The sequence below is a fragment of the Methylomicrobium sp. Wu6 genome, from assembly GCF_035916875.1.
Taxonomy (GTDB): Bacteria; Pseudomonadota; Gammaproteobacteria; order Methylococcales; family Methylomonadaceae; genus Methylomicrobium.
Window position 1 is genome coordinate 55,558 of sequence record NZ_JAXUHN010000090.1, and the last position, 57,671, is coordinate 113,228.

50 protein-coding genes, 2 tRNA genes and 1 pseudogene (1 of these 53 running past the window's edge) are annotated in these 57,671 nt (G+C 54.2%); 24 read left to right on the forward strand and 29 right to left on the reverse strand.

What is annotated here, in order from left to right; translation table 11 throughout:
• A protein-coding gene (locus tag U2W12_RS15960; RefSeq protein ID WP_326501688.1) for a thermonuclease family protein crosses the window boundary here: on the forward strand, positions 1 to 559 show its 3' portion. The gene continues 263 nt to the left of window position 1, outside the view; the window shows 559 of its 822 coding nt (coding positions 264–822); its start codon lies off the left edge, out of view; its stop codon occupies positions 557 to 559.
• Position 560: 1 nt separating this feature from the next.
• Here U2W12_RS15960 and U2W12_RS15965 read toward each other — a convergent pair whose 3' ends face one another.
• From U2W12_RS15965 to hslV, 12 genes are all read right to left on the reverse strand, one after another.
• The gene (locus tag U2W12_RS15965; RefSeq protein ID WP_326501689.1) at positions 561 to 1,124 is read right to left on the reverse strand and encodes a chorismate lyase; all 564 of its coding nucleotides are present in this window, start codon (positions 1,122 to 1,124) and stop codon (positions 561 to 563) included.
• Between the two features lie 6 nt (positions 1,125 to 1,130).
• Entirely contained in the window at positions 1,131 to 3,212 is a 2,082-nt protein-coding gene (gene recG / locus U2W12_RS15970) for an ATP-dependent DNA helicase RecG (protein ID WP_326501690.1), read from the reverse strand.
• Positions 3,213 to 3,223: 11 nt separating this feature from the next.
• A complete protein-coding gene (locus U2W12_RS15975; protein WP_326501691.1) occupies positions 3,224 to 3,628 on the reverse strand; it encodes a RidA family protein in 405 nt (134 codons plus the stop codon).
• A 196-nt stretch (positions 3,629 to 3,824) separates the two neighbouring features.
• Positions 3,825 to 5,996, reverse strand: a complete 2,172-nt coding sequence (locus U2W12_RS15980) for a bifunctional (p)ppGpp synthetase/guanosine-3',5'-bis(diphosphate) 3'-pyrophosphohydrolase (protein WP_326501692.1) — start codon at positions 5,994 to 5,996, stop codon at positions 3,825 to 3,827.
• Between the two features lie 10 nt (positions 5,997 to 6,006).
• A complete protein-coding gene (rpoZ, locus tag U2W12_RS15985) occupies positions 6,007 to 6,249 on the reverse strand; it encodes a DNA-directed RNA polymerase subunit omega (RefSeq protein ID WP_326501693.1) in 243 nt (80 codons plus the stop codon).
• A 287-nt stretch (positions 6,250 to 6,536) separates the two neighbouring features.
• Positions 6,537 to 7,712 carry a phosphoglycerate kinase gene (locus tag U2W12_RS15990; RefSeq protein WP_326501694.1) on the reverse strand — a complete coding sequence of 392 codons (1,176 nt, stop codon included), beginning with the start codon at positions 7,710 to 7,712 and terminating at the stop codon, positions 6,537 to 6,539.
• 267 nt (positions 7,713 to 7,979) lie between these two features.
• Complete coding sequence (ubiB, locus tag U2W12_RS15995; RefSeq protein ID WP_326501695.1) at positions 7,980 to 9,530, reverse strand: ubiquinone biosynthesis regulatory protein kinase UbiB; 1,551 nt, start codon at positions 9,528 to 9,530, stop codon at positions 7,980 to 7,982.
• Between the two features lie 45 nt (positions 9,531 to 9,575).
• Complete coding sequence (locus U2W12_RS16000) at positions 9,576 to 10,211, reverse strand: SCP2 sterol-binding domain-containing protein (RefSeq protein WP_326501696.1); 636 nt, start codon at positions 10,209 to 10,211, stop codon at positions 9,576 to 9,578.
• Between the two features lies 1 nt (position 10,212).
• On the reverse strand, positions 10,213 to 10,962 hold the full coding sequence (gene ubiE / locus U2W12_RS16005; protein WP_326501697.1) for a bifunctional demethylmenaquinone methyltransferase/2-methoxy-6-polyprenyl-1,4-benzoquinol methylase UbiE: 750 nt from the start codon (positions 10,960 to 10,962) through the stop codon (positions 10,213 to 10,215).
• 3 nt (positions 10,963 to 10,965) lie between these two features.
• Positions 10,966 to 11,358: a DUF971 domain-containing protein gene (locus U2W12_RS16010; RefSeq protein WP_326501698.1), complete on the reverse strand. Its 393-nt coding sequence runs from the start codon at positions 11,356 to 11,358 to the stop codon at positions 10,966 to 10,968.
• 101 nt (positions 11,359 to 11,459) lie between these two features.
• Positions 11,460 to 12,785, reverse strand: a complete 1,326-nt coding sequence (gene hslU / locus U2W12_RS16015) for an ATP-dependent protease ATPase subunit HslU (RefSeq protein WP_326501699.1) — start codon at positions 12,783 to 12,785, stop codon at positions 11,460 to 11,462.
• A gap of 3 nt (positions 12,786 to 12,788) precedes the next feature.
• Positions 12,789 to 13,337, reverse strand: coding sequence for an ATP-dependent protease subunit HslV (gene hslV, locus U2W12_RS16020; RefSeq protein WP_326501700.1), 549 nt, complete (start codon positions 13,335 to 13,337; stop codon positions 12,789 to 12,791).
• Between the two features lie 31 nt (positions 13,338 to 13,368).
• On the opposite strand from hslV, the gene U2W12_RS16025 reads away from it, so the two are divergent.
• From U2W12_RS16025 to U2W12_RS16070, 10 genes are all read left to right on the forward strand, one after another.
• Positions 13,369 to 14,139, forward strand: a complete 771-nt coding sequence (locus tag U2W12_RS16025; protein ID WP_326501701.1) for a DUF4126 domain-containing protein — start codon at positions 13,369 to 13,371, stop codon at positions 14,137 to 14,139.
• A 280-nt stretch (positions 14,140 to 14,419) separates the two neighbouring features.
• Positions 14,420 to 14,495 (forward strand) — tRNA-Phe (locus tag U2W12_RS16030).
• A 56-nt stretch (positions 14,496 to 14,551) separates the two neighbouring features.
• Positions 14,552 to 14,627, forward strand: a tRNA-Phe gene (locus U2W12_RS16035).
• A gap of 234 nt (positions 14,628 to 14,861) precedes the next feature.
• Complete coding sequence (locus tag U2W12_RS16040) at positions 14,862 to 15,041, forward strand: succinate dehydrogenase assembly factor 4 (RefSeq protein ID WP_326501702.1); 180 nt, start codon at positions 14,862 to 14,864, stop codon at positions 15,039 to 15,041.
• Between the two features lie 27 nt (positions 15,042 to 15,068).
• Positions 15,069 to 15,455: a succinate dehydrogenase, cytochrome b556 subunit gene (gene sdhC / locus U2W12_RS16045; protein WP_326501703.1), complete on the forward strand. Its 387-nt coding sequence runs from the start codon at positions 15,069 to 15,071 to the stop codon at positions 15,453 to 15,455.
• Between the two features lie 3 nt (positions 15,456 to 15,458).
• The gene (gene sdhD, locus U2W12_RS16050) at positions 15,459 to 15,839 is read left to right on the forward strand and encodes a succinate dehydrogenase, hydrophobic membrane anchor protein (RefSeq protein ID WP_326501704.1); all 381 of its coding nucleotides are present in this window, start codon (positions 15,459 to 15,461) and stop codon (positions 15,837 to 15,839) included.
• A 3-nt stretch (positions 15,840 to 15,842) separates the two neighbouring features.
• Positions 15,843 to 17,627: a succinate dehydrogenase flavoprotein subunit gene (sdhA, locus tag U2W12_RS16055; protein ID WP_326501705.1), complete on the forward strand. Its 1,785-nt coding sequence runs from the start codon at positions 15,843 to 15,845 to the stop codon at positions 17,625 to 17,627.
• Complete coding sequence (locus U2W12_RS16060; protein ID WP_326501706.1) at positions 17,627 to 18,412, forward strand: succinate dehydrogenase iron-sulfur subunit; 786 nt, start codon at positions 17,627 to 17,629, stop codon at positions 18,410 to 18,412. Before sdhA ends, U2W12_RS16060 begins: the two co-directional genes overlap by 1 nt.
• Positions 18,412 to 18,678, forward strand: coding sequence for a succinate dehydrogenase assembly factor 2 (locus U2W12_RS16065; RefSeq protein WP_326501707.1), 267 nt, complete (start codon positions 18,412 to 18,414; stop codon positions 18,676 to 18,678). Before U2W12_RS16060 ends, U2W12_RS16065 begins: the two co-directional genes overlap by 1 nt.
• Before the next feature lie 188 nt (positions 18,679 to 18,866).
• The gene (locus tag U2W12_RS16070) at positions 18,867 to 20,276 is read left to right on the forward strand and encodes an amino acid permease (RefSeq protein ID WP_326501708.1); all 1,410 of its coding nucleotides are present in this window, start codon (positions 18,867 to 18,869) and stop codon (positions 20,274 to 20,276) included.
• Between the two features lie 203 nt (positions 20,277 to 20,479).
• Here the strand turns inward: U2W12_RS16070 and U2W12_RS16075 are convergent.
• The 4 genes and pseudogenes from U2W12_RS16075 to U2W12_RS16090 all read right to left on the reverse strand — a co-directional run bounded on the left by U2W12_RS16075 (position 20,480) and on the right by U2W12_RS16090 (position 25,913).
• A pseudogene (locus U2W12_RS16075) lies at positions 20,480 to 21,209 on the reverse strand (transposase).
• Positions 21,210 to 21,584: 375 nt separating this feature from the next.
• The gene (locus tag U2W12_RS16080) at positions 21,585 to 23,558 is read right to left on the reverse strand and encodes a LamG-like jellyroll fold domain-containing protein (protein ID WP_326501709.1); all 1,974 of its coding nucleotides are present in this window, start codon (positions 23,556 to 23,558) and stop codon (positions 21,585 to 21,587) included.
• A 351-nt stretch (positions 23,559 to 23,909) separates the two neighbouring features.
• Positions 23,910 to 24,773 (reverse strand): transglutaminase family protein, encoded by an 864-nt coding sequence (locus U2W12_RS16085; RefSeq protein ID WP_326501710.1) that lies wholly within the window; start codon positions 24,771 to 24,773, stop codon positions 23,910 to 23,912.
• A 126-nt stretch (positions 24,774 to 24,899) separates the two neighbouring features.
• Positions 24,900 to 25,913: a hypothetical protein gene (locus tag U2W12_RS16090; RefSeq protein WP_326501711.1), complete on the reverse strand. Its 1,014-nt coding sequence runs from the start codon at positions 25,911 to 25,913 to the stop codon at positions 24,900 to 24,902.
• Positions 25,914 to 26,149: 236 nt separating this feature from the next.
• Here U2W12_RS16090 and hrpA point away from each other — a divergent pair, with 236 nt between their 5' ends.
• Positions 26,150 to 30,064 carry an ATP-dependent RNA helicase HrpA gene (gene hrpA, locus U2W12_RS16095; RefSeq protein ID WP_326501712.1) on the forward strand — a complete coding sequence of 1,305 codons (3,915 nt, stop codon included), beginning with the start codon at positions 26,150 to 26,152 and terminating at the stop codon, positions 30,062 to 30,064.
• A 562-nt stretch (positions 30,065 to 30,626) separates the two neighbouring features.
• Entirely contained in the window at positions 30,627 to 30,971 is a 345-nt protein-coding gene (locus tag U2W12_RS16100) for a hypothetical protein (RefSeq protein WP_326501713.1), read from the forward strand.
• Between the two features lie 187 nt (positions 30,972 to 31,158).
• Here the strand turns inward: U2W12_RS16100 and U2W12_RS16105 are convergent, their stop codons facing one another.
• From U2W12_RS16105 to U2W12_RS16115, 3 genes are all read right to left on the reverse strand, one after another.
• Positions 31,159 to 32,643, reverse strand: a complete 1,485-nt coding sequence (locus tag U2W12_RS16105) for an FAD-dependent oxidoreductase (RefSeq protein ID WP_326501714.1) — start codon at positions 32,641 to 32,643, stop codon at positions 31,159 to 31,161.
• A complete protein-coding gene (locus U2W12_RS16110; RefSeq protein WP_326501715.1) occupies positions 32,640 to 33,311 on the reverse strand; it encodes a TVP38/TMEM64 family protein in 672 nt (223 codons plus the stop codon). Before U2W12_RS16110 ends, U2W12_RS16105 begins: the two co-directional genes overlap by 4 nt.
• A gap of 94 nt (positions 33,312 to 33,405) precedes the next feature.
• Positions 33,406 to 33,531 (reverse strand): hypothetical protein, encoded by a 126-nt coding sequence (locus U2W12_RS16115; RefSeq protein WP_326501716.1) that lies wholly within the window; start codon positions 33,529 to 33,531, stop codon positions 33,406 to 33,408.
• 84 nt (positions 33,532 to 33,615) lie between these two features.
• Here U2W12_RS16115 and U2W12_RS16120 point away from each other — a divergent pair, with 84 nt between their 5' ends.
• Both U2W12_RS16120 and U2W12_RS16125 read left to right on the forward strand, forming a co-directional pair.
• Positions 33,616 to 34,866 carry a GGDEF domain-containing protein gene (locus U2W12_RS16120; RefSeq protein WP_326501717.1) on the forward strand — a complete coding sequence of 417 codons (1,251 nt, stop codon included), beginning with the start codon at positions 33,616 to 33,618 and terminating at the stop codon, positions 34,864 to 34,866.
• A gap of 115 nt (positions 34,867 to 34,981) precedes the next feature.
• On the forward strand, positions 34,982 to 35,785 hold the full coding sequence (locus U2W12_RS16125) for a DUF2231 domain-containing protein (protein ID WP_326501718.1): 804 nt from the start codon (positions 34,982 to 34,984) through the stop codon (positions 35,783 to 35,785).
• 6 nt (positions 35,786 to 35,791) lie between these two features.
• On the opposite strand, the gene U2W12_RS16130 is transcribed toward U2W12_RS16125, so the two are convergent.
• Positions 35,792 to 37,108 carry a sigma 54-interacting transcriptional regulator gene (locus U2W12_RS16130; RefSeq protein WP_326501719.1) on the reverse strand — a complete coding sequence of 439 codons (1,317 nt, stop codon included), beginning with the start codon at positions 37,106 to 37,108 and terminating at the stop codon, positions 35,792 to 35,794.
• A gap of 142 nt (positions 37,109 to 37,250) precedes the next feature.
• On the opposite strand from U2W12_RS16130, the gene U2W12_RS16135 reads away from it, so the two are divergent.
• On the forward strand, positions 37,251 to 37,820 hold the full coding sequence (locus U2W12_RS16135; RefSeq protein WP_326501720.1) for an RnfABCDGE type electron transport complex subunit B: 570 nt from the start codon (positions 37,251 to 37,253) through the stop codon (positions 37,818 to 37,820).
• Positions 37,821 to 37,893: 73 nt separating this feature from the next.
• Here the strand turns inward: U2W12_RS16135 and U2W12_RS16140 are convergent, their stop codons facing one another.
• From U2W12_RS16140 to U2W12_RS16150, 3 genes are all read right to left on the reverse strand, one after another.
• Positions 37,894 to 38,874, reverse strand: a complete 981-nt coding sequence (locus U2W12_RS16140; protein ID WP_326501721.1) for a COX15/CtaA family protein — start codon at positions 38,872 to 38,874, stop codon at positions 37,894 to 37,896.
• A complete protein-coding gene (locus U2W12_RS16145) occupies positions 38,871 to 39,857 on the reverse strand; it encodes a folate-binding protein (RefSeq protein ID WP_326501722.1) in 987 nt (328 codons plus the stop codon). Before U2W12_RS16145 ends, U2W12_RS16140 begins: the two co-directional genes overlap by 4 nt.
• Positions 39,858 to 39,960: 103 nt before the next feature.
• A complete protein-coding gene (locus U2W12_RS16150; protein ID WP_326501723.1) occupies positions 39,961 to 40,443 on the reverse strand; it encodes a YajQ family cyclic di-GMP-binding protein in 483 nt (160 codons plus the stop codon).
• Positions 40,444 to 40,584: 141 nt separating this feature from the next.
• On the opposite strand from U2W12_RS16150, the gene U2W12_RS16155 reads away from it, so the two are divergent.
• From U2W12_RS16155 to U2W12_RS16165, 3 genes are all read left to right on the forward strand, one after another.
• Positions 40,585 to 40,797, forward strand: coding sequence for a hypothetical protein (locus U2W12_RS16155; RefSeq protein ID WP_326501724.1), 213 nt, complete (start codon positions 40,585 to 40,587; stop codon positions 40,795 to 40,797).
• A 12-nt stretch (positions 40,798 to 40,809) separates the two neighbouring features.
• Complete coding sequence (locus U2W12_RS16160; protein ID WP_326501725.1) at positions 40,810 to 41,037, forward strand: hypothetical protein; 228 nt, start codon at positions 40,810 to 40,812, stop codon at positions 41,035 to 41,037.
• Positions 41,038 to 41,266: 229 nt separating this feature from the next.
• On the forward strand, positions 41,267 to 45,406 hold the full coding sequence (locus tag U2W12_RS16165; RefSeq protein ID WP_326501726.1) for an EAL domain-containing protein: 4,140 nt from the start codon (positions 41,267 to 41,269) through the stop codon (positions 45,404 to 45,406).
• On the opposite strand, the gene U2W12_RS16170 is transcribed toward U2W12_RS16165, so the two are convergent.
• Entirely contained in the window at positions 45,397 to 46,647 is a 1,251-nt protein-coding gene (locus U2W12_RS16170) for a multifunctional CCA addition/repair protein (protein ID WP_326501727.1), read from the reverse strand. The two genes, U2W12_RS16165 and U2W12_RS16170, sit on opposite strands and share 10 nt — an antisense overlap.
• 94 nt (positions 46,648 to 46,741) lie before the next feature.
• Between U2W12_RS16170 and U2W12_RS16175 the strand changes: the two genes are divergently transcribed.
• From U2W12_RS16175 to U2W12_RS16195, 5 genes are all read left to right on the forward strand, one after another.
• A complete protein-coding gene (locus U2W12_RS16175) occupies positions 46,742 to 47,533 on the forward strand; it encodes a sulfite exporter TauE/SafE family protein (RefSeq protein WP_326501728.1) in 792 nt (263 codons plus the stop codon).
• A 56-nt stretch (positions 47,534 to 47,589) separates the two neighbouring features.
• Positions 47,590 to 48,108 (forward strand): disulfide bond formation protein B, encoded by a 519-nt coding sequence (locus U2W12_RS16180; protein WP_326501729.1) that lies wholly within the window; start codon positions 47,590 to 47,592, stop codon positions 48,106 to 48,108.
• A 660-nt stretch (positions 48,109 to 48,768) separates the two neighbouring features.
• On the forward strand, positions 48,769 to 50,997 hold the full coding sequence (locus U2W12_RS16185) for a primosomal protein N' (RefSeq protein WP_326501730.1): 2,229 nt from the start codon (positions 48,769 to 48,771) through the stop codon (positions 50,995 to 50,997).
• Positions 50,998 to 51,261: 264 nt separating this feature from the next.
• Positions 51,262 to 51,468, forward strand: coding sequence for a hypothetical protein (locus U2W12_RS16190; RefSeq protein ID WP_326501731.1), 207 nt, complete (start codon positions 51,262 to 51,264; stop codon positions 51,466 to 51,468).
• 313 nt (positions 51,469 to 51,781) lie between these two features.
• Positions 51,782 to 52,501 (forward strand): hypothetical protein, encoded by a 720-nt coding sequence (locus tag U2W12_RS16195; RefSeq protein WP_326501732.1) that lies wholly within the window; start codon positions 51,782 to 51,784, stop codon positions 52,499 to 52,501.
• A gap of 755 nt (positions 52,502 to 53,256) precedes the next feature.
• Here the strand turns inward: U2W12_RS16195 and U2W12_RS16200 are convergent.
• From U2W12_RS16200 to U2W12_RS16220, 5 genes are all read right to left on the reverse strand, one after another.
• A complete protein-coding gene (locus U2W12_RS16200; RefSeq protein ID WP_326501733.1) occupies positions 53,257 to 53,535 on the reverse strand; it encodes a hypothetical protein in 279 nt (92 codons plus the stop codon).
• Positions 53,528 to 55,012 (reverse strand): phage minor head protein, encoded by a 1,485-nt coding sequence (locus tag U2W12_RS16205; protein WP_326501734.1) that lies wholly within the window; start codon positions 55,010 to 55,012, stop codon positions 53,528 to 53,530. The genes U2W12_RS16200 and U2W12_RS16205 overlap by 8 nt, the downstream gene beginning before the upstream one ends.
• The gene (locus U2W12_RS16210) at positions 55,012 to 55,335 is read right to left on the reverse strand and encodes a hypothetical protein (RefSeq protein WP_326501735.1); all 324 of its coding nucleotides are present in this window, start codon (positions 55,333 to 55,335) and stop codon (positions 55,012 to 55,014) included. Before U2W12_RS16210 ends, U2W12_RS16205 begins: the two co-directional genes overlap by 1 nt.
• Positions 55,325 to 56,704, reverse strand: a complete 1,380-nt coding sequence (locus tag U2W12_RS16215) for a hypothetical protein (protein WP_326501736.1) — start codon at positions 56,702 to 56,704, stop codon at positions 55,325 to 55,327. Before U2W12_RS16215 ends, U2W12_RS16210 begins: the two co-directional genes overlap by 11 nt.
• Positions 56,705 to 57,129: 425 nt before the next feature.
• Positions 57,130 to 57,534: a hypothetical protein gene (locus tag U2W12_RS16220; protein WP_326501737.1), complete on the reverse strand. Its 405-nt coding sequence runs from the start codon at positions 57,532 to 57,534 to the stop codon at positions 57,130 to 57,132.
• Positions 57,535 to 57,671: the final 137 nt, after the last annotated feature.

Here is a 57,671-nt window from a genome sequence, read left to right on the forward strand (position 1 = left end):
ACAGGCGGGCGGCGAGGAAGCCAAGCGTTGGCTAGTTAACAAACTGCAAAACCGCAAGGTCAGGCTGGAGATGGATGCCGAATCGACCGACAAATACGGGAGAACGCTTGCGCATGTGTTTACCGACCAAAAAGACCATATCAATCTGCAACTGGTCGAACAAGGCCTGGCGACGGCCAATATCTATCCGCCGAATCTGCTTTATGTCGAGCCATTGATCAAAGCCGAACGCAATGCCGAACGGACCCGGCTGGGGATTTGGCGGCGGCCGGAATATGATCCGATCCCGGTCGAGCGCTTATCCGCTTCCGGTCATCCGGGCTGGACCCGCATTACCGGCAGGATCACCGATTTTCGCGACAGCCGGAAGTTTGTCTATCTGAAGTTTTCCGACAAGTTCGAGGCGAGGATCGAAAAACAAGGATTGTCGATGTTTCCTGATTTAAGCAGCTATCGTGGTCATGCGGTCGAAGTGCGCGGCTGGCTGAACAAATACAAAGACGGCTATTCGATGCTTATCCGCCATCCGAGCGCGATCGTGAGCGATTCGCGGAATTGATTCAAGCGATCGCGAGAGCTCCCGGCATGAAAAATTCATTGACCAGAAGCGGTTGATGCATGATGGCATAAACGGTTCTTCGACCCCAGACCGGTGCGTTGATCGCGCCCCATTCCAAGGCGGCCGGACTCCAGTCGGAGGGGGGCAGCCTGGCGATCTGTAGTTCCAGCCGTTCGAGGTCGGGATACGAAAAAATGACTTCGCCGAGCGGGCGGGTGCCGAGATGCGACAGGTTGCGGTGCGCGGACTTGATCGTTTGTTCCGGCATGATAGTGCGGGCCAAGATCAGCGGCATATCGTTTGCGTGCAGCATCACTTCGCGGGTCAGACAATAACGATGCTCGGGTTGACCCAGCAACTTGCGTTCGCTCAGGAACGGCGTCAGCCGGCGGTGGTAAAGAATTTTGACCTTGACCTCATTGCCGTAATAGCTGCGCAGTCGCCGGGTCAGCGAACCGGATTCGTAGGTCCAGGATGCAACGCTTTCGGGTAGGCTATGGCGCAGGCCTGGACGGTTTTGAAGCCAGGTGGGTTCACGGGTCAATAACAGGCTTTGGGACGGCAAACGGAATTAAACCTCGGCGTAAACGGTGGATGCCCCGAGCCAGCGGTCGCACAGGGGCTGGATGGCGTCCGGCGCTTCCCTGAAGAGCCGTTCGCCGATTTCCTGAATATTATCCAGCAAATCGGCGTCCCTGGACAAATCGGCGATTTTGAAATGCACCGCGCCGGTCTGGCGCGTGCCGAGCACTTCGCCGGGGCCGCGCAACTGTAAATCCTTCTCCGCAATCACGAAACCGTCGTTGCTGTCGCGTAGAATGCCGAGCCGTTGGCGCGCCATGTCAGACAACGGCGACTGATACATCAGCAGACAAAAGCTGTCGCTATCGCCGCGGCCGACGCGTCCGCGCAACTGATGCAGTTGCGAGAGGCCGAGCCGCTCCGGGTTTTCGATGATCATCAGGCCGGCGTTCGGCACATCGACGCCGACCTCGATAACGGTCGTTGCAACCAATAGATCGATCCGATGCTGCTTGAAGGCCTGCATGATAGCGTCTTTCTCGGCCGATTTCATTCGGCCGTGGATCAATGCGATGCGTACGTCAGACAGCGCGGCGGCCAGCAATTCTGCGGTTTTTTCGGCCGCTTCGCATTGCAGCGCTTCCGATTCCTCGATCAAGGTGCAGACCCAATAGGCCTGTTTTTTTTGCGCGACCCAGCCGTTGATTCTGGAGATCACCTCGCTACGACGCTCGGACGGAATCACGCTGGTCACGATCGGTTTGCGTCCGGGCGGCAGTTCATCGATGATCGAAATATCGAGGTCCGAATATTGCAGCATCGCCAAGGTGCGCGGAATCGGCGTTGCGGTCATCACCAGTTGATGCGGACGGATGCCTGACTGGCGGCCTTTTTCGCGCAACGCAAGGCGCTGGTGTACGCCGAAGCGGTGTTGTTCGTCGATCACGCAAAGGCCGAGTCGATCAAACTCGACGCCGTCCTGAAACAGTGCATGCGTGCCGATCGCGATAGGCGCCGAACCGTTTTTCAGGGCGTCAAGAACCGCGTTGCGGGTTTTGCCTTTCATCTGTCCGGTCAATAGGACGGCTTTGGCCTCGAAATGACTGAACCAATTGCTGAAATTGCGGTAATGTTGTTCGGCCAAGAGTTCGGTCGGCGCCATCACCGCAGCCTGATAACCCGAACTGACCGCGAGCAGCGCCGCATAGGCGGCTACGACCGTTTTACCGGAGCCGACATCGCCTTGCACGAGACGCATCATCGGCTGCGTTTTTCGGCAATCGTCGGCAATTTCGGCGATCACGCGCCGCTGCGCCCCCGTCAGCGGGAAGGGCAGGCGGCGGATGAAGTGCTCGGTGGCGATCGGATCGCCGGCCAATGCCGGCGCCCGGCAGGACTGGTTAAGGTTTTTGGCTGAGCGCAGGCTTAGATAGTGAGTCAGCAATTCTTCAAATGCAAGCCGTTTCAATGCCGGATGGCTGCCGTTTTGCAGCGCGGCGCAAGCGGCCGGCTCGCCGGGGGTATGCAGGGTTTGAAGCGCTTTATACAGGGCAGGGAAGCGCAATTGCTGCAATAGCCGTTCGGGAAGCCAATCGATTAACAGGCGGTTGTCGTGCGTACACAGCGCGAGTGCCTGTTTGGCCGCTTTTCTGATCGCGGTTTGAGTCAGGCCCTCGGTCAACGGATATACCGGCGTCAGGCGGGTGTCGAGCGCAAAGTTCTCGGCATCGGCGATGATTTGGTAATCAGGATGAGTCATCTCCAGGCCGGCATAACCGTGGCGCGCTTCGCCGAAGCAACTGACTAGCGCGCCGGGCGTAAAGGCATGAAACTGATTGGCCGAGTAATGAAAGAATATTAACGAAATGAAGCCGGTGTCGTCGGCGATCCGGACGACCAGTTTTTTGCGCCCGCGCGGCAGGATATCCGCGAATTCGACTTTGCCGGCGATCATCGCAGTCATGCCTGCTTCGAGCGAGCCGATCGGCGTCAGACGGGTGCGGTCTTCATAACGTACCGGCAGATGAAACAGCAGGTCCTGAATTGCGCGGATGCCGAGTTTTTCGAAGCGCCGCGCGGTTTGCGCGCCGACTCCCGCCAGCGCGGAAACCGGTTGTTGCAGGCGGTTCATCGGTCAGGGCTTCAGGAGGCCGGATATTCCTGCGGGGGGAGGCACATGACGCCGTCGATCTCGACCTGCGCGCCTTTCGGCAACGCCGCGACGCCGATTGCGGCGCGCGCGGGATAAGGTTCCTGAAAGTACCGCCCCATCACTTCATTGATGATCGGAAAATGCCCCAGGTCGGTCAGATAGACATTCAGTTTGGCAATATCGGCAAATGTGCCGCCGGCAGCAGTGGCAACAGCATGCAGGTTTTCGAAGACCTGGATGATTTGGGTTTTGATATCGCCGTCAACCAGGGCCATCGTCTCCGGAGACAAAGGGATTTGGCCGGATAGATATACGGTGCGGTCGATTCTGACGGCTTGCGAATACGTTCCAATCGCTTGTGGAGCGTTGGGGGTGCTAATGATTTCTTTGATCATGGTAAAGTGGCTTTTGTGAACGAATAGGGTTGAGATGAGAGCTATCTTAACATCTTTTCGAAAGTGGTTTTAACGTTGCCTAATGGCAGGGCGGGCAGTTAATGCAATGACTTTACCGTGAAAAGCGGAACGTAGGCCGCTTGAAGTGCAAAGCGTAACCTCCGGCGCTAGCCAAATACTCAATTGATTGATCCGATCAAGCCCTGACGCGCTCGATCTTGACCACGATCGGCAATTTCTTCAGCTTGCGCATGATATCGGCCAGATGCACGCGGTTCTTCACGCTGAGCGTGATCAAATCGATGCAGACTTTGTCATCCTGATCGACGACGCTGACGTTTTCGATGTTCGAATGCATCTCGGAAATCGCGGCAAGAATTGTTGCCAGGGTTCCTGTCCGATTCATCACTTCCAGGCGCAATTCGGCGGGAAATTCGGTGGTCAAATCCTGGCTCCATTCAACATCGAGCCAGTTGGCCTGTTTTTTCCGGATTTCGCTGCTGTTGTGGCATTCATGATGATGCACGACGATGCCCTTACCCGGATTGTAAAAACCGATGATCGAATCGCCCGGAATCGGTCTGCAGCATTTGGCCAACGTGATGATCATGCCTTCGGTGCCTTTGATGATCAGCGGCGCGGAGCGGGCTTGTTGCGTTTCTTCCAGTTTGATCGCACCGTGCATGTCGTCTTGGGCAATCCGTTTGGCGATTAGGAACGGCATTTTGTTGCCGAGGCCTATGTCTTCGAGCAGGTCGTCCAGCGACGGTTTGGCGGTGATTTTGAGCAGTTCCTGAATCCGCGCTTCTTCAATCTGTTCGAGATGCAAATCCATTGTCTGGAGTTCTTTTTCGAGCAGACGCCGGCCGAGTAAGATCGCTTCCTTGCGGTTGAAATTTTTCAGATAGCCGCGGATGCTCGAGCGGGCTTTTGCCGTGATGACGAAGTTCAGCCATAACGGATTCGGCCGCGCCCAGGGCGCGGTGACAATATCGACCGTGACGCCGTTTTCGAGCTTGGTTTGCAAAGGGGCCAATTGTTTGTCGATGCGCGCGGAGATGCATTGATTGCCGATGTCGGTATGCACCGCATAGGCGAAATCGACAACGGTCGAACCGCGCGGCACCTTGACGATATTGCCTTTCGGAGTGAACACGAAAACTTCCTGCGGAAACAGATCGACCTTTAGGTTTTCGATGAACTCCAAGGAGTCGCCGGCCGATTTCTGAATTTCAAGGATATCCTTCAGCCATTCGTTTGCGCGCTTCTGGAATCTTTCGTTCCTGTTATCGTCGTCGGATTTGTAAAGCCAGTGCGCAGCGATACCCGATTCGGCCATCCGGTGCATCTCGTGCGTGCGGATCTGAATCTCGACCGGCACGCCGCCGGGGCCGACCAGCGTCGTGTGCAGGGACTGATAACCGTTCGCTTTCGGCAGCGCGATATAATCCTTGAACCGGCCCGGTTTCGGATTGTAAAGCGAATGCACGACACCGATCGTCCGGTAGCAATGGTCAATATTGTCGACACAAATGCGGAATGCATACACATCGAAAATATCCGGCAGCGAAATTTTCTTCAGCCGCATTTTAGTGTAAATGCTGTACAGATTTTTTTCGCGCCCGGACACTTCGCAATCGATGCCCGCTAGGCTCATCCGGTTTTTGATCGCGTTTTCGAGCGTATTAATCGTTTTGAGGCCGTTGCCGCGCGTTTTCTTGACGGCGGCTTTCAGAATGCAATAACGCCTAGGATACATTGCTTCGAAGCTAAGGACTTCGAGATGCTGCTGGATATTATTCATGCCCAGGCGATTCGCGAGCGGCGCGTAGATGTCCAGCGTTTCCTTGGCGATACGACGTTTCTTTTCCGAAGGCATCACGCCAAGGGTTTGCATGTTGTGCAGACGGTCGGCGAGTTTGATCATGATGATCCGCAAATCCCGGGTCATCGCCATGAACATTTTGCGGACGTTTTCGGCCTGGGCCTCGGCGCGCGAAATGCCGTCGATCTTGGTCAGTTTGGTTACGCCGTCGACCAGTTCGGCAACTTCAGGACTGAATTGATTCGACAGTTCGACCTTGCTGACCGGAGTGTCTTCGATCACGTCATGCAGAATCGCCGCCATGATGCTTTTTGCGTCCATGCGTATTTCGGCGAGGCTGATCGCAACCGCGACCGGGTGGCAAATATAGGCTTCGCCGCTCTTGCGGAATTGACCGGAATGCGCGGAGGCGCCGAATTCATAAGCGCGGACGCATTCTTCGATCTGCGGTGGGTCGAGATAGCCGTTCAGGATCTGGCACAAACGCCGGACCAGTTTGTCCTGGGGGCGTTCGAGTTCGATCGGATCGACTATGTCCAACATTGCTTTAGGCTCAGAACGTCATCGGGCTAGGGTCGTGGTGTTCCATGGAACGGTGCAGCGTACTCACATTTGTTGCCGTGACATGGCCCGCAGCGATTTCGCGCAACGCGACGACAGTATCCTTGTCCTTGCCGCGCGGCACAAATTCGTCCGCGCCGCGCGCCAACTGTCGCGCGCGCGTCGCCGCCAGCAACACCAGTTTAAAGCGGTTTTCGACATGTTCCAAACAATCTTCAATCGTTACTCTGGCCATCGGTATCCTATCAGGGTTGATGCAATTCGGTCGGGCTACAGGCTATTGGACCCGGCCGATGCTTATAAGTTTGCTTTCTTTTTTGTGATCAGTGCGTTACAAAACACTTAAGGCCATTATATTAGTAATAATGGAATATTAGCAATATTGAACGTTTTTTGGGAGGTTGTCTCGCTGTGCACCGAGGTTGTGCAAGTGTTCTAATCCCCTCTCCATGGAGGAGAGGGGTATTTGTCTTTCGCGGGAGGGGCGCGAGTCGCGCCGCCCCGCTGAAAATCACGAATGAATTATTCGCCGCGGGTTTTCAATATCGCAACCGCCGGCAATTCCTTGCCTTCGAGAAATTCCAGGAAAGCGCCGCCGCCGGTCGAGGTGTAGGACACTTTTTCGCTGATGCCGTATTTGTCGATAGCTGCCAAGGTATCGCCGCCGCCGGCGATAGAGAACGCGGGCGATTCGGCAATCGCTTCGGCCAGCGCCTTGGTGCCGTTGCCGAATTGGTCGAATTCGAACACGCCGACCGGACCATTCCAGACGATCGTTTGCGCGGAGGTTAAAATCTCTGCGTATTGCTTCGCGGTCTCCGGTCCGATGTCCATGATCAGATCATCCTCGGCCACTTCGCTGACTTTTTTGACGGTCGCGGCCGCGGTTTCGGAAAATTCCTTTGCGCAGACCACATCGACCGGAATCGGAATATCGGAGCCGTTTTGCTTGGCCATGGCGATCAGTTGCTTGGCGTCGCCGATCAGATCCGGCTCATATAATGATTTGCCGACCGGGAAACCGGCCGCTGCGATGAAGGTGTTCGCGATGCCGCCACCGACGATCAATTGATCGACCTTATCGGTCAATGATTTCAAAACGGTCAGTTTAGTCGAGACCTTCGATCCGCCGACGATCGCGACCAGCGGCTTGGCTGGTGTTTCCAGCGCTCTGCCCAGTGCGTCGAGTTCGCTGGCCAAGAGTGGCCCCGCGCATGCGACCTTGGCGTATTTCGCGACACTGTGCGTCGAAGCTTGCGCGCGGTGGGCGGTGCCGAACGCATCCATCACGAACACATCGCAGAGCGCGGCCATTTTTTGGCCCAGTTCGTCGTTGTTTTTGCCTTCGCCGGCATTGAAACGCACGTTTTCGCACAACACCACTTCGCCAGTTTGAATCTCGATGCCGTCGATCCAGTCTTTTTCGAGGCGCACCGGTTTGCCGAGCAGTTCGGCCAGGCGTTCGGCGACCGGCTTCAAGGATGAATCTTCGTCGTATTTGCCTTCTTCCGGACGGCCAAGGTGCGACATCAGCATCACCGCCGCGCCTTTCTCCAAGGCTTGCCGGATGGTTGGCACGCTGGCTTGAATGCGGATATCGCTGGTGACTTTGCCATTTTTGACCGGCACGTTCAAATCCTGACGAATCAATACGCGTTTGCCGGACAAATCCAGATCAGCCATTCTTTTTACTGACATATTTCTCTCTCTTGGTTTGGGGTGGGTCGAGGCGGCAAGCGCAAACAGACCGGTGTTGCGGCGCTCCTCGGGTTTATAAATTACAGGATATAACGACTGTCGGCCGAGTCCGAAGTGAAACCCGGCATATCGAAACTCGGTGGCTCCGGGATTTAATCCAGTTTAGGCCTTGTAGCCATGCTGTTAACGCATTATAAGATATAGAATTGGCTTAGTCTCGTTTACGCGATGTTTCTCATGGCGTCATTGCGCGTCGATCAAGTGTCGCTATCCGAAAAAAATCGCCGCGCTGATCAATGCCGCGCTGACGAGAATAGTCCACAGCGTGGTTTGATGATTCGTTTCCATCTGCTTGCGCAGCTGCGCGAGTTCCCGGGTTTGCGCTTCGCTGCTCTGTTTCGCGTAGGCGGCATTGTCGAGCGCTTTATACAGCAGCGACGGGACTTCGGGGAGCTGCTGGGCTATTTCCGGAAATTGCGCGATGAACTGATTCAGCTTGGCTTTCGGCCCCATGCGTTCCTGGAACCATTTTTCGAGGAAGGGCTTGGCGGTCTGCCATAAATCCAGCTCGGGATAGAGTTGCCGGCCCAAGCCCTCGATATTCAACAAGGTTTTTTGCAATAAAACCAATTGCGGTTGTACTTGCATGTCGAAGCGGCGCGCAGTCTGGAACAGGCGCAGCAATAACTGGCCGAATGAAATGTCGCGCAGTGGTTTTTCGAAGATCGGCTCGCAAACGCCGCGGATCGCCGATTCGAATTCCTCGATCCGAGTCGTGCCGGGAACCCAGCCCGATTCGACATGCATTCTCGCGACTTTCCGGTAGTCACGGTTGAAAAACGCCAGAAAATTTTCGGCCAGATAATGCTGGTCGGACAACGACAGCGAGCCGACGATGCCGAAATCGACCGCGATATATTTGGCCGGCAGATCGACAAAGATGTTGCCTGGGTGCATGTCGGCATGGAAAAAATTGTCCCGGAACACCTGAGTGAAGAAGATTTCGACGCCACGTTCGGCGAGCAGCTTGAAATCGGCGCCGCCGGCTCGCAATTGTTCGATCTCGCCGACCGGAATGCCCTGAATCCTCTCCATCACCATGACCTTTTGCCTCGACAGCGGCCAATGGATTTCAGGCACATAGATGATGTCCGAGTTTTCGAAGTTACGCCGCAGTTTGGAGGCATTGGCCGCCTCCCTGACCAGATCGAGCTCGTCGAGCGTGGTTTTTTCGAATTCGGCGACGACTTCGAGCGGCCGCAGGCGGCGCGCATCCGACCAGAAGCGCTCGGCAAATCGGGCCAGTTCGTAGAGCAGCGCAATATCGGAATGAATGCGGTCTTCGATGTCGGGTCTGAGCACCTTGACCACGACGTCTTCACCGCTGTGCAGCCGGGCGGTGTGCACCTGCGCGACCGAAGCAGAGGCCAAGGGCGTCGGATCGAATTCGGCGAACGCCTCGCCGATCGGCATGCCGAGTTCCTGTTCGATGATCCGGCGGGCGACTTCATTCGGGAACGGCGGCACCCGGTCCTGCAGCTTGACGAGTTCGTCGGCGATGTCGTCCGGCAACAGGTCTTTGCGGGTGGACAGCGCCTGGCCGAATTTGACATAGATCGGCCCCAGGTCCTCGAGTGTCTTGCGGATGCGCACGCCGCGCGGCTCGTTTCGCCGCCGCAGCCAATAATAAGGCGACAGAGCCGCCAGAAAGCGGATTGGACGAAACAGGTGCGTTTTCAGCACGATTTCATCGAGCCCGTGAAATACCAGCACCCAATTGATATGGACCAAACGGAATAAAATTCTAGGATTGATCACGTCGGATTAGTAGCGGGCTGATGAGGGCAGGGCGCAAGCACGGCATTATTCGCTTTGCGCAAGTGATTGGCGAGTTAATACGTTTTCCAGGCGTTCGATCCGGCAGTTCAGGCGGTCGAAATCGGCGCGCAATTCATCGACATGGCGGTAAAAAATATCGGCCTCGGGGCCGGCCGGCAGATCGCGCGTTTCTTCCTGCAGAAATTCACCGAGATTCAGTTCGAAAGTCCGGATCGATTGCCGGGTCCAGCGTGAGCCGGTGCGGAAGAGGTTGCCGATTTGATGCGCGATCACGTCGCCGGTGACATGCGAGAGTTTTTCTTCGAGATCGATGTTCAGTTTGTCGAACAACGCCTGGAATTTGCGCCCGGTCGTCATGTCGCCTTCGATCTTGACCTCGCCCGAAAACACCGAACGCATCGGCTTGGCACTCATTCCCATCAGGCCCAGGGACCAGAGCGAACCGGAGATACGCGTTGCGGGGGGGGCGGGATAGGCGTCGAGCACCTGGATCGCGTCCGCTGTCGGACACAGATACACTGTTTCGCCGAATGGCTCGACCGTCAGTTCGATCACTTTGCCGGCCAGAGGCGACAACAACTCGCTGACATCCAGATCCAGCTTGAGATAGTTGTTCAGCGCGCTTTCGAGTGCGATGGTCAAAAACGGTTTGATCGCCATCTCAGATTTTATAGCCGCGGTGCACCGCTACGATGCCTTGCGTCATGTTGTAAAACTCGCAGCGTTCGAAGCCGGCGTTTTCCATCATCGATTTTAATTCGGTCTGCTTGGGGTGCATCCGGATCGATTCGGCCAGGTAGCGGTAGCTGTCCTCATCCTTCGCGACGAACTTGCCGATTTTCGGCAGCAGCTTGAACGAATAGAAATCGTAAACCTTTTCGGTAACCGGATCGGTCGGATGCGAAAACTCCAGAACGAGGCAGCGACCGCCCGGTTTCAGCACGCGGTACATCGAGCGCAAGGCAGCGTCCTTGTCGGTCACGTTGCGGAGGCCAAAGCCGATGATCACGCAGTCGAAGCTATTGTCTGCGAACGGCAGGCATTCGGCATTCACCTGGGAGTATTCGATATTGCCGGACAGGCCACGGTCGATCAGCCGATTGCGGCCGGTGCGCAGCATTTCCGAATTGATGTCGGCCAACACGCACAGCCCGTCCTTGCCGACGCGTTTTTCCAGTAGCGTCGTCAAATCGCCGGTGCCGCCAGCCAGGTCGAGCACTTTTTCGCCGCTGCGCGCATTGCAAAGCTGCACCGCGATCCGTTTCCAGATGCGATGAATGCCGAGCGACATCATATCGTTCATGATGTCGTATTTTTCGGCGACCGAGTCGAAAACGCCGCGCACCAGTTTGACCTTGTCTTCGGTGGCGACTTGCTTAAAGCCGAAATGGGTCGTTTTGTGATGAGTCATAATTTACTGTAAATGTTGGGGTTCCACGCGATTATAACCGGCGGCCCGCAGGCGTTCCAGATAGTTCGCCCACAGGCTGTCGTATTCCGCGCCGAGTTGGTAAAGCAAGTCCCAGGTGTAAATCCCACTGTTATGGCCGTCGCTGAACACCGGGCAGATCGCATAATTGCCGACCGGATGAATCTCGCGGATCGTGACCGATTCCTTGCCGGTTTGCAGAATCTCCTGGCCCGGTCCATGGCCCAAGGCTTCCGCGGATGGCGTATAGACGCGCAGATATTCGCAGGGCAGCATGAATGCCCTACCGTCATCGTAACGGATTTCCAGCAACCGGGAAACCTGATGCAGTTTGATTTCGGTCGGCAGCGCGTTGCAGGGTTGGGTATGGAGTCGCATATCAAAGTCAGATGTAGGGTGGACGGGGGGCTTTTCCGCCCATCGTCGGGAATAGGGTGGGCGAACGATGGAACTGTTTGCCCTTCCTCCATATTTTTCGCCTACAAGATATACCGGCTCAAATCCTCATCCTGGACAAATTCGCCCAGATGCCGGTCGACATAGTCGGCGTCAATCACGATATTTTTTTCGAGCAAGTCCGGGGCGCTGAATGAAATCTCTTCCAGAAGGCGCTCCAGGATCGTATGCAGGCGCCGCGCGCCGATGTTTTCGGTTTTTTCGTTGACTTCCCAACCCAGCTCCGCGATACGGCGGATGCCGTCGGTCGCGAAGGTCAGATTCACGCCTTCGGTCGCAAGCAGCGCCGCATATTGCTCGGTTAGCGAGGCATTCGGCTCGGTCAGAATCCGGAAAAAATCATCCGAGGATAGCGCGCCGAGTTCGACACGGATCGGGAAGCGGCCTTGCAATTCCGGGATCAAGTCGGACGGCTTGGTTAAATGGAACGCGCCCGAGGCAATGAACAGAATATGATCGGTCTTGACCGAGCCATATTTCGTACTGACGGTGCTGCCTTCGACGATCGGCAACAGATCGCGTTGCACGCCTTCGCGCGAGACTTCGCCGCCCGAGCCGCCCGCATCCGAGCGTTTGCAGATCTTGTCGATTTCATCGAGAAACACGATGCCGTTCTGCTCGACTACTTCGATCGCCTTCAGCTTGATCTCTTCGTCATTGACCAAGCGCGCGGCTTCTTCTTCCTGCAAGACTTTGAATGCGTTCTTGATCTTCATCTTGCGGCTGCGCGTCCGGCCCGTGCCCATGTTCTGAAACAGACCTTGCAACTGGTTGGTCATTTCTTCCATGCCCGGAGGCGCCATGATTTCGACGCCCATCGGCGCCATCTGTACATCGATCTCGATTTCCTTGTCGTCGAGGTCGCCTTCGCGCAGCTTCTTGCGCATTTTTTGCCGGGTCGATTCGCGGGTGTCGGATAACATGCCGCCGTCCGCTTCGGGCAATAACAGATCGAGAATCTTGTCCTCGGCTGCGTCATAAGCCTTGATCTGTACTTTTTCCATTTCGGACTGACGCATCATCTTGACCGCGGTGTCCGCCAAATCGCGGATGATCGATTCGACATCGCGGCCGACATAGCCGACTTCGGTGAATTTGGTCGCTTCGATCTTGATGAACGGCGCATTCGCAAGCCGCGCCAGGCGGCGCGCGATTTCGGTCTTGCCGACGCCGGTCGGGCCGATCATCAGAATGTTTTTGGGAGTGATTTCCTCGCGCAATGATGCGTCTACCTGTTGCCGGCGCCAACGGTTGCGGAGTGCGATCGCGACCGAACGTTTGGCGTTGGCCTGACCGACGATGTGCTTGTCCAGTTCGTGGACGATTTCTTTGGGGGTCATTTGGGTCATGCTTTACTCGTTCGGTTCCGCGTCCAGTTCTTCGATGCGCAAGTTATGATTCGTATAAATGCAGATGTCGGCCGCGATCGACAGCGCCCGCTCGACGATTTCGCGGGCGCTCAACTCGGTATTCTCGAGCAACGCGCGCGCCGCGGCCTGCGCGAAGGCGCCGCCGGAGCCTATCGCCATCAAATCGTTCTCGGGCTCGACCACGTCGCCGTTGCCGGAGATAATCAAGGATGTTTTGGCGTCGGCAATCGTCAGCATTGCTTCCATGCGCCGCAAGGTGCGGTCGGTGCGCCAATCTTTCGCCATTTCGACCGCCGCGCGCATAAGATGACCGCGATGTTTTTCAAGTTTGCCTTCGAAATGCTCGAATAAGGTAAAGGCGTCCGCGGTCGAGCCGGCAAAGCCGGCGATCACCTTGTCATGATACAGACGGCGCACCTTACGCGCATTGCCTTTCATGACCGTATTGCCCAAAGTCACTTGCCCGTCTCCGCCGATCACGACTTTGCCGCCACGGCGCACGGATAATATGGTAGTTCCTCTCAAATTCACGTTTAAAATCCAAAGTTAAAACGGTGTAGTAATGACGGCCATTTTACATGGTCTGCCGCTGGCATGTGCGAAAAAATGCCGGCAGGGTGGCGGCGGTTTTATTAAGTCAGCATTCATCGGGCTATGCTACCATCAACCGATCAATTATGACCCAGGTGGCTTTATGGACGCACTGAATCAAATCTCCACGACGCTGGCGTTGACGATGGGCTTGGCGTGGGCCAGCGGCATCAATTTATACGCCACTTTATTGACGCTCGGTTTTCTCGCGAACAGCGGCAATATTGTGTTGCCGCCGGATTTGCAGATTGTCGCAAACCCGGCGGTGATGGTCGCCGCCGGCTTGATGTATTGCATCGAATTCTTTGCCGACAAGACGCCGGGAGTAGATACTGGTTGGGATGCGATCCATACTTTCATCCGCATCCCGGCCGGCGCGATGCTTGCCGCCGGCGCGGTCGGCGAACTGAATCCCGCCGTCGAACTCGCCGCCGCGATCGTCGGCGGCGGTATGGCGGCCGGATCGCATATGACCAAGGCCGGCAGCCGCGTGCTGATCAACACCTCGCCGGAACCGTTCAGTAACTGGGCGATTTCGATAGGCGAAGATGTGGCTGTGATTACGGGCGTCTGGGCCGCTGTCCAACATCCGTTCTTTTTTTTGATCGCATTGGCGCTGTTCATTTTTTTGATGATCTGGCTGCTGCCGAAGATCTGGGCCGGGGTCAAGAAGGTTTTTCGGGCGATTGCGAGATTTTTCGGAATTGGAGTGCAACAACCCGGTGCGAACCCTCCTCAATAATACGCTTGCATCACAATGTGCAACGTTACGCAAGAATCAAGACATAGCTCCCAGGGCATCGCGCTATGTTTAATCTTGCACCGGAACTCATAGATAAGCCGTCATCTCGACAGGGATTGCCGAGATCCAGAAGCCATGGATGGCTGTCGGCGAATAATTCGTGAAGACATGATCCATTTACACCGATTGTGAAGCCCTCTAGGGCCGGCCCGTAGACAGTTAAATTTTTGTTGACGGCTCGTCGATTATCGGTTTAAATAGCCGTCTTTTTGCAGGCGACGCCCAGGTAGCTCAGTCGGTAGAGCAAAGGACTGAAAATCCTTGTGTCGACAGTTCGATTCTGTCCCTGGGCACCATTGCCGCAAAAACTCAGTTATATATCCTATCCCCGCAGGCTAATAAGTCAGCGATTGCCCAGGTAGCTCAGTCGGTAGAGCAAAGGACTGAAAATCCTTGTGTCGACAGTTCGATTCTGTCCCTGGGCACCATTTTTCCCCTCTATTCTGCTTTTAGCCCTTGTTGCCGAGCCCTTTTGCTCTATATAATACGAGCAGGCTTTGCGAGAGGCTAACAAATCGAACTTCTGCTTTCCCAGCTTTGTTGGTTTATTTCGATATCCTCCAATGCGTTTGAGCGCCCGGAAAACTTGTAGTTCGCATCATCCGCCTTCGCTCTCCATGCCTTGCGCATGGACTTCTTTCACGCAGACAAGCTCCCTAGCGATGATGACGGAACAATCGACATCCAATCCAGATCAGTCTGAGCAACCGGAACGGACCGGCTCCCAGGAGCCCGCCCCAATTTTGCCGCAATCTCCCACCGCGGAAATCGGAGGCTTTTCAGGGCCCGAACCGACTCGCTACGGCGACTGGGAAAAAAACGGCCGCTGCGTCGATTTTTAATCCTTTCTCCATACCGGAAACAAGCCCATGAGCGCGCAACCGCAAAGACCTCTTTCGCCCCATCTGCAAGTCTATAAGCTGCCGTTGACCGGCATCATTTCGATTACGCATCGGATTACCGGCGTGCTGCTGTCGTTCGGCCTGCTGTATGTTGTCTGCTTGTTGTCGGCGCTGGCTTCGGGGCCGGAGGCTTATGCGGCGGTGCAGTCGTTCGCGTCCTCCTGGTGGATGCGCATGCTCACTTGGGGCTTCATCTACGCGTTGTTTTTTCATTTGTGCCACGGCGTCAGGCATTTGATCTGGGATGCGGGCCAAGGTTTCGAACTCGAAACGCTGAATCGCTATGCCTTAATCGAACTGGGGGTATCTGTGTTGTTGACGCTGATTTCTTTAATTCTCTTGAGTTTGGATTAGCTTATGAAATATCGAACGCCTTTAACGCAGGCACGCGGATTAGGTTCGGCAAAATCCGGGACGGCACACTGGTGGATGCAGAGGGTGACGGCGGTCGCACTGATTCCGTTATCTTACTGGCTGATCAAATTGATCGATTTGAGCGCGGCCGCCCCGTATGCGGAAATCCAGTCCTGGCTTTCCGCGCCTTTGAACACGGTCGGGGTTTTGTCTTTGATCGGAGCGGTTTTTTATCATGCCGCGCTAGGGCTGCGCGTGGTGATCGAAGACTATGTCGGCCGCGAAGGCTGCAAGATCGTATCGATCTGGCTGGTCAATCTTGCCTTTGCGCTGCTCGCGCTGACGGCTTTGCTGGCCGTATTTCGCTCTATTCAAGTTGGATGATTCATGACTGCTTCTTACAAGATTATCGAACACGCCTATGATGTCGTCGTGGTCGGCGCCGGCGGCGCGGGCCTCCGAGCTACTTTCGGCATGGCCGAAAAAAACCTGAAGACGGCTTGCATCACCAAGGTTTTTCCGACTCGCAGCCATACGGTCGCGGCGCAAGGCGGCATCAGCGCGGCGCTCGGCAACCTGGGCGAGGACGATTGGCGCTTCCATATGTACGACACGGTCAAGGGCTCCGACTGGCTCGGCGATCAGGATGCGATCGAATACATGTGCAGGGAAGCGATGCCGGCGGTCATAGAGCTCGAACATTACGGCGTGCCGTTTTCGAGGACGCCGGAAGGCAAGATCTATCAGCGCGCGTTTGGCGGCATGACCACGCATTACGGCAAGGGCCGGGCTCTCCGCACCTGCGCGGCGGCGGACAAGACCGGCCACGCGATCCTGCACACCTTGTATCAGCAGGCGTTGAAGCACAATGCCGAATTTTTCGTCGAATACATCGCGCTCGATCTGATCATGGAAGACGGCGTCTGCCGGGGCGTGTTGGCCTGGTGCCTGGACGACGGTTCGCTGCATCTGTTCAAGGCGCATTCGACCGTGCTCGCGACCGGCGGCTACGGGCGCAGTTATTTTTCCTGCACCTCCGCGCACACGGTCACCGGCGACGGCAACGCGATGGTGCTACGCGCGGGCCTGCCGTTGCAGGACATGGAATTCGTGCAGTTCCATCCGACTGGCATATACGGCTCCGGTTGCCTGATTACCGAAGGCGTCCGGGGCGAGGGCGGTTATCTGACCAATTCGGAGGGCGAGCGCTTCATGGAGCGCTATGCGCCGTCCGCGCGCGATCTGGCCTCCCGCGACATCGTCAGCCGCGCGATGACGATCGAGATCAACGAGGGCCGCGGCGTCGGCAGGCTGAAGGATCATATCTATCTGCACATCGAACATCTCGATCCCGCGATCATTCACGAACGATTGCCCGGCATCGCCGAAACCTCGCGCATCTTCGCCGGCGTCGATGTGACCAAGGAGCCGATCCCGGTCCTGCCGACCGTGCATTACAACATGGGCGGCATCCCGACCAACTACCGGACCGAAGTGGTGACCCTGAAGGACGGCAATCCCGACCATGTGGTGCCGGGACTGATGGCGATCGGCGAGGCGGCCTGCGTGTCGGTGCACGGCGCGAACCGGCTCGGGTCGAATTCGCTGCTCGACATCATCGTCTTCGGCCGTTCCGCCGCGATCCGCTGCGCCGAACTGATCAAGCCCGGCAGCGCGCATAAACCGTTGCGCATGGATGCGGCAGACCAGGCTCTGGCCCGTTTCGACACGATCCGTCACGCACAAGGCGGCCGCGCGACCGCCGAGATTCGCCTGGACATGCAGAAAACCATGCAAACCAAGGCGGCGGTGTTCCGAACCCAATCGACGCTCGACGAAGGCATCAAGGCAATGACCGAGATTCGCGCTTCTTTTACGGATGTTAGCCTGAAAGACCGCTCGCTGATCTGGAATACCGATCTGGTCGAGACGCTGGAGTTGGATAACTTGTTAAGTCAGGCTCTGGTTACGATCAGCGCTGCCGGGAACCGCAAGGAGAGCCGGGGCGGTCATGCCCGCGAAGACTATCCCGTCCGTGATGACCCGAACTGGCTGAAACACACGCTAACATGGGCGGAAGGCAATCAGGTCAAGATCGATTACCGGCCCGTGCATCTGTTTACCCTGACCGACGAAGTCGAGGTTTTTCCACCGAAAGAGAGGATCTATTGATGGCTGAATTCACCCTGCCTAAAAACTCGGTCGTAAAGCGAGGAAAAATCCATCATGCGCCAGCCGGCGTCAAGAACGTCCGCCGTTTTGAAATCTACCGATGGGACCCCGACGCCGGCGAGAATCCGCGCATTGACGTTTATGAACTCGACAAGGAGCACTGCGGCACGATGATTTTGGACGCGATCATCAAGATCAAGAACGAAATCGACAGCACGCTGACTTTCCGCCGTTCCTGCCGCGAAGGCGTCTGCGGTTCCTGTGCGATGAACGTGAACGGTAAGAACACGCTCGCTTGTACGAAGGCGATCGACTCTTACCCTGATACGATACGGATTTATCCGCTTCCGCATACGCAGGTGGTTAAAGATCTGGTGCCCGATCTGACTCATTTTTTTGCTCAGTACGCCTCGATCAAGCCCTGGATCGAAACGCAAACCCCGCCGCCGGCGGACAGCGAAAGACTGCAAAGCCATGAAGACCGCGCCAAATTGGATGGCCTTTACGAATGCGTGTTGTGCGCCTGTTGTTCGACGAGTTGCCCGAGCTACTGGTGGAACAGCGAACGCTATTTAGGTCCGGCGGTCTTGCTTCAAGCCTATCGCTGGATCATCGACAGTCGCGACGAAAACACAGGAGAACGTCTCGACGCACTCGAAGACCCATTCAAGCTGTACCGTTGCCACACGATCATGAACTGTACCGATACCTGTCCGAAAGGGTTGAATCCGGCCAAGGCAATCGCCGAAACCAAAAAGCTGCTGGTGCAACGGCAAGAAGGTTGATGCGTTCGTTCGAGAAGCTCAAGTGGCAATGCCGGCGCGGCGTTATGGAACTGGACATCCTGCTGCTGCATTATCTGGAAACGAGGTATTTGCAGGCGGATGAAAAGGAACAGGCTCGTTTTGCCGATTTGTTGACCTGGGAGGATGACGAGTTACTGGCGGTTTTGGTCGGAGGGAACGCGCCGGAAGTTCAGGGTTTTGACGCAGTAATCGGAAAAATAAGAACTCCGGCGGAGGCCGGTTCGTCGGGCGGTCTCGGCGAGTGAGAACTCGGGAATGCCGAACGGGATATTCATCCCGTTCGAAATGTTTGGGAATGTGCAGGCATACATGATAATTTACGTTTGCGGGCGCTTTCCAACTCTTTGAGACGGATTTTCAAACCCCGTCCCGCTTAGAGTTTTTAAAACATTCACCTATTTCTAACCAACACTACTGCAAATGGAGAAGGCGCATGGCGCTGCAAATATTCCGGACTAAACGGGTCGAGGCTGAGCAAGAAGCCGATTTCGGGCTGAAACGCTGTTTAACGGCATGGGATTTGGCCTTTCTCGGCATCGGCGCGATCATCGGCACGGGGATATTCGTACTCACCGGTATCGCTGCCGCAACACAATCCGGTCCGGCCGTCGTCATATCGTTCATCATCTCCGGTTTTGCCTGCACCTTTGCCGCGCTTTCTTATGCGGAACTGGCGGCCGCCGTCGGCGGCTGCGGCAGCGCGTACGGCTATAGCTATGCGGCATTCGGCGAATTGATCGCCTGGATCATCGGTTGGGACTTGCTGTTGGAGTACGGCATTTCGGTTGCCGCCGTCGCGAACGGTTGGGCGGGTTATTTCAATAACGCGCTGGAAGCGATCGGTTTGGCTCTGCCGGAATCTTTGACCAAGGCGCCAAAACTGGGCGGCCTGATCAACCTGCCGGCCACGGCGATTATTCTGATCTTGATGATCCTGCTGATCATCGGGGTAAAACAGAGCGCAAAAGCGAATAATGCGATGGTTTTTGTGAAACTGATCACGATTACGGTTTTTATATCGGTCGCCCTGTTTAATGTCAACCCCGACAACTGGCACCCATTTATGCCTTTTGGCTGGTTCGAAACGCTGCCTGACGGCAAGACCACCGGCGTATTGGCCGGCGCGTCTATCGTCTTTTTTGCCTATGTCGGTTTCGACGCCGTCTCGACGGCGGCGGAAGAATCCAAAAACCCGCAACGCGATCTGCCGTTCGGCATCGTTTCGTCGCTGGTGTTTTGCACCCTGATCTACATCATTGTCTCGGCGCTGCTGACCGGCGTGGTGCCTTATACTCAATTGAACGTGTCTTCACCGGTGGCTTATGCGCTCAAATTGCTGGGCATCAACTGGGCGTCGGCGCTGATCTCGACCGGTGTCATCGCGGGATTAACCACGGTCATGCTGGTGCTCTATTACGCACTCACGCGCATCATTTTCGCGATGTCGCGGGATGGTCTGCTCTCCCCGTTTTTTAACGCGGTCAATCCTAACACGCAAACGCCGGTAAGGGTGATCGTTCTCTGCGGCGTGTTCATGGCGTTAATCGCCGGTTTCATGCCGCTCGGCGATCTGGCGGAACTGGTCAATATCGGCACACTGGCGGCATTCGTGCTGGTCTGTTTTGGCGTGATCGTATTGCGCATCACCCAGCCGGATTTGAAACGCCCCTTCATCACGCCTTTCAGCCCCTTGTTTCCGGTACTCGGCATGCTTTCATGCGGCGCACTGATGGCGTTTTTGCCGGCGCTGACCTGGCTGCGTTTTATTGTCTGGCTGGTGCTCGGATTGATCGTGTATTTTGGTTACTCGATGCGCCACAGCAAGCTCGGCAGGTCCTCCTAAAAACATTTTTCCGATGCCGATTCAGCTCACTTAACAGGCTGTTGAAATTTGCCGGTTCGCCTTCGGCTTTTGCCCTTCCATAGGCGATTTTTTTTCAGGCGGTAAGCCTTCTTCTGGCACTTTATAAACGGATTTTAGCCATTTTTTGCCGCCTCAATCGGTAGCGTTTTCCGCCCGAAAGTGGATTTTGGGCGGACGTCGGCCTAGGCGCCCGTCAAGTGCCAGTCGCCTAACGACGCCATGCGAGTCAAATTGTAGGCGGCAAAGATGAACACCGTTTGCGGCTTGACTTTGCCAAGCCCGATAAAGTGAGTTTTACGCAAGCTGACGACAGTTTTTGACCAGCCGAAAATTTCCTCGACCCGTTTGCGTATCTTCAAACGGGCTCGGTAACCGGCATGCCGGGTGGTGCGGCCGTCATCCCCCGACGGCGCGTTGTCGCCGTCTTTCCGAATGAAGCTGTTCAGGGACACCCACGCTTCGATTAACGTCCCATCCACCGTGGAATGCTCGCCGGCTACCCGATTTTGCTTGTCCACCAAAGCCGGCACTTCGGCAAATAAGGCGCGAGCGATATGTTCGTTTGAGCAGCCTATCGCGGTTGGCACTGAACGTAGAGTGATCCCAAACGGCGTTTCCATGTCCAAACCGACAAACCCGCGGTACAGCTGGTCATAGTCCAGGTGTTACATCAATTGCTGTTCCGAGCGGATCGAATGCGGAGTTTGCAGCAGGTTGGCGCGCAACAGGCGTTCCGACGGAATCGACCGGCGGTCGGTTTTGGCGTAGAGCAGTGCGAAATCCTTATCCGTCAGGGCCAGCACAGTCCGTCGACGACGCTACGCGGACGGCGCAAAGGAGGGGCTGGGGAGGGCGGGGTTCCAAGGTCCGGTAACTGAACAGGCTGGACTGGGTCATATCGACGCCACGCATAAGGAACTCTAGAGGTGACGGATATTATTTTATAATATCTTTCAATGAGATATCGTATATTTCGGTGGGAGGTTACAGAGTTGCCATCGGGAATTGTACAACCTGCAGCGAGTTGAAAATCAACAGCCTGTTAAGGCCTGCGACACTATTGGGCTGTCACAATCAACTATAATCTTAAACTCCGCTTGATTGGGCGCATCACGCCGTTTGAGTCTATACGCGCTTTTTATCAGGAAACGCCTGATATTTTATTATTAATTCAGACCTCTTAATCATGGGACAAAACAACTAACCCCTGGAAAAGCAGACGGAGTGGCCATCGCCGGAGGCGAGGGCCACTCCGCTATTCCGTTTAGGAATTATGGAGCCCGGTGATCAATACCCGGTACTATAAACCGACATGGCTGCATTGGTTTTAGTAACCGAACCGGTCCAGGTGCTCGGTAAGCTCGTCAGCGTTTTGGAAGCACTGGTCTCCATCAGGCTTGTCGATGATCCCACTTGGTCATGGAAAGCGATTTGTCCTTTCGATCCCAATATCGCAATCCAATAAGGTTGGCCCGCTGTTACCGAAGCAACTGGAATCGGCACCGAATTCCAGTCGCCAGCCTTAAGATTGCTTATCTTGCCTTGAGCAACAAGAGTTCCGGGATGACCGTTATTGTTTTTATAGATTCCGGCAACCAATTCCGTTGCAGTTGAGCTGGAGTCCAGATAGACCGGCACAGTGGTTATTGCGCTGGACTTCGCAGGTATAGCCTGGAACGCTTCGGCAACACCCTGAGGTCTGTAGTCGATCCATGGTTCTAGGTTTTTGTCCCCCATGACAAATTGAGGCGGATTTGAAACACTAATGGCGGTTGCTAAGTTGGTGTTGATTTCGGTTGCAGTCAAAGCACGATTGTAGATCCGCACCTCATCGATATAGCCTTTGAAATACTCGCCCCACTGGCTGTTGCCACCGATGCGCAACACGCCGGTGGATTGTTGAATCAGACCGCTTTGGGCACTATTGTCGACTTCGACGCCATTTACATAAAGCCGCTGATATTGCCCATCATAAGTCGCAACCAGATGGGTCCAGGTGTTTACCGGCAAACGATTCGGACCCTGAACGCCGCTGTAATCGCCATTATTAATATAAGAGATAGGCAAATTGACGTCCTCTTCGGAATAGAGCGCATACATTTCAGCTCCAGATGCTTCCTTCAATATGATTGTGTTGCCGCCATCGGTCTGTGACAACGGATACACCCACGCTTCAAGAGTCATGCCGGTTGAGAGATCCAGTGACGCACTGTCATTGACAGTGACCCAATTGCTGGTGCCATTAAACTGCAACGCTTTCCCGGAATGGCCGTTAGTGATTCTGACGGCCCCGTTAATCGTGCCGATATTTCCGTTACCCGAGGCATCAGCAACCTTTGTTCCACTGGCTTCCTCGAAGCCATAGGCTGCCACCAGGCCATTGTTACTGGTGGGTGATGATACAGTGCCGACTGTTGAAGAGGAGACACTGATGAAGTTATTGTTCGTTTTGGTATTGTTGCCGCCCGCGCCGGTGACTGTTAAGCTGACCGTGTAGGAGCCTGCTCCGCTGTAGGTATGGCTCGGGCTGCTCGCTGTGCTGGTCGAACCGTCGCCAAAGCTCCAAGACCAGCTGGTAATACTGCCTGTCGAAGCATCGGTAAAATTCACCGTGACCGGAGCAACACCTGAGGTCGGAGTGGCGGTAAAATTAGCGACGGGTGCCGGAGAGGTAACAGTAATAAAGTTCGACTTAGTTGTGGTGACATTGCCGGTGGAGCTGGTAACTGTCAGACTGACGGTATACGTCCCCGGATTCGAATAGGTCACCGTTGGATACTGACTGGTCGCAGACGGTATCGCTGGATCGCCAAAGTTCCAATTGTAGCCGGTGACCGTCCCTGTTGTGACCGGCGTAAAACTGACCACCAATGGATAAGTACCACTGGTTGCGCTCGCCGTGAAATCGGCTGTCGTCGATGTCGAAGCTGCGGGAACTGTCGCGCTCACTTCATTGGAAAAACCGCTTTCGGTGGTCTTGGTCGAATCATAGGCTTTCGCCGCAAAAAAATACGTCGTACCATCTTGCAGGCCGGTCATCGTATAGGCGGTCGTGTTGCCTACATCGATGCTTGAAGTGTAACTGCCGCTGCTTTGGCCGTAATATAGTTTATAACCGCCCACGGATGACGTGCTAGCATTCCAGGCCATGTTCAGGTTTCCCGCGGTGACGGTGCTGCTGAATAAAAGAAGGGCGAGCACAGATAGAAAAAAGCGCGAGAACTGCTTGCGTAACAAAGCGCTTAGAAAATAATTGTTCATAAAATCACCATAACCCTCTTAAAAATGTATGAATCGGCTTTAAGGGTAGTTGGCGACTTTTCTAAATATTGTGAAGAAGATCAATAATCAGGTGTGGACCAAGTATCGGTTTTTGTTTTGTGACGGGTTCGGTATTTTTAAGAATTTGAAAGTGGCACGATTTATTGAGCAGCGTTCATAATATTCATACGACGCCGTTATGATCCTGCCCCGATCTAGCGGACACTCGGCTAGGAGAGTGATCTCTAACCCCGAGGTCAACGATGAAAACCAAAAAAGAGTCAGATACCTCTTACCAGGACGAGAAGAAATCTTCCTCTGTACCAATCTTAGGGGGTAGCGTATCCTGAGCTACGCCCCGATTTCGGTTACTTCTACCGCTACATGCATATGGCTTGCTTGGCCGGCGTCGGCAATAAACGAGCCGGATACGGGGGGTGCCAATTCGGGGTGCCTGTTTACGGCCACGGTGATATGATCGTTGCCGACCACTTGGCCGGTTGTGGAGTCGAAGCCTTTCCATCCGGCGCCGGGCAGATAAACTTCCGACCAGGCGTGAGTCGAGCCTTGGCCCCGCGGGCGCATGGGCGTGTATAAGTAGCCGCTGACAAAGCGCGACGCCAAACCCAGGGAACGGCAGGCATCGATGAACAAGGTTGCAAAATCCCGGCACGAACCTGCGCGTCTGGCTAAAGTGGTCGCCGGTGTCTGCACGCCCGGTTCCTCCCGTTGTTGATAGGTAAATCCTGTCGCTATTGCTTTATTGATCCAATCCAGCAGAAGATAGGTCTCTACCACTTGGCCGCTCTGCCAGAATTGCTGTAGCCAGGCATACAGCAGCGGCCGGTCTTGACCAAAGATGACGGACAGATAGGGCGCCAAATCATCGCTCTCGGCGGGATTGTAGCGGAAAGGATAATAGACCGCGTAATCAGCGACCAGAAAGTTCAAAGGCTGGTCGTCGTAGTGCTGGAGGATCAGGCGACTGTCAATAGAAAGCCGGTTGCCGGATTCAGTAAAGGTCGCCACCGCCACGGAATTATCGTACACGTCGCGCTGCCATTGCAGTTGGTGGGCCGGAGATATCATCAACTCTGCCGATTCGATTCGAATGTCGTGCCCTTCACGTGGCCGCAACAGCAATCGGTGCGGCAAGAGGCTTACGTCGCTGGCGTACTGATAGGTGGTGATGTGCTCAATTTGCAGGCGTCGCATCGTTATCATTCCTGGGCTTGCGGTTATGCGCGGCTACGGCGAATTCACTTTAGGCGGGCTTGCCGTGGCAATCCGTATCGATCCAAATGAGACGATCCCTAAAACCACTTTGCGATAAGAATTCAATCAAAGCATTATCTTGCCAAGTTTATCCGTCATCAATTCTGTGAACCATAAATTACCGGCATAATCCATTTTGATCCGGTGCATCACCGTTCCCCTGCTGGGCAATGTGTGCGTGCTGAACGGTATACCTCCGATGTCAGGGGCGGTCAGATTGCGGATGGCCTTATCGAACTTCAGTAGATAGTCATAGCCAGCCGGATTAGGGTTGTTGGGGTTCACATAAACCTGTATCCACAAATTGTTCTCGCGGTCAAACGCCAGCGATCCGAGTATGTCATTCTTTTGCAGGGCGGGAACCGGATATTCGGTGATGTTGCCGTGCAGGTCGATCTTTCCTATTTTCACGCCCGCCTCTTCGGTAAACCACATGAACGGCTCCGTCGGGTCAGGAATGACCGCAATGGGCCGACTGTTCGGCGTGGGGATGTTGAATTCCCTGACCGCGCCATCGGTGGAAACATTGAGAATGGCGCTGCCGAGTAATTCGGTTCCCCATATAGTGCCGTTCGCTCCGGCGGAAAGAAAGATCGGCAATGCGGCCAGATTGTTCAATTGAAAATGCTCCACCCTGCCATCCGGGTTGATTTTTCCCACCGTGCTGGTGCGTTTGCCTGTGAACCAGATGGATTCTCCATCTGCATCCAGGCCTATACCATGCGGCGCGGGATTGATGGGCGTTTTTGCCCCCTGTGCATACAAGCTCACATCGATTTCTTTGACGATCTTTCCCTGTCCATCCAGTTGCACAACCAGGCCCGGAAATTCCAGCGAAACCCAAAGCCGTCCATGTTTATCGAACAATATGCCGTGCGGCCCGCTGCCATCCGGCATGGTGTAATAGTCGACGATCCGTCCTGCATAATCGAATTTGGCAATCCGGTGCATGTTTTGTCCGGTAACGTAGATATGCTCTTCATCGATAACCAGTTCATGAGTCGATCCATGGACTGAGCTGGGCCAGTTAAGGTTATATTCGGTAATTTTGCCGAAAGTTGCTGAAAGCGTTGGGTTCATGATCGATCTCCACATTCCGACGGTGCTGGTGAGTTTTCGGTTAAGGTAAGCGCATTAAGCCATATGTAGGCGGCCGGATGCAAACCGAATTGCCGGAAAACATGACTCGCTGAGATGAATTGGCTGTGCGTTTGCCGGCCGATTGTTGAGATCGAAATTCTAGTCCTGCCAAGTCTTGACGATGCCGGAACACATCCGGATTATCGTATAATAGACCTATTTCACCGGCTGTTTTGATGTCCCTTAGCGAAACCCTCAAGCAACTTTCCCGCCAATTACCGCAGTGTTTAAACCTGGACCGGCACGGCTTTAAACGCCAGGTCGACCGCCTGCGCGGCGAATATCAGAAAGGCAAGAATCCGGAAGCGCAGGTTGCCGCGCTGCAATTCCGGATTGAACAATCGGTTGCCAAACGTAACCGGCGGCTGGAAAGCGTACCGGCGCTGAATTTTCCCGATTTGCCGGTCACCGGCAAAAAGGACGAAATCGCCGAACTGATTAAGAACAATCAAGTAGTCATCGTCTGCGGCGAGACCGGTTCCGGCAAGACCACGCAGTTGCCGAAAATCTGCCTGTCGATCGGGCTCGGCGCGGCCGGCTTCATCGGTCACACGCAGCCGCGCCGGATTGCCGCGCGCACGGTCGCGGACCGGATAGCTGAGGAACTCGGCGAGCCGCTCGGCAAATCGGTCGGTTTCAAGGTGCGCTTTACCGACAAGACCCATGCCGATTCGCTGGTCAAACTGATGACCGACGGTATCCTGCTCGCCGAGACCCAGAACGATCCTTATCTGAATCAATACGATACGATCATCATCGACGAGGCGCACGAGCGCAGCCTGAACATCGACTTTCTGCTCGGCTACATGAAATGGCTGCTGCCTAAGCGGCCCGATCTGAAATTGATCATCACTTCCGCAACGATCGACCCGCAGCGCTTTTCGCGGCATTTTTTCGACGCGCCGATCATCGAAGTGTCGGGCCGCACCTATCCGGTCGAGATACGCTACCGTCCGGTCGAAGAGCCGGAAAAAGACGAGGACGGCAAGAACGCGGCCAATGACGAAACCAGCGACAATCTGCAACAGGCGATTCTGGAAGCAGTCGATGAACTGGTACGCGATTTGCGCGGCGACATTCTGGTCTTTATGAGCGGCGAGCGCGAAATTAAGGAAACGACCGAGTCGCTGAAAAAACATCATCCGAGCCAATACGAAATCCTGCCGCTGTATTCAAAACTCAGTGTCAGCGAACAGGAACGGGTGTTCAAGCCGAAAGGCGGCAAAATACGGATCGTGCTTGCGACCAACGTCGCCGAAACGTCGTTGACCGTGCCTGGCATTCGCGGCGTGATCGACACCGGGCATGCTAGAATCAGCCGCTACAGCCATCGCAGCAAAATTCAACGCTTGCCGATCGAGCGCATCTCGCAGTCGAGCGCGAACCAGCGGGCAGGGCGCTGCGGCCGTGTCGCCGAAGGCATCTGCATTCGCTTGTATTCGCCGGAGGATTATCAGGCGCGGTCCGAGTTTACCGAACCGGAAATCCTGCGCACGAATCTGTCCGCGGTTATCTTGCAGATGACCGCGCTGAATCTCGGCGACATCGAGGATTTTCCATTCATCGAGCCGCCCGAGGACAAGATGATCCGCGACGGCAAGACCGTGTTGCAGGAAGTCAATGCGCTCGACAAGCAGGGCAAACTGACCGACATCGGCAAGCAACTGGTCAAGTTGCCGACCGATCCGAAACTGGCACGGATGTTGATCGCGGCCGAAAAACAGCACTGCTTGACCGAAGTCGCGATCATCGTCTCCGCGTTGAGCATTCAGGACCCTCGGGAGAAGCCTGCCGACAAACTCGCGCAGGCCGAGGCGAAACAGACGCAGTTCCGGCATGAGGACTCGGATTTTTTGACCTTGCTGAATCTTTGGAATCAGTTCGAGGAGCAGAAGAAGCATCTGTCGAATAGCAAGTTGCGTAAATTCTGCAGCGACCATTTTCTGTCCTATATCCGGATGCGCGAATGGCACGACATTCATGCGCAGATCATGCAGGTGATCAGGGGCGACCTGAACCTGAAGATGAACATGGTCGAGGCCAGCTATGTGGAAATCCATCGAGCGCTGTTACCGGGCTTACTTTCGAATATCGGATTTCGGCACGAGCAATACGAATATCTCGGCGCGCGCGGGCTGAAATTCTTCATTTTTCCGGGCTCCGGCCAGCACAAGGCGCGGCCGAAATGGATCATGGCGGCCGAGCAGGTCGAGACCAGCAAAGTTTATGCACGCACGGTTGCGAAGATCGAGCCGGAATGGATCGAGCAGTGCGCCGAGCATCTGGTCAAGCGCAACTACTACGACCCGCACTGGGAAAAGAAGGCCGCGCGCTGTGCGGTGTACGAGCGCACCTTATTGTTCGGCTTGACCCTGCAGGCCGGCCGCAAGGTGCCGTACGAACACGTCGATCCGAAGGCAGCGCGTGAAATCTTCATCCGTTCGGCGTTGGTGGATCATGATTATCATAGCAATGCACCGTTCTATGTCTCGAATCAGAAATTGCTCGAAGAGGTCGGCTATATCCAGCACAAAGGCCGCCGGGTCGATCTGATCGAGGACGAGGAATGGTTGTACCAGTTTTACGACAAGAAACTGCCGGTCGAGATCGTCAGCGGCATCGCGCTCGATCAGTGGCGCAAGAAAGTCGAGCGCGACAATCCGAAAATCCTGTTTTTGACCAAGGAGGACCTGACCCGCGAGCAGGAGCATACGGTCAACGAATGGGACTACCCCGACAGCAAGAAGGTCGGCAATCTGACGATCGCGCTGCAATACCGCTTCGAGCCCGGACACGACGAGGACGGGGTCACCGCGATCATTCCGGTGCATCAATTGAATCAGGTCTCGCAAATCCCGTTCGACTGGCTGGTGCCGGGGTTGCTCGAAGAAAAATGCGTCGCGTTGATCAAGTCGCTGCCGAAGCCTATCCGTAAACATTTTGTGCCGGTTCCGGAAACGGTAAAGCAATGTCTGGAGATAGAGCCGGATTTCAAGGGTTCTTTGTATGAGTGGCTGGGCAACAGGCTCAAAAAACTGACCGGCGAGGCGATTCCATTGAATGCCTGGAATCCCGAGTCTTTGCCCGAACATCTGAAAATGAATTTCCGGGTGATCGACGATCAGGGCAAACTGCTCGATTACGGCCGCGATCTGAAAAAACTCCAGGCTAAACATGGGGCTGTAGCCGGCGACAGCTTCGACCAGTTGGCGGCCGACGAATTGAATTACACCGGCTGTATTCAATGGGCCTTCGACGATCTGCCGGACACCCGGCAATTCATGCAACGCGGCCAGACGTTCATAGGCTATCCGGCGATCGTCGATGAGGGCGACGGGGTCGGCGTGCGCCTGTTCGACACCGAACGGAAGGCCGCGCAACAGCATCAGGCGGGTTTGATGCGGCTGTATCAGTTACAGTTGCGCAAGGAATGCACCTATATCCAGAAAAACGCGCCGCAATCGGCCGCCGCTGAACTGGCCTATCAACGCTTGCCGAAACATCCAATCATCCAATATCAGCCGTCCGGCTCGTACAAGGAGGATCTGCTGTTTTGCGTCTTGAGCCATGTGTTTATCGAAGGGCGGACGATTCGCAGCAAGATGGCGTTCGAGCGCAATTTGCAGCAATATAAGCCGAACCTGATCAGCGCTGCCAATGAAATCGGCAAGATCGTTTTGGAAATCATGCAGCAATATGCCGAGATCAAAACCCTCCTCGGGCGTCTGAATGCAAACGACCCTTTGGCCAAGGACGTCAACCAACAACTCGATTTGCTGATTTACGCGGGCTTCATCCGCCATACGCCGCACGATCAACTCAAGGCGATCCCGCGCTACCTGAAAGCGGCCCTGTACCGGCTGGACAAGCTCGGCAACGATCCGCAAAAAAATCAGGAAATCCAGCGCTATGCGATCCGCTTCTGGCAGGACATCGAGAAAAAATCGAAAAAGGAAACGATCATCCCCGAACAGGACCCATTCCGTTGGGCACTCGAGGAGTTCCGGGTGTCGCTGTATGCGCAGCAATTAAAGACTGCTTATCCGGTATCCGCGAAAAGGCTCGAGAAAGCCTGGGACGAAAGAGGTTGAGCTTAAATTCGAATATTCGAGCAAAATAATTTTGAATCAACAACAGTTATGCACAGCGGAAATCAATGACTTACAAGGTGTCAAGCGATAGGTTCAAAATATCTTCAAAACACATGTAAGTCATTGATTTATTAATGCCTGAGCGGATTGGTTCGTTTTTATACAAACTGACTAAAGTGTAATAAAAACGGCGCTTTTGCGCTTTAGGAAACAATCTATCCACAAAGTTATCCACAGGTTTTGTGAATAAAATTTCCTGATTACTGACAAGCTTCAGCCAAAATCGAAATGGCGATAAGCCGGCACCCCCCCCTAAGCACCGTCATCCCAGCATGGATTGCTGAGGTCCAGAACACACGGATGTGAATTCTAAGGCTACTTCGGTGGCAGGTTACATCCCTGTGATCTGGATACCGGCAGTCCATGTCGGTATCACGATCGCTCGAAGAGTTGACTGTTGGCTGAAAGTTGTTCGTAATCAGGCAAGGCTTTAATGCGTGGTTTTTTCCGGAGCAGCTTATTTATCCCGCCCGGAACGATACATCTAACCTCCCCGCCAGTTATGAAACTTCGCCAGCCATTTCAGCAAAATCTCCGGTTGGTGGACCCTGCGGGCCGGGGTTTGCAACCCCGACCTAAACGTTTCAAACCAACCACGCAACTTCGGCAAAACGTTGTGGACGGGTTTACAAAACCCGCCCGGTCGGAAGGTCCGCAATTGGCCGGTTTGAGCCGATCAATTTTAGTGAGCCTTTACTTTTTTCAGCGTGTAAGCGAAATTACAAACTCATTTCTGAACATGTCGGATCAAATTCAGGCTTTTACAGATAAGAATTTATGCACAGCGGAAATCAATGGCTTACAGCGTATCAAGCGCGGTTTTAAAAAATTTCAAAATATGACGTAAGTCATTGATATTTTTATCTTGTCGGCGGGTTGATTCGTTTTTATACAAATTAACCAAACTATAATAAAAACGGTACTTTTGCGCTCTCTAAAACAATCTATCCACAAAGTTTTCCACAGGTTTTGTGAATAAAGTTTGGGTTCGCGGTTTCCCGCGGAGGCTTGTTGATCCGCTCGTAACTCTCCATCTAACCCCGCCGCCAGGTGTGAAACTTCGCCAGCCATTTCAGCAAAATCTCCGGTTGGTGGCCGCGTTTCCAGACGCCTGCCGCGTATTTGTTCGCTTCAGCCAGGGTCGGGTAGATATGAATCGTGCCGAGGATTTTGTTCAGGCCGATGTTGTGCTTCATCGCGAGGATGAATTCGGCGATCAGATCACCGGCATGTTCGCCTGCGATCGTGACGCCGAGTATCTTGTCCTTGCCGGGTACGGTTAAAACTTTCACAAAACCCTGCGCTTCGCCGTCCGCGATCGCCCGGTCGAGGTCGGCGAGATTGTAGATGCTGACTTCGTAGGAGAGGCCTTGGGCTTTCGCCTCCTGTTCGTTCAGTCCGACGTGCGCGATTTCCGGTTCGGTAAAGGTTGCCCAGGGAATTACCGAATAGTCGGTACGGAATTTTTTGATGTCGCCGAACAACGCGTTGGCTGCCGCGTACCAGGCCTGATGCGCGGCGGTGTGGGTGAACTGATAAGGGCCGGCGACGTCGCCGCAGGCAAAGATATGCCTGAAGTTGGTCGCCTGAAACGCATCGACCCGTATCGATTTATTCGGCGACAGCGCTACGCCGAGTTCTTCGAGGCCGTAGCCGGTGACGTTGGCGGCGCGTCCCAATGCGACCAGCACGTCGTCGAAAGGGATTGTCACCGTTTTGCCGTCATGCTCCGCAAACAGGATTTTCTCGCCATTTTGGATAATGAATTGTTTGGCGGTGTGGCTTAGTTTCAAATCGATGTTTTCACTTCGAAACCGGGCTTCGATCAATGTGGAGACTTCCGGATCTTCGCGCAGCAACAAGCGCGGCGCCATTTCGATCAGGGTCATCTGGATGCCGAGGCGGGCAAAGCATTGCGCCAGTTCGCAGCCGATCGGACCGCCGCCGAGTATCAGAAGACGCTTCGGCGCCGTGCGCAGGTTCCAGACAGTGTCCGATGTCAGATAACCGGTCTGTTCAAGTCCCGGAATCGGTGGGACTAGGGGATGCGCGCCGGCGGAGATCACGATAGCGCGTGCGGTGATGTTGCGTGTGCCGGTTTCTTCGGTGATTTCGATCGTCCAGGGCGAAATGAGCTTGGCGCTGCCGGTCGCGACTTCGACGCCGAGGCCGGTATAGCGTTCGATCGAATCGTGCGGCGCGACCGTTTTGATGACGGTTTGCACGCGCTCCATGATCTCGCCGAAAGCGAATTCGGCAGGCATTTGTTTGATGCCGAATTCGGCGGAACGCTTGCCGAGCGCGAGCAAGCGTGTCGCTCGGATCAATGCCTTGGACGGCACGCATCCGGTGTGCAGGCAGTCCCCGCCCATGCGATGTTTTTCGATCAGGATCACCTTGGCTTTGACCGCGGCCGCGATATAGGACGTGACTAGGCCGGCCGAGCCCGCGCCGATCACCGCGATGTTGTAGTCGAATTTTTTCGGGGGCTTTAGATTGGCGGCAGTATCCGGTTTCATCGGGGTAGTGTCTCCACGAATTTTTTCGCGGCAAGCGGAAATAGGCCCAATAACGCAAATGCGCCGACCAAGGGCGGCGATAAGATGCCGGACAAGGAGTCGATCTTGGCCAATTGCGTACCCGCATTCACATAAACCAAGGTGCCGGCCAGCATGCCGATCTGGCTAACCCAGTAAAAAGTCACGGTTTTGATCGCGGTCAATCCCATCGCGAGATTGATTACGAAGAACGGAAACAGCGGTACCAGGCGCAAGCTAAATAAATAATAAGCGCCGTCCTTCGTTACGCCGGCATCGATCGCGGCAAGGCGGTCGCCGAAATTGGCCTTGATGGTGTCCCGAAACAGAAATCGCGCGGCGAGAAATGCTAGCGTCGCGCCGATGCTCGATGCGAACGAGACGATCAATGTACCCCACCAGAGGCCGAACAGCGCCCCGCCGGCCAGCGTCAGCACCGTTGCGCCGGGCAGAGACAAGCCGGTCACTGCGATATATATCACCGCATAGGCAAGGGTGGCCATGAGAGGACGGGCGTCGCGGAAGGCCGTCAGGCGGACATATTCGGTCTTGATACGCGCGAGCGTCAGCCATTGATCGAGATCGAAAAGAAAAAAAGCGCCAATGGCGATGGCGATGATCGTAAGCAGTCGGATTTGTAGGGGCGTCATCGTTTTATCCCGTTCAAATTGATCAAAGATCGGTCGAATAACCGTAAGAACCGCGACAATGTTTTATTGTACAATGCGCGCATGTTAACAACGTTTACTTCAATTCATGCCATTTTCCCTGATGCTGCTCGACGGAGGCAGCAGAATCCCACCCTTGGCGTTGGCGAAACGGCAATGCCTTGCCTTGCTGTACATAGGCGTTGATAGGGATTAGAATCATAAAGTTCATCCCGTGGGCCGTCAACTGTGCCGCAGCGGGCGCTGGGTTCCTTCTTTATTTCCAGGGCATGCTTTTGATCACCTCATGAATTTGTTGACCCGAATAGCCTTTATCGAAGAAATTGGGCGGATCGCCGAAACCAGCCAGCAGCAATATACGCTGCTATATGCGGAGATCAATCATACCTTGCAAATCGCCAGTCTGACCCAAGGCACTGCGGCGGCGGAAGCGCTTTTGAGCCGGATTCAGGCGCTGATCGTCGGTAAGGTGGCATCCATTGCGGGCGCGAGCATCGGCAAACTGGACCGCAACCGCTTCGGCATCCTGCTGAGATTGCCGGTTGCGGAAAGTATGGAGTTCGCCCAGCAACTGGCGAATCTGCTCGATCAACAGTGCATCATCGTTGCTGACATTGCGTATTATCCGAAGCTAATCATCGGCGTGACCTCGCCGTCACCCGAATACAAAACCCCGGAACGCATTCTGGCCGCGGTGGACGAGGCGCTGTTTCAAGCCAAACGGGCAGGCAACAGCGTGGTCAAGCTGATCGAATACGACGATGTGGTCCTGCATGAATATTACGATCTGTTGAAACTGTTGCCTGAACTCAGGGAAGGATTGACCAATCATTCTTTCGTGCTGTTTGCGCAGCCGATATTGCCGATCAACGGCGCGAACGCCGAAAAAAAAGCCGAAGTGCTGCTGCGTTATAAAGACGATCAGGGCGACAGCCAGACGCAAAGACGCTTGTTGCGGGCCGCCGAGCTGTTCCACATCAGCCGGGAAGTGGATCTTTATGTCGTACAGCAGTTTTGCCGCTATCTCGCCGAAAATCCCCAGCCTGTCATTTATTCGCTGAATATTTCCGGCAGCACGATCCGTTATCCGGGCTTTATCGAGAAAGTCGAACAGAGTTTTAACTATTACGGAATCGATGCCAGCAAAGTCTGTTTCGAAATCACCGAAACGGTCGCCGATCATGACTATCAGAATGCCAGCGAATTCATGCGCCTGCTGAAAGACAATCTGGGCTGCTTGCTGTCGCTGGATGATATCGGCATCGGTTCGAGCAATCTTGCCAATCTATCCAAATTCAATGTCGATTTTTTCAAGATCGACGGCCTGTTCATGCAGGATCTCTTACAGTGCCCTTATTCCGAACTGGTGGTCAGCTTCATTACCGCGGCGGCCAAATTGTTTAATAAGGAAACAGTCGCCGAGTATGTCGAAAATGCCGAGCAATTGGAGAAATTGAAGGTTTTGGGTGTCGATTATGCGCAGGGTTATTATGTCGGCAAGCCTTCGTTGTTGTTTGATCCGGCGCAAAGCGTATAAAAACTTGGCTTTCCGCCTCTCTTAACAATTTTGCAAACCGGCGTGGGAATAATTGGCTTTTTGCCTGGCATGGGGTAGATTGTTCAGACTAAAATTTTAATAAACCATAATAATTATGTCCGATTCCTTAACTTTCATGATCCATGGCGGCGCCGATCACGGTGGCGGTATTGCTGAAACGGTGGCCGTTCTGCTCGGTTTTCTCGAAAAACTGGCCGGCATGGAGCCGCCGGAAATTTTTGCGGCGGTTCTGCCCGGCATTGCCGCAATGCAGAATATCCATCCGTTACTGGTGCATTTCCCTATCGCGTTTTTATCGGCTTTTTTTGTGCTCGATCTGGCCGGAAGCCTGTTCAAAAAGGCGAATTGGCGTGGGGTCGCGAGCTGGCTGTTGTATCTCGGCGCTATCGCCTCGATTTTTACAGCGACCGCCGGGTTTATCGCGGCGAATTCAGTCCCGCACGGGGAAAACGTGCATGCAATCATCGAGCGGCATGAGCATTTCGGCATCACAGTGGTGACTTTTGCCGTGTTGCTGTCCGCCTGGCGCGCGTTCAAAGGTGGTGCGATCGAAGGCGCCGCGAACAGTCTGTTTCTGATCCTGGCTGCGGTTATGTGCGGCATCATGGCGTTGGGCGCGGATTTGGGCGGTTTGATGGTTTATCATTACGGCGTGGCGGTGTCCGCGGTGCCGGTGAGCGAAGAGGCATTGATGCACAACCATGACGAGGACGATCATCACGATCATGGGCATAGTCATGACTCCGAGTCGATTGACCAACATGGGCCTGTCATCGATCCCGCTCATGAGCACGACCCCGTTCCTGTGCCCGCTGGGCCCGAGCAAACTCATGACCATCAGCATGAACATAATCATGCTCATGAGCACAGTCACGAACATCCGGCTGCGAGCAAATGAGCAACATCAAAGCCCATAAAGCTTGCGTTTGCGCCAGAATGTCGCGCGGCTCATGCCGGCGAGCCGGGCCGCTTCGGTAACCCGTCCGTGGCTTTGCAGCAGCGCTTCGCCGATTGCCTGTTTTTCCTGCTCAGGACTGCGCATTGGGAGTAGTTTGGCGGCAGATGAGATCATTTTCGGTTCGGTAAATTCCGGCGGCAGTTCCGCCAAGCGTAATGTCGCGCCGCGTCCGACCGCGAACGCATACTCGATTACATTTTGCAATTCCCGGACATTGCCCGGCCAGTGATAATCGAGCAAAAGACGCATCGCTTGCGGGTCGATCTTGTCGATTTTTCTGAATTTGCGCGCATTATGCTGCGTGATGAAGTGCCAGATCAGCAGGTTGATGTCCTCACGTCGCTCCCGTAAAGGCGGGATGAAAATTGGCACGACGCGCAGACGGTACATCAAATCTTCACGAAAATGACCGTTCCTGACCTCTTCCCGTAACGACCGATGCGTCGCCGCAACGATGCGCACGTCCGCGTCAAGCAAATGGTCACCGCCGACCGGCATGAAATTTCTTTCCTGGATCACCCGAAGCAGTTTGGCCTGCAATTCCAGCGGCAATTCGGCCACTTCGTCCAGAAACAGCGTGCCGCCTTCGGCGCGTTGAAACACGCCTTTGTGATCCTTGATCGCGCCGGTAAAGGCCCCGCGCACATGCCCGAACAGTTCGCTTTCCAGCAGATTTGCGGACAGTGCCGCGCAATTGACGGCCAGAAACGGCGCGTTTTTGCGCGCGCTGAGATCATGAATCGCCTTCGCGACCAGTTCCTTGCCGGAACCGCTCTCGCCCCGGACCAATACGGTCGCCTCGGTCTCGGCCGCATTGCGGATAATCTGGAATACATTGCGCATCGCCGGCGAACGGCTGATGATGCCTTGAAAGTTTTGCTCCTGTTCGGAGTTGGCCCGCTGATTGGTGGCCGTATTTTCTGCCGCAGCGGCCGGGGTCAACAGTGCGATGCCTCCTGCCGTAGCGCCGTGCCGGTCATAGAGTAGGCGGGCGGATTGGTGCAGGGTCGGCATGCCTCTTTCCTGCTGCGTAGTGTGAATCGTGCGAAGCGTGTCCGCAATGATTATGAATTCCGGCGGACAGATTTTTTCCGGATTGATGCCGGTTAGCTGTGTAGCGCCCTGGCTCCAATACAGAACGTTTTGATCCGAGTCGACGATGTAAAACGCGAAGCTTTTACACATTTCGAAAATAGAGGCAAGAGACGAACGGCTGTCGAGCCGCTCGATCCAGTGGTCCGGCAGGTTTAAAGTGTCAGGCATTCAATCTGGCGGTAATTCATCGAAAGGGCAGTGGCTTGTATGCAGGAGTCGATATTAGCCGAGCCGGGCAAACAAATCAATCATGCCGCCAGACTTCTCTGAAGTATAATTTGCCTTTTGCAAATTCAGTTCAGGACCGAAAGTGATCGATCAAATCAATGCCTTGCTGCCACAAACGCAGTGCGGCAAATGCGGCTATCAGGGCTGCCGGCCTTATGCGGAGGCTCTTGCGGCCGGCGCTGCCGACATTAACCGTTGTCCGCCCGGCGGTGAGGAGGGTATTTTGGCGCTGGCGAATTTTTTGGGCGTCGCACCGAAGCCGCTCGATTCCGGTTGCGGGGCGCATAAACCCGCAGCCGTTGCATTGATCATCGAAGAAGACTGTATCGGCTGCGTGAAATGCCTGGGCGCCTGTCCTGTCGATGCGATTGTGGGGGCGGCCAAACACATGCATACGGTGATCGCATCGGAATGCACCGGCTGTGAGTTATGCATCGCGCCGTGCCCGGTCGATTGCATCGTGATGCAGGAGACGCCGGCAGAAAGCTTAAGCCTTGCCGGGCGGTTGAAACCGCTGCGTGCGGAATTGGCCAAGAGCCGCTACGAGATGCGCAGCCTGCGCAGAGCGCGCGAAGAGGCCGAAAAAGCGGCGCGGGCGCGTGAGAAGAAAGCGGCGTTAATCGTGAAAATGCAGTCCGCAGCTAAGCTGTGATGCAATTATTGTGGCCGGCAACGTGCGCTAAGGATTCGGCCACAGGCATCCATCGGAACGATGCCGGAAGTCTTCATCCGATTTTCTCGCGGCTCGCTGTCGAATAGCGCAGACCAATAGATAGAAAAAACTGCACGCCAAAGATCAGATTCGCCATCAGCAGATGCACCGGCTGCGCGGCTGGCGGCATGCCGAGCCGGTCGAGCGTGATGCCGGCAATGATCGCGGTGACAATCAGACTGATCAATACATAACCGGTACGCAGGAACAGGTTTTGCCGGTCGAATGCCTGACGCAGTTTCCAGACCAGCCAGAGGTTCGTAAACAGGATGATCGACGAGAACGATCGGTGCACGTAGAAAATAATCGGAAAATCGTCGCGCCAGTATTGCCGATCGATATAAGTGTGTTCGTGCGCGATGAAATCAACCGCCTCGCGCACTTGCGTACCCATCGCGACCTGTAGCAAGGTCATCCCCATTGCGGCCGTCAGAACCTTTTGGAAACGGGACGTCAGCCGGCTGCTGTCGATGAGGCCAAGCGAACTGCGCTGAGAACGGGCGATCGTGTAGATCACCAGCGCCACGATCAACAAGGCCATCAGCATGTGCAGTGTGATCATGTAGGGTTTTAGGTTGCTCGCGACGACCGATGAGCCGAGCCAGCCCTGAAAGCCGATCAAAAATAGATTGGTCAGTGACAAATAGAAAATCGGTTTGTCGCGTTTTAGAAAAATGCGTGACGCCCAGGCGGTCAGTAACACCAGAAAACCGGTGGTCGCGCCGATCAGCCGATTCGAGTATTCAGTCCAGGTTTTGACCGGGTTGAACTCAGTATTTTCGTAACCGCGCTGCGCGTAAATCTGATGATAATCGGCCGGTAACTGCGCTTCGTCGGTCGGCGGAATCCATCGTCCGAAGCAGGTCGGCCAATCCGGGCAGCCCATGCCCGCGCCGGAAGCACGGACGACGCCGCCCGCCAGGATCACCAGATACACCGCGAAAATGGTCAGTAGACCCAGGCGGCGGAAATTCAGAATGGCTTGATCGTTCATGCGTAATCGAGAGGTAACAAGCGGAGGGTGGCTTCGGGATGATCCTTCAGCATTAAGTCGTATTCGCCGTTTTCGGAGATCAGCAGGACAGCCAGCAGATGGCAAATCCCGCCGTGGCCGATCGCGGTTAACACCTGGCCGCGGCTTTGTTCGCCGCCGTTACGGTCCAGAATGCTCGCATTAGGCTCGGGCGCCGCGTCGAGCGCACATTCGGCCAGAAACAACGCGCGCTTGGCCTTGCCCAGATAGTGCGTGCGCGCGACGATTTCCTGGCCGGTGTAACAGCCCTTCGTGAAGCTGACGCCGCCCAGTTTGTCGAGATTCAGCATTTGCGGAACGTGTTCTTCCGAGGCGGCCCGGCTTAGCCAGGGAATACCGGCGAGTAGATCGAGCAAGCGCCAGTCTTCCGAATTTCCGGGAGCAAAGCCTTTCTCGGTCAGATGTTCGCTCCACAGTGTAATGGCGTGTTCCGTGTCGGCAATCGTGAGCGTGCGGGGCGGTGAAGAACCGAGCGAAATCGTTACTCCACCCTCGTTGCGGCAGGTTGCAAACCGCCGTTCGGCCACTGGTTCGTTGCCGCTGATTCCAAGCAGGCACAAGTCGTCCGACCGGTCGGTTAATCTTATATCCGAGCGCAGCACATATTTTTGCAGGCGGTTTTTGACCGGTTCCAATAACTCCAGCGGCAACACAAGCAGATAATCGTCCGCTTGCTTGGCGAGCAGAAATGTCGCGATCGCGCGGCCTTTCGGATTGCAAAACGCGCCGGTACGCGCCTGGGTTTCAGTCACTTCGAAAACATTACAGGTCGCTTGGCCCTGTAACAATTTCGCCGCATCCTTGCCGGAAACCGATAATACGCCCAGATGGCTGATCGGGTAGATGTGGGGTCGGTCGAGCTGGGTTTTGGAGAAAACGATGCGGTCACCGTTTTCAAAAACAGCGTGTTCGGCCAGTAGAAAGCTTTTCCATTGCGGATTCATGAAGCGCTTTAAAAGTAAAAATGCCTATTATACCGTGTTATGACTCGCGGACCTGTAGCCGATGAGGGCGGCGCAGAGTATGGGCGCGTTGATATGCGCGGGATTAATCCCTGAAATTGATGTACTGCAACGGCATCTCCAGCTTTTCCTGCTTCAACATCTGAATCACGTCCTGCAAATCATCGCGCTGTTTGCCGGTTACTCGCACCTGATCGGCCTGGATTGCAGCCTGCACTTTCAATTTTTTGTCCTTGATCAGTTTGACGATTTTTTTGGCGAGCATGCTCTCGATGCCTTGTCTGAGCGTGATTTCCTGGCGCACGATTTTGCCGCTGGCTTTCGCTTCGGCGATGTCCAGGCAGACGATATCGATGCCGCGTTTGGTCAGTTTGGTCTGTACGATGTCGAGCATCTGTTGCAGTTGAAATTCCGAGCCGGATGTCATCAGCAGTTTATTGTCGCTCAGTTCGTAGCTGGAGTTCGTACCTTTGAAGTCGAAGCGGGTCGAGACTTCCTTGTTGGCCTGGTCAACCGCGTTACGGGCTTCTTGTTTGTCGAATTCTGAGACGATGTCGAAAGAGGGCATTTTTAGGTGTTTGTATGGTTAGGGTATAGAATTTTACTATAATAACTAAGGATAATTCGACACGGTTCAATTTAGAATCAGCCCGCAACCCTGATTCAAGGAGCGCCATGCGGATGCTCATATATCTCTTTTTTCGCAGTTGTGCTGTCTGCTGATGGCGGATGGCTGCGTAAAGGTTTTGCCGCCGCTGCAAATCGACACCGACAAATGGACCGGGCATCAAACGTTGTATCTGGCGAAAGTTTACACTGGTTCGATTCACGGGCGCTCAAGCCGATTAAAATGCCTTCCGCGACGGCGGTGGCGAGCGCTTTGCTCAATGAGTGGCTGGATAAAACACTGACGTTGATGTAATACCCGTTTGATTTGCGTATCATTTTGACGATGGATCTTGCGATCGGCGCCGATGACTTGCTTGCCAAGCATGGGATTCTTTCGCCTGCCGCACTGAAAGACACGCGCGTTAGCGTTGAAAATAGCGTCTTTGGCGCGGTTTTGCTGGATGCGGCGTTGCGGGCCGGAAGACCTCAGGCCGGGGATATCCCGTTAGAGACGGTCCCGGCGAATCCCCACGAACATTATTATACTAAGTGATAAAGCCGATGCGCTAGTGACGTTCGAGCCGCACAAATCCCGACTTTTCGCGGCGGGTGCACGCAGCGTGTTCGATGGTTCCGAGATGCCGGATTGCAAGCCAAGGTGGATGATTTGCACTCGATGATGCGACTGCGGCAACCGTTATATATGAAGGATGATAGCGATGAGATTCCGAAAGGGCGTTTTGCCGCATGAATAGACGAAACCGAGAAGCCTGGATGTCTGAATGAAAAGACGGACCTTCCGTTCCTACCGTCTCAAAATATGGCTGCCACTCAGCAGTTTTTTGTTGTTCTTTTGTCTATTGTCCGGTGTGGTATGGGGCGATTATCGTAATACGTTGGAGTTGGCGCAGCAACGCACCGAAAGCACGCTGCAGGGTATTCTCAAACGGCTGAAAATGCGTCTCGAAGATGCGATAGCCAAGGATGAGCGAGAAGAAATCGACCAAGACTTCAATTTGATCGACTTGCAATCCGGCACCGAAGCGATTGCGCTAATCGATGATCGGGACGCGGTCGTAGCGTCGAACAATCCCATCTGGAGGCATCGGCCTGCTTCGGAAACACTTCCCGGCTTCGATCGTGGACGCTTGGCTCGGGCGCGTCTGACGCTTCACATCGATATGCGCTACGATCCGCAAAGTCAACGTTATACGGTCTATGTGCCTGTGCGGTTCCAGAGCGGCAAACATGCGTTGCGCTCTCCGAATATCGGCGCGGTTTATTACGTGTACGATAATTCCTACGTCGAAAGCGCGATGTGGCGGCAATTGATCAACAATTACGCGTTGGTTTGGCCGGCCATTTTGGTGGTGTTCGTGTTGTCCTGGCTTATTTGGAACTTCCTGCTGTTTCGGCCGCTACAGCATTTGCTGCCGTTCATCAAGCAGATTGCCGCTAACGATCCGGCTGCAAGAAATCCGTTGACCGGAGATGGCGAGCTGGCCCAACTGGGACGTATGCTGGAACAAAATCATCAGACCCAGCAACAGACGCTGAGAACCCTCAAACAGGGCGAGCACGTGTTGGCTGTGACCTTGCAATCGGTCGGCAACGGCCTGATCACGACCGATACGCAAGGGGTAATCGCCACCATGAATCCGATCGCGGAGCAATTGACCGGCTGGCCGGCGGCAGAAGGCATTGGACAGCCGGTCGAGAAGGTCCTCTGTGTCATCAATGTGAATACCAGCGAAGTGATTTCTTTGCCGATTCGGCACGTGCTCAAGACACGGCAATTGATCCGGCAAACTCATCAGGTTCTGTTGCATTCCCGTACTGGTAATACGTTTCATATTGAAATCAGTTCTTCGCCGATACTGGATGATGAAGGCGATCTCTATGGAGTCATTCTGACTTTTAACGATGTTTCGGACAAATATCGTTTGCGGGAACAGTTACATAACGAGAAGCGCTATCTTCAGCATTTGATCGATTACAGCGCTACGGCGATTTATTCGCTATTACCCAAAACTAAACCCGAAGAAGGCTTCCGATTCAACTATGGTTCGATCCGGTTGGAACAGCTTAGCGGCTTTAGCATTCATGAATGGGAAACCGTGGAGGATTTATGGCGATCGAGAGTCCATCCCAATGACCTCGAACGCGTTAAGGATGCCGTACAGCAAGCCGTCAAGAAAGGCCGGATTGTAGAGTGCTATCGATTTTTACACGGCGACGGACGCTACCGGTGGATTGAGGATCATTTGACCTCACTGACCAATGCGGCCGGCGAAACTTACGAATTGTTGGGCGATTGGCTCGATATTACCGAAATCCGAGAGGCCGAGCTGAAAAGCCAAATGTTGGGCGTGATGCTTGATCAGTCGATCAACGAAATCATGGTCATCGACAGCAAAACCCTGTATTTTCTCCATGTGAATGAGGGTGGCTTGAACAATTTGGGTTACAGTCTGGCTGAGTTCGTTAAAATGACGCTGCTCGATGTCTATCCGCAGTACGATATGGAGACGTTGGCGCGGCTGATCGCGCCGTTGTTGCTCGGCAAGCAATCGCGACTGCATTTCGAGAGCGTGCATAGGCGCAAAGACGGCTCCCGTTATCCGGTCGAAGTCTGGCTGCAATTTCATCATAACGCTTCCGATATGTTGATTGTGACCGCGCTCGACATTACCCAGCGCAAGCAACAGGAAGAAAAAATAAAACGCCTGAACAATTTCTATGCGGTCTTGACCAAGATCAATCAGGCGATTGTGCAAATTCGGAACGAGGCCGAGTTATTTGCGGATGTCTGCGAAATCGTGCTCGAAATGGATGTTGTGCGTATGGTCTGGATCGGCAAACTGGATGCTGCAACGGCGACGATCCTGCCGGTCGCGGCAACCGGCGACCGACTTCATTATCTGGATGAATTGATGATCTCGATCAATCCGGATTTACCTGAAGGTCAGGGGCCTGCGGGCACCGCGTTTCGCGAAAACCGCATCGTGGTGGTCAATGATTTTCAACACGATCCGATGACCGCACTCTGGCATGACAATGGAAGCCGGCTTTTCGGCTGGAAAGCTTCCTGCGGGGTGCCGATCATGCTGAATCATCAGCCTTATGCGTTGTTGAATGTATATGCGGATCAAGTGCATTTTTTCGATGCCGAAGTGCTCGATTTGCTGACTGAATTGAGTCTCGATCTGTCGTTTGCGCTGGGATTGTATGCGCGCGAGGCGGTGCGGCGCTCGGCCGAGCAAAAGATGGAGCTTTGGGCGAAGGTGTTCAGCCAAAACCGCGAAGCGGTGATCATCGCCGATCACGACAATCGGATCGTTTCGGTCAATCAGGCGTTTACTCGCATTACCGGATATGAAGAGCATGACGTGTTGGGCAAAAATTCGCGGCTGTTGTCATCCGGTCTGCACGGCAAGGATTTTCATCGCCTATTGTGGAAAAGTCTGATCGAAAACGATTTCTGGCAAGGCGAACTGGTCGAGCGCAAAAAGGACGGCAGTTTGTACACCGAATGGCTGTCGATCAGCGTAGTGCGAGATGAGGCCGGCGGCATCGTCAATTATATTGCGATCTTCACCGACATTACCCAGCTCAAGGCCGCCAAGCAGCAAATCGAGTATATGGCGCATTATGACGCGCTGACCGGATTGCCGAACCGTCTATTGCTGAAGGCGCGGGTCGATCACGAGATTTCGATCGCTGATCGCAACAAGCAAACGTTTGCGTTATTGTTCATCGATCTGGATCATTTCAAAAACATCAACGATGCGTTGGGGCATTCGGTCGGCGATCAGGTGCTGATCGAAGTCGGCAAAAGACTCTTGGCCGCCGTGCGCGATGAAGATACCGTGGCTCGTGTCGGCGGCGATGAATTCAATATTCAACTGGCCAATACTGACTGGCACGGCGCGGCGGCGGTTGCAAAAAAGATCATCTCCGCGCTGGATGAGGCGATCCATTATCAACATTATCAACTGCATATTCAGCCTTCGATCGGGATCGGTTTGTATCCTGAAAACGGCGACAACTTCGAAACCTTGAGCCGAAACGCAGATACCGCGCTATACAAGGCCAAGGAGCACGGGCGTAATCAATATCAGTTTTTTACGCCGGCGATGCAGCAACAGACGCAGCGGCGGATGGAACTGGAAAGGCATTTGCGCAATGCGCTGGAGAACAAGGAATTGACGGTTTTCTATCAGCCGCTCTTCAATACCAAGACGCAGCGCATCAACGGCGCTGAAGCCTTGTTGCGCTGGCGGCATCCCGAGTTGGGCTGGGTGTCGCCGAGCGAATTCATCCCGATTGCCGAGGAATGCGGCCTGATTTTATCGATCGGGGACTGGGTGCTCGAACAAGCGATTGTCCAGGCCCGGCGCTGGCATGAAGCGAGTTATCTGGTGTCGGTGGCGGTCAATTTGTCGTTGGCCCAATTTAGAGCCAATACATTGTATGAAACGGTCCGCTATTTTCTGGAAAAATATCAGTTGCCGCCGCGTTTTCTGGAACTGGAACTGACCGAAAGCATTGCGATGCATAATGTCGAGGCAGCGATCGAAATTACCCGGCAATTGAGCGAACTGGGCGTCGAGATTTCGATCGATGATTTTGGTACCGGTTATTCGTCGCTGAGTTATCTGCAGCGGTTTTCTCTGAACAAATTGAAGATCGACCAATCCTTTACCCGCAGCATGGCCGATAATAAGGAAAGCGAAAACATCGTTGATGCGATCATCAGTTTGGCGAAGAGTCTAAAAATGAAAACAATTGCCGAAGGCGTCGAAACCGAACAGCAGTGGGCCAGTTATTTGCAAAAAGACTGCGATGAAATTCAGGGTTTTTATTTCAGTAAGCCGGTTCCGGCCGATGAGTTTGGCGAATTACTCAAGCGCTACTGCTGAGATAGACTCTCCTGAAGCCATTGCTTGCTAAAGTCGTTGATCGCCTCGATGCGCAGACGGCGTATCGCCTTACCGATCTCCGGGCCATTCAGGTTGCCGTTCAGTATCGGCGCGGTATCCGCCGCGGCGCCGGCCTTGGCGGCACCGCGTATGAAGTCGGCCTGTGGATAAGGCCGGTTTTCAAAGCCGGTGCGCCCTCTGGCGTCCGCTTCGCAAGCCAATAAAAAATCTTCGAGCAGCGAATGCCGAGGTTTGAAGGCACCGAGCGCGGCCAGCGTGTCGGTCAGCGTGCCGGGCCGCAGTTCAAATGCTTTATGGCAGTGGGTATGAAAGCGCGCGACCTGCATCGCCAGCGCTTTGTAAGCATTCGGCACACGCAAGCGGACACACATCACTTCAAGTACGTCGAGCCCTTTTTGCTCATGATCGTAATGATGCGGCCAGTTTTCTTTCGGAGTGACGCCCTTGCCGAGATCATGCGTCAGCGCGGCGAATCTTACGATGGGTTTGTCGGATAACAGCGCTGCTTGTTTGAGGCATAGCAGGGTATGCACGCCGGTATCGATTTCGGGGTGATGTTTTTCGGGCTGCGGCACGCCGAACAGGCGGTCGATTTCCGGAAAAACGGCCGCGAGTGCATCGCAGTCTTTGAGAGTTTGGAAAAACGCTGCGGGGCAGGGCTCTTTCAGCGCCTTGATCAGTTCGGCCCAGACGCGTTCCGGGACCAGAAAATCGGCTTCGCCGGCGGCGACCATTTGTTTCATCAGAGCGTTCGTTTCCGGCGCGATCGTGAAGCCGAGAGACCGATAACGGGCCGCGAAGCGAGCGATGCGCAGAATACGCACCGGATCTTCCGCGAAAGCCGGCGAAACATGGCGCAGGATGCGTTTTTCCAGATCGGCGCGTCCGCCATAAGGATCGACGAGCCTGCCTTCGGGAGTCAATGCCATCGCATTGATCGTCAGATCGCGGCGCAGCAAATCCTGTTCCAGTGTCACGTCCGGCGCCGCATCGACCGCAAAGCCCTTGTAGCCGGGCGCGGTTTTCCGTTCGGTCCGGGCCAGCGCGTATTCCTCATGGCTATACGGGTGTAGAAACACGGGAAAATCCTTGCCGACAGGCCTGAAGCCTTGGCGCATCATCGATTCTGTGGTCTCGCCGATCACCACCCAATCGCGTTCCTCTACCGGAAGACTCAGCAAACTGTCACGCACCGCGCCGCCGACCAGATAAATTTCCATGTAACTTCACTTTGATTTAACGATGCGTCTTAGCATAACATAATGATAGGAGAGGCCGGTATCTTGTCACCGCCACAGGATTGAGAGGAACAAAGTGATCATCTTATTTATAGCCAGCATGATGCTGGGCACGGTGGCGGGCCTGTTTGCGGGCTTGTTCGGTATCGGCGGTGGTCTGATCATGGTACCGGTGCTCGCAATGCTGTTCGCCATGCAAGGGTTTGCCGCGGAGAATGTGATGATCATGGCTGTCGCGACCTCACTGGCGACTATCATTCTGACCGCAGTGGCGTCGGTCATCGCCCATCACAGGCTCGGTGCGGTACTCTGGGGCAAGGTCTTGAGACTTGCGCCCGGTATCATGGTCGGTTCGGCGCTCGGTGCGGTGATCGCCGACCGGATTTCGGGCGAGGTATTGCGTTATATCTTTATCGTCTACCTGTTATATGCGGCGCTGCAATTAGCGCTGCAAAGAAAGCCGAGTACTGGTCGGAAACCTTCATCGAGGTTTCTGGACCACACTGCCGGGTTGGTGATCGGCGGCATGTCCGCGATCATCGGCATTGGTGGGGGTACGCTTACCGTACCTTATCTGGTGTATTTTCAGATACCGATCCGCAATGCGGTCGCCGTGTCCAGCGCCTGCGGCCTGCCGATTGCGGTTGCCGGAGCCGCCAGTTATATCTTATTGGGCTGGCAGTCGCCGCTGTTGCCCGAATGGAGTTTGGGTTATATTTATCTGCCTTCATTTATCGGTATCGTATTGACCAGTGTGATCACCGCGCCAATCGGCGCGAAGCTGGCCAGCAGTATCCCGGCGCAAAAACTGAAACGTTATTTCTCGTTATTGCTGCTAGTCGTAGCGGCGAAAATGATATGGTTTTAAGCAGCTTCGACAGGCGCTGATTTGACTTAACTTGGTTTGCAACTTGCGGATATTGAATGAATAAGAATTGGCTCGAATGGATAAGATTGACCCCACGTCTCTGGTTTTTGCTCGGTTTTCTGGGCTGCGTTTTTCTACTATCGATGGGCGCTTACTTCCAATTGGTCTACGGACTGGAACCCTGCCCATTATGCATTTCTCAGCGCATCGCGATTTTACTGACCGGCATAGTATTTCTGATTGCCGGACTGCATAATCCCGGCACCGTCGGCGTCAAAATCTACGCGATAGTGGGCACGGTGGCTGCATTGGGCGGCGGCGCGATTTCGACGCGCCATGTCTGGCTACAGCATCTGCCGCCCGAGGAGGTGCCGGAATGCGGTCCCGGACTCAGCTATATCTTCAACAACTTTCCCTTGACCGAGACGCTGAAACTGATGTTAAGCGGCACTGGCGACTGCGCGAAAGTCGATTGGACTTTTATGGGCCTGAGCATGCCGGGCTGGACATTGATTGCATTTTTGCTACTGGCGACGTTGAGTTTGTTGCAATTTTGGAATGCCAAGCAGCATTGACCGAAATTCTTGCGGAATTGCCATGAAGGGCTGAGTTATCAATAACTTCCCGAAAGCCCCATTCCGCGTACCTTTTTGTGCTAACCCATCCGTACCATGTTGGATAGGGTACGCGATACCCTCTGGGGCATGAATGCGTGCCTTTCAGCTTGACTAGCACCGGTGTGTAATTGTTAACCTCATCCTAAATTAAGGGCGGGTACGTCCTTTCGGCAATTCCTGCCGAGATGATCGCATTATTTTAGGGCAAAGCCGTACCGCGGAAACTCTGGAGTCAGGCAAAGTGAACTCGTTTGCCTGAACTCAAATGATGCGGAATGACCCGTTTTACCGCACCGATCTGCAATCATGGCGCATTTTGTTCCGGGTCTTGACAAGTTATGCACCGATTTGATTCGGCCTTTCGGCAAAGCGTTTTATCGATGGATTCCTTCAAAAATCGGCGTAACGCTTTTTTCTTTTTGTGCAAGTAATTGAAAATAAATTAAAAAATAGCAAGATCACTTTATGGTCAAATTAACAAAACTGCAATAAAAACCGCGATTAAGAGCAGTTAAAAAGTATTTGTCCACAGACTTATCCACAGCTTTTGTGGGTAACTCCAAGTAATCCCCGAGATAGAGCAACTTAGCGGTCATTGTTAATGCTTACTGATATTTTATGACAGAGTTGCCGCAAGACAATCTGCCCGTCCTTCGGGTGGCCCTCGATGTGCCGCTGTATCGTTTGTTCGATTATGAAGCGCCGGAGGCAATTTCGCCGGGGACGCTCAAGCCTGGAATGCGCTTATTGGCGCCGTTCGGAAAGACCCAAAAAATCGCGTATCTGGTCAGCGTGGAAGCGACCACCGAACTGAGTCGGAAGCAATTAAAACCCGTTGTGCGCGTTCTCGATCCAGAACCGTTGTTATCGCCGGACGATTTGCGCCTTTTGCATTGGGCCTCCCGTTACTATCATCATCCCTTGGGCGAAGTGTTCGCCGCGGCATTTCCTGCCGGACTTCGGCAGGGCAAGGCCGCGGTGCTCGAAAGACCGATACGCTACGTTCTGACCGCACAAGGCAAGGCAATCGATCCAGCCCACTTGCAAAGAGCGCCGAAACAAAAACAACTGCTGGAAGCGTTGCAGAACAGTCCGAGCGGCTTGAGCGAAGAGGAACTGTCGGTGGCGGTCGAAAATTGGCGGCCCTCGCTGAAGAAGTTGACGGCGAAGGATTTGCTGAAGATCGATGAGGGTGTCATCATGCCGGATGACGCAATGCCGTTGGTCAAGGGGAATCCGATCGAATGCAATCCCGAGCAGGCCGCGGCGGTTCATGATGTCTGTGACGAACTTGGCCGCTTCGGTGTGTTCCTGCTCGAAGGTGTGACTGGCAGCGGTAAGACCGAAGTGTATATGCAGATCATCCAGCAGGTGTTGGCAAGCGGCGAACAGGTGCTGGTGCTGCTGCCCGAAATCACGCTGACGCCACAACTCGAAAATCGCTTCCGGCAGCGTTTTGCGGTGAATATCGCGGTGTCGCATTCGAAGTTGACCGATGCTCAGCGCCAGACCGCCTGGCTGTCGATGCAGCAAGGCACCTGTTCAATTCTGCTCGGCACCCGTTCGGCGCTGTTTACGCCGTTGCCGAGGCCGGGTCTGATCATTCTGGACGAGGAGCATGACACCTCGTTCAAACAGCAGGAAGGTTTCCGCTTTTCCGCGCGCGATGTCGCAGTGGTGCGAGGCAAGTTATTAAACATTCCGGTATTGCTCGGCTCCGCGACGCCGTCGCTGGAGAGTCTTTATAACGCACAAAGCGGACGCTACCGTCTGTTGCAATTGCCCAACCGCGCAGGCAATGCCTCGGCGCCTCGAGTCCGCTTGCTCGACATCCGCAACAAGGCCCTGCATGAAGGCATCTCCGCCGCGTTACTCGCGGAAATCCGCCAAACCCTGGACAAGAACGAGCAGGTGCTGTTGTTCCTGAACCGGCGCGGCTTCGCGCCGACGTTGATTTGCCACGACTGCGGCTGGGTCGCGCGCTGCGTGCATTGCGATGCGAATCTGGTGATCCATTTTCGCGAACAAAAGCTGCGCTGCCATCACTGCGCCAGTGAAAAGCCCCTGGTGAAGTCGTGTCCCTCTTGTACGGGCAGTACCTTGACGCCGTTGGGACTCGGCACCGAGCGTGTCGAAAAAGTTCTGCCCGAACTGTTTCCGGGTAAAAACATCATTCGGCTCGACCGCGACACGACGCAGCGCAAAGGTGCGCTCGAAAACTATCTTCAGCAGATCAACGAAGGCCATGCGGATATCATCCTGGGTACGCAAATGCTCGCGAAAGGCCATCATTTTCCGAATGTGACGCTGGTTGCGATTCTCGACACCGACAGTGGTCTGTATAGCATCGATTTTCATGCCGCCGAAAAACTCGCACAGATGATCGTACAGGTGGTGGGGCGCGCCGGGCGGGCGGATAAGCTCGGCACGGTGATCCTGCAAACCCGCCATCCCGAGCATCCGCTGTTGACGACATTGATCCGCGAAGGCTACAACGGCTTCGCCAGACAAGCGCTGGACGAGCGCAAGGCGGCGGTGTTGCCGCCGTTCAGCTATCAGGCTTTGCTTCGGGTTCAGGCGATGGATCCTTTCAAGCCCAAGGCGTTTTTGGAGGAAGTTAAAAAACTGGCCGCCGTGATGCAACGAGGGGAGACGCAAGTCCTGGGCCCCGTTGCCGCGCCGATGGCGAAACGCGCCGGTTTGTACCGCTATCAGTTATTGTTGCAGGATACTAACCGGCAGGCGCTGCAGCAATTGCTAGATAGCTTGACGCCGGCAATCGATAGCATCAAAAAGGAAAAAAATCTGCGCTGGTCGCTTGATGTCGACCCTGTGGATTTGTATTGAAGTGATCTTTCCTTACAGACAAATTCCGCAAAGCTGCCCACCGTCTCCTCCGAGAGTCGCAAGGAGCGGTGGGAAGGGCAGTGTCCATTGCACCGCGTTGCGCGGTTTGACCCGCAGCCAGGGCGCGGGGAAAGGCCGGTCCTGGTCGTTGTGCGGGTAAGCACTTTGCCTTCATGCACCACACTGTGGGTCGCCCGTCGATGCGCAGCTGGAACTCGGCGCCTTCGATCAGACCGTTCACACGAAGCGTGTCGACCGCCAAAAATGCAGGGGCGGCTGAAGGATTTGCACGCGCCGGAAATCCACTCCGGGAGAGCGTTGTTCCGGATGGAAAACCACGTCGATGAGGCGCATAGTCGTATTCCGGTCGAGGCGGAGAACCGCATCGTTGATCAGCACGACGGCCGCGCGGCTTTTTTTACCGACATGAAGCAGATCGATTTGACAAAGAACGAATCCGAGAAGGGTTGAAAGCCAATTTAGGGCTTTCAGTGTGGCCCTATCCCGAATGCAAGCTTGTTAAAAACAAGCTTCGATGAATATTAGGCATATTCCATGCCAGAGACGTACCTATTTACGAAAATGAAGAAATTGCAAGGCATTTTAAGTAGGCTTCAAGGATCATCGCGGTTTTTTGCACTGATATGGTGAAAATCGACCCGATATTGCACTATTTTGGTTAGGTGCCGCGATCCTGCAAGGTTTCGACGTCGGCGATAGTTTTGGACCGATCGCTTGAATTCACAGATAAATCCAATGCGGAGAATTGCCCTGCCTCTTTGGAATGGGATTTGCTTTCCAACTCCTTGAAGCATACAACAAAGAGGGCTCTGACATGTCAACGACGATGCTGGGTGAGCGCTTCCGAGCGCTGTGGACGAGTTGCCTACCGACAGCCGCGGCGCGGACAGGGCGTCCTGTCGAGCCGATTTTTGAATATTTGTTCAGCCGGTATACCGCTGCTGGCAGTTGTCATCGTAACTGGGCAAATTTGGTGCATTGCCTTGCCGAGTTTGATCGTACGGCCAACCAAATGGATTACCCGGAAGCGGTCGAATTGGCGCTATGGTTTCATGATGCCGTCTATATGCCGGGCGCAAGAGACAACGAAAAACGAAGCGCCGATTTGTTTGGCCAATGGGGCGCCGATTGTTTTTCCACGGCCTTCGTCAAGAAGGTGCGCGCCCTGATTCTGATTACCCGGCACACACAACCGCCCAGGGAAGGTGATGAGTCCTATATCGTAGATATCGATCTTTCGAGTTTGGCATTGAACCAGGATGACTGTCTTCTGGATGAGCTGTATATACGCAAGGAACTGCCGCATATTTTGGATGCAGTCTATTATCGGGCCCAGGCTCAATTTTTAAGCGAGCTGCTCGCCAGGCCACATATCTATTACACCTATTTTTTTCATCAGCGCTATGAAGAAGCCGCGCGGCGCAATATTGAGCGTCTTTTGGCTACGGAAAACTATTCTCAGATGTTGTACGAGTATCCATGACGAAGGGGGTGTGAAGAACAAATGCAGAAAGGAGAATGTGGGGTAGCCTTTTCATTTTACGGCAGTATTTACCTGTTGTTTTCTCGTTTGGATTCCCAATCTTTTTCGACAAGTCTCTATGTACGAGGATCTTCCTATCATCAGATGCCCCGCTAGCGACTATAGTCCGAGACTGGGTCATGAGATGCCTTGCCGTTCGCTGAAAATTTTGGAAGCGGAGCAAGGCTAAGGGAAGATTTTTAGTCCCCGATAGCCGTAGCGCCGGGCGGGTTTGCAAAGCGAAGCGGAGCAAACCCGCAAGGCATCGCGACACGGGGTAAAGTCATTGCGAAGCAAGACGAATCGGGGCGCCGAAGGCAATAGCTGCCGCGTAATTTTTGCCGCTTGCTTGGGCTCGGATGCCCAAAACAAGCTTTCGTAAAAATAGCGGTACTATCATCCGATCGGTCCTATACCATTAAAACGGGTAAACAAATGCCGCCAAATGGCGAAATCCATATTTGGAGAAGTGAAGTTATGCGGGGAACGTTATTTCTGGTCAAACATAAACAAGCCGGCCTCCAACAGTGGCCTATGTTGTCATTCAATCATTTAGTGACTGCACTGAAGTATCTGCTCCCATGGCAACAATTCATGGTGAACAGAGATTAGATAAATGGAAGGGAAAAAGCTAGATAAATCGAAATAAAACGAAACGAAAAGAAACAAAACGGAACAAAAAATAAAAATAATTTGCACAGAGTGAAAGCAAAAAATCAATTCGTTGGATCACCACCTCCGAGTGTTTTTATATCCACAAACGTATCGCGATATTTGATTTCATCGAGATAATGAGGATCGTTTAAACGGGCTTCTTGGGCCGCCATACCGGCCTTGTCGCCTCGTAACTGATAAAGCTCCCACAGGTAAAGGATACGATTGTCTTGAGTGGTCGGGCCATTTGACAGAAAGTCCTCGCGAGACTCGTAACTGTAGAGCTGATGCATTTCCTCATCAGTCGCGAAATGTGGCGGATCAAAGATACTCTCAATCATAACGACGGTTTTCCAAACGGTGGAGTGTTTCGACTATCAATACTTTCTTGCTTGGATAGGCGTCAGAAAGTACAGTCGCAATGTCTTGTATCATAGAATTCCAAGTAGCTTTTTGGTCGATCAGTTGCAAAGAGGTCAATATCGGTGCATGCAGAGCAAGAGTCACCGGATTCATCGCGCCAATCTCGACCAACAAATTCTTAAAAGTGCCCGCACTTTTAGTATAACTCAGACCGCCGGTTCGGATGGCCAGCAAATGCAGAGCCTCAATTCCCAGCATGTTCAACAATTCCGGGTAAGTTTGCCGGGCAATGGTTTGACGAAGGCTCTCCGCGATCACTCGCTGCTCGATAGGCATCGAATCCAGCATTTGATGCGCCTGTCGATTATGCCCCATCTCATGCCATATCGACTCCAACGCATATTCTTCCGAAAAATCCAAGGGCTTACCGTCTTGGGATTTCCGCAAAGCAGCCAGGGTTAAACTCAAGCCGGATCGTCCGCCTGCCGCCGGAATTTCCGCAGTCGATAGTACAAAATAACCACGGGAATCGGTCATCGCAAAGACATTGTCCACATTCGCCGCAACCACCTGGCTTACTCCATGCGGGAGCCACTCGGGTTTAATTGCCACGATGTCGCTCAAGATCGCTTTGACATCCTGCAAGGTGCGCATTGACCGCATCTGTAAATCAATGCGTTCCCCTTCATGCTCCGACCTGGCCAACTGTTGGCGTAATGCGTTGCTGATACCATCGCCTAAGGTTTCCGACTTGGCAATAGCATTCGCACGCAATGCAGTAACGCTAGCTCCCGGCGCATAATCCCAGCCATAATCGACGCCCTGCGGCACGCGGTGCACCTCGCCGTGCCTATCGACGAACTCATACATGCCATCGTCAGGCGCTCTGTCGCCCTTGTACTGATCCGCCCTCACCGCCGTCACCCGGCAACGACACCCCCAGCCGTTTGGCGGAAAATGCGTTTGCCACCACGGATCATCATGCTTCAATACCAGGCCATTCCAGCTCAAATGCAAGGGTCGCGGGTGCAGCACCGTATCATTATGAATATACTTCCAATAGGGTCTATTTTTCAGCATCGACGGGCTGGTCAACTGCGCATAGCGGCCGGCAGCATAACTGGCCGACATATTGGTTCTATAAATGATCCGCGTACGCCAATCACGGCCGTCCTTCGTGCCTTCCCCAGTCCATCCCGTCCACCCGTTTTTTGCTACGATCGCATCAAACTCCTTACGAAACCAGCCGATCGACTTGCCCTCGGCAATAGACCGGTCGACCGCTTGACGTAGATCGTTCAGCAGATCGGCCTTGGCCGCGCCGGCGACCACGAACGCGCGATCGTGCGCACTTTTGATGATATCGTCGTAATGCTCGGTAGGCATGTTAATTTTTTGCCGAAAAAACGCGACCTGCTCGGCAAATGGCAGCCTAAAAATGCCTGTAATCGGCATCAGGACGGCTCGGTCAGAACGGAGACAACAAACGCTACGGGCACGATCAGCCCCAACGTATATGCGCCATCATCGTAGACAATTAACCTGCATGTATAGCGCCCGGCAGCGATGGCGGGCGAGGCCGCCCCCAATTTAATTTCCACATGACCGGCGTTCGTCTTATCGAACATGGCCGGCGTTGCCTGACTATCGAATAATGTTGATCCAACATAAATTGCAAGCCGGGTAATCTTCGTATGGTCGATTACAGCATTGTTGTTTGTCAGCGCGATCTTTACTGAATTTGACCGCCCAGGGTAAATAGGAAATTCAAGATACACGGCGCATCCCCCATACGATGTTCGCGGATATTAATCCCGGTTTAGTTATTTCGGGCAGATAACTCAGGCCGATCGATCCCGAGGCGATATCGGCGGTTTCCACGATCGCGCCCGATCCCGATACAAGAACCGTTCCGGCTCCGGCCGCGATATCTGCATTTTCGGCAATCGCGCCCGTGCCATAAGTTAAAACGGTCGCCGCTCCCGTCGCCGTATCCGCGTTTTCGACAATCGCGCCGGTTCCGGATATTCCGCTGACAACAGTCCCGGAGCCTGTCGCCGTATCAGCAGCTTCTGTGATTGCGCCTGAGCCTGATACCGTTGCGGCTCCGGTTCCCGATGCCGCGTCCATATCCTCCACAAGCGATCCGGCCCCGGATATTATTACAGCTCCTGTTCCGGCCGCTGTATCCGCGCTTTCCGTAATCGCGCCGGAGCCCGATATTCCATTGGCAACGGTTCCGGCGCCCGACGCGGTGTCGGCATCTTCCGTAATTGCTCCGGAGCCAGATACTTTTACTGCGCCAGTTCCTGTCGCGGTGTCGACATTCTCGGCGAGCGATCCGGAGCCTGATACTTTTACAGCCCCCGCTCCGGACGCTGTGTCGGCATCCTCGGTAATCGTGCCTGATCCTGATATTTTTACAACGCCGGTTCCGGATGCGGAGTCGGCATCTTCGGTAAGCGCTCCGCTGCCGGATATTCCGCCGGCAATAGTTCCGGTCCCCGAGACTGTATCCGCGTCTTCGACAATCGCGCCGGAACCCGATATTTTTATTGACCCGGCGCCCGATGCCGCGTCCGAATCTTCGGTAATCGACCCTGATCCCGATATTTTTACTGCTCCGGTTCCCGCTATCGTGTCCGCATTTTCGGTAATCGCGCTGGAACCCGATACTTTTACTATTCCCGTGCCTGACGCCGCGTCGGCATCCTCGGTAATCGCGCCCGATCCCGATATTTTTACGGCCCCGGTTCCCGCTGCCGTGTCCGCAGACTCGGCAATCGCGCCGAAACCCGATACATTTACAGACCCGGCGCCTGATGCCGTATCTGAAGACTCGGTAATCGCGCCCGATCCCGATATTATCGCGACGCCGGTTCCGGATGCGGTGTCCGCATCTTCAGTAATCGCCCCCGATCCCGTTACTCCGCCGGATGCCGCCGCCTTAACTTCAACCGCTACCCAGGCGATCGTGGCGCCCGTGTCGCTTTCGCCGATCGTGAACGCAGCGGCATCCGGCCGTGGTTGCGTGGTCGGATGAATAATTGCCGCAGTAAACGCACCCGCGATGTCATACACATCAGCAAGCGTGCAATTAGCAGCCGCCGCGAATGTATTCGTCTGATTCCAATCGGCGGCAATCATCCATAATGCACTACCTGGTGCGGTTGGCGTGATCGCTTGAGTGGTATCGCCATTGGTATCGATGCCACCGAATCTATTTCCCGACGGACATGGATTTGATGTATCGGCGCCGGTATGCTTGATAACCGCAAGTAACGAATTATTCGCGAAAGTTCCCGTCTTCGCTATGGTGACTGTGATATTACCCGCCGAAGCAACAACACCAAACCATCCTGCAGACTTACATTCATTATTTGTATTTGTCGTAGCGATATTCGTCCACGCAATCGCCGCGCCGGTATTCGATATGCTTAACGTGCCCGCGTTATCGTTACTTTCATTGCTGAACAGAACGAGAATAACATCATTTACAGCGGCAGAAATCGATCCAGAGGTGACATTTTGCGTCGTTCCGTGGGCAAAATTAGCGACATAAGTAATCGCCACTAAATCACTCCATAATCAACAGAAAAGCCGATAATGCACGACGTGAACAGGGACACATGGCCGCGAAGCCACATGCCTTTGTGCGCGGCCGGTAATTGATACTCGAAGGATATGGTTGGAGTTGCTGAGATAAGCAGTCCGTTTTTGTCTATCGAGCCGATCGGGTTCTGAATCACCCAGGAATACATGGCGATCTGCACCCATGCGGCTTGGTCAGCGCTGATCTCATACGCAATATCACCGATAATCTCGGTGTAAGCAGTGTCAGGTATTTCGATATTCACCCGCAAGCTATCTGCATTTTCGGGAATGACATAGTTATTGCTGGTGATATCCAGCGCCGGGTTATTAGCCGGCAAATCATGCTGATAGGCGGGCACTGAAAAGAGATTATTCCAGATCATTACGCGATTTCAACCAGTCATAATTTTGCAGATCAAACCCTTTTTCGCTAAGTCTGCCCTGGTGGTGCGCAGACTTTAGGTTGGCATTGCTTTTTGGATTATGATTGAAGTTCGTCCGGGTTTTAGATTTCCAAAAT

Coding starts and splice junctions, on each gene's coding strand:
- recG (WP_326501690.1), bottom strand. CDS start 3,212: ATGAACCGCCTGCAACAACCGGTTTCCGCGCTGGCGGGAGTCGGCGCG.
- U2W12_RS15975 (WP_326501691.1), bottom strand. CDS start 3,628: ATGATCAAAGAAATCATTAGCACCCCCAACGCTCCACAAGCGATTGGA.
- U2W12_RS15980 (WP_326501692.1), bottom strand. CDS start 5,996: ATGTTGGACATAGTCGATCCGATCGAACTCGAACGCCCCCAGGACAAA.
- rpoZ (WP_326501693.1), bottom strand. CDS start 6,249: ATGGCCAGAGTAACGATTGAAGATTGTTTGGAACATGTCGAAAACCGC.
- U2W12_RS15990 (WP_326501694.1), bottom strand. CDS start 7,712: ATGTCAGTAAAAAGAATGGCTGATCTGGATTTGTCCGGCAAACGCGTA.
- U2W12_RS16000 (WP_326501696.1), bottom strand. CDS start 10,211: ATGGCGATCAAACCGTTTTTGACCATCGCACTCGAAAGCGCGCTGAAC.
- ubiE (WP_326501697.1), bottom strand. CDS start 10,962: ATGACTCATCACAAAACGACCCATTTCGGCTTTAAGCAAGTCGCCACC.
- U2W12_RS16010 (WP_326501698.1), bottom strand. CDS start 11,358: ATGCGACTCCATACCCAACCCTGCAACGCGCTGCCGACCGAAATCAAA.
- hslU (WP_326501699.1), bottom strand. CDS start 12,785: ATGACCCAAATGACCCCCAAAGAAATCGTCCACGAACTGGACAAGCAC.
- U2W12_RS16025 (WP_326501701.1), top strand. CDS start 13,369: ATGACGGCCATTTTACATGGTCTGCCGCTGGCATGTGCGAAAAAATGC.
- U2W12_RS16040 (WP_326501702.1), top strand. CDS start 14,862: ATGATGACGGAACAATCGACATCCAATCCAGATCAGTCTGAGCAACCG.
- sdhC (WP_326501703.1), top strand. CDS start 15,069: ATGAGCGCGCAACCGCAAAGACCTCTTTCGCCCCATCTGCAAGTCTAT.
- sdhD (WP_326501704.1), top strand. CDS start 15,459: ATGAAATATCGAACGCCTTTAACGCAGGCACGCGGATTAGGTTCGGCA.
- sdhA (WP_326501705.1), top strand. CDS start 15,843: ATGACTGCTTCTTACAAGATTATCGAACACGCCTATGATGTCGTCGTG.
- U2W12_RS16060 (WP_326501706.1), top strand. CDS start 17,627: ATGGCTGAATTCACCCTGCCTAAAAACTCGGTCGTAAAGCGAGGAAAA.
- U2W12_RS16065 (WP_326501707.1), top strand. CDS start 18,412: ATGCGTTCGTTCGAGAAGCTCAAGTGGCAATGCCGGCGCGGCGTTATG.
- U2W12_RS16070 (WP_326501708.1), top strand. CDS start 18,867: ATGGCGCTGCAAATATTCCGGACTAAACGGGTCGAGGCTGAGCAAGAA.
- U2W12_RS16080 (WP_326501709.1), bottom strand. CDS start 23,558: ATGAACAATTATTTTCTAAGCGCTTTGTTACGCAAGCAGTTCTCGCGC.
- U2W12_RS16085 (WP_326501710.1), bottom strand. CDS start 24,773: ATGCGACGCCTGCAAATTGAGCACATCACCACCTATCAGTACGCCAGC.
- U2W12_RS16090 (WP_326501711.1), bottom strand. CDS start 25,913: ATGAACCCAACGCTTTCAGCAACTTTCGGCAAAATTACCGAATATAAC.
- hrpA (WP_326501712.1), top strand. CDS start 26,150: ATGTCCCTTAGCGAAACCCTCAAGCAACTTTCCCGCCAATTACCGCAG.
- U2W12_RS16100 (WP_326501713.1), top strand. CDS start 30,627: ATGAAACTTCGCCAGCCATTTCAGCAAAATCTCCGGTTGGTGGACCCT.
- U2W12_RS16105 (WP_326501714.1), bottom strand. CDS start 32,643: ATGAAACCGGATACTGCCGCCAATCTAAAGCCCCCGAAAAAATTCGAC.
- U2W12_RS16110 (WP_326501715.1), bottom strand. CDS start 33,311: ATGACGCCCCTACAAATCCGACTGCTTACGATCATCGCCATCGCCATT.
- U2W12_RS16115 (WP_326501716.1), bottom strand. CDS start 33,531: ATGATTCTAATCCCTATCAACGCCTATGTACAGCAAGGCAAGGCATTG.
- U2W12_RS16120 (WP_326501717.1), top strand. CDS start 33,616: ATGAATTTGTTGACCCGAATAGCCTTTATCGAAGAAATTGGGCGGATC.
- U2W12_RS16125 (WP_326501718.1), top strand. CDS start 34,982: ATGTCCGATTCCTTAACTTTCATGATCCATGGCGGCGCCGATCACGGT.
- U2W12_RS16130 (WP_326501719.1), bottom strand. CDS start 37,108: ATGCCTGACACTTTAAACCTGCCGGACCACTGGATCGAGCGGCTCGAC.
- U2W12_RS16140 (WP_326501721.1), bottom strand. CDS start 38,874: ATGAACGATCAAGCCATTCTGAATTTCCGCCGCCTGGGTCTACTGACC.
- U2W12_RS16145 (WP_326501722.1), bottom strand. CDS start 39,857: ATGAATCCGCAATGGAAAAGCTTTCTACTGGCCGAACACGCTGTTTTT.
- U2W12_RS16150 (WP_326501723.1), bottom strand. CDS start 40,443: ATGCCCTCTTTCGACATCGTCTCAGAATTCGACAAACAAGAAGCCCGT.
- U2W12_RS16165 (WP_326501726.1), top strand. CDS start 41,267: ATGAAAAGACGGACCTTCCGTTCCTACCGTCTCAAAATATGGCTGCCA.
- U2W12_RS16170 (WP_326501727.1), bottom strand. CDS start 46,647: ATGGAAATTTATCTGGTCGGCGGCGCGGTGCGTGACAGTTTGCTGAGT.
- U2W12_RS16180 (WP_326501729.1), top strand. CDS start 47,590: ATGAATAAGAATTGGCTCGAATGGATAAGATTGACCCCACGTCTCTGG.
- U2W12_RS16185 (WP_326501730.1), top strand. CDS start 48,769: ATGACAGAGTTGCCGCAAGACAATCTGCCCGTCCTTCGGGTGGCCCTC.
- U2W12_RS16190 (WP_326501731.1), top strand. CDS start 51,262: ATGCAGGGGCGGCTGAAGGATTTGCACGCGCCGGAAATCCACTCCGGG.
- U2W12_RS16195 (WP_326501732.1), top strand. CDS start 51,782: ATGGGATTTGCTTTCCAACTCCTTGAAGCATACAACAAAGAGGGCTCT.
- U2W12_RS16200 (WP_326501733.1), bottom strand. CDS start 53,535: ATGATTGAGAGTATCTTTGATCCGCCACATTTCGCGACTGATGAGGAA.
- U2W12_RS16205 (WP_326501734.1), bottom strand. CDS start 55,012: ATGCCGATTACAGGCATTTTTAGGCTGCCATTTGCCGAGCAGGTCGCG.
- U2W12_RS16215 (WP_326501736.1), bottom strand. CDS start 56,704: ATGATTGCCGCCGATTGGAATCAGACGAATACATTCGCGGCGGCTGCT.
- U2W12_RS16220 (WP_326501737.1), bottom strand. CDS start 57,534: ATGATCTGGAATAATCTCTTTTCAGTGCCCGCCTATCAGCATGATTTG.